47 protein-coding genes, 13 pseudogenes and 1 riboswitch (1 of these 61 running past the window's edge) are annotated in these 57,671 nt (G+C 53.7%); of the genes and pseudogenes, 27 read left to right on the top strand and 33 right to left on the bottom strand.

Features of this window, described 5'->3' with window-relative positions; genetic code table 11:
- Nucleotides 1-295 precede the first annotated feature (295 nt).
- Nucleotides 296-394, top strand: a riboswitch (purine riboswitch).
- A gap of 406 nt (nt 395-800) precedes the next feature.
- The 5 genes from ade to JCM12539_RS06035 all read left to right on the top strand — a co-directional run bounded on the left by ade (nt 801) and on the right by JCM12539_RS06035 (nt 5,943).
- Complete coding sequence (gene ade / locus JCM12539_RS06015; protein ID WP_054650089.1) at nt 801-2,492, top strand: adenine deaminase; 1,692 nt, start codon at nt 801-803, stop codon at nt 2,490-2,492.
- An 86-nt stretch (nt 2,493-2,578) separates the two neighbouring features.
- Nucleotides 2,579-3,349, top strand: coding sequence for a sulfite exporter TauE/SafE family protein (locus JCM12539_RS06020; protein WP_054650013.1), 771 nt, complete (start codon nt 2,579-2,581; stop codon nt 3,347-3,349).
- Between the two features lie 222 nt (nt 3,350-3,571).
- A complete protein-coding gene (locus JCM12539_RS06025) occupies nt 3,572-4,615 on the top strand; it encodes an LLM class flavin-dependent oxidoreductase (protein WP_054650015.1) in 1,044 nt (347 codons plus the stop codon).
- Nucleotide 4,616: 1 nt separating this feature from the next.
- Nucleotides 4,617-5,303, top strand: coding sequence for an NADPH-dependent F420 reductase (locus tag JCM12539_RS06030; protein ID WP_054650017.1), 687 nt, complete (start codon nt 4,617-4,619; stop codon nt 5,301-5,303).
- 151 nt (nt 5,304-5,454) lie between these two features.
- Nucleotides 5,455-5,943, top strand: a complete 489-nt coding sequence (locus tag JCM12539_RS06035) for a glutathione peroxidase (protein WP_054650019.1) — start codon at nt 5,455-5,457, stop codon at nt 5,941-5,943.
- Between the two features lie 79 nt (nt 5,944-6,022).
- Here the strand turns inward: JCM12539_RS06035 and JCM12539_RS06040 are convergent, their stop codons facing one another.
- Nucleotides 6,023-8,320, bottom strand: coding sequence for an ABC transporter ATP-binding protein/permease (locus tag JCM12539_RS06040; protein ID WP_054650021.1), 2,298 nt, complete (start codon nt 8,318-8,320; stop codon nt 6,023-6,025).
- Nucleotides 8,321-8,487: 167 nt separating this feature from the next.
- Here JCM12539_RS06040 and JCM12539_RS06045 point away from each other — a divergent pair, with 167 nt between their 5' ends.
- Nucleotides 8,488-8,955: a MarR family winged helix-turn-helix transcriptional regulator gene (locus JCM12539_RS06045; RefSeq protein ID WP_054650023.1), complete on the top strand. Its 468-nt coding sequence runs from the start codon at nt 8,488-8,490 to the stop codon at nt 8,953-8,955.
- A gap of 79 nt (nt 8,956-9,034) precedes the next feature.
- On the opposite strand, the pseudogene JCM12539_RS06050 reads toward JCM12539_RS06045, so the two are convergent.
- Nucleotides 9,035-10,211: pseudogene (locus tag JCM12539_RS06050) on the bottom strand (MFS transporter).
- Nucleotides 10,212-10,315: 104 nt separating this feature from the next.
- Between JCM12539_RS06050 and JCM12539_RS06055 the strand changes: the two are divergent.
- Nucleotides 10,316-10,687: pseudogene (locus JCM12539_RS06055) on the top strand (winged helix-turn-helix transcriptional regulator).
- Nucleotides 10,688-10,814: 127 nt separating this feature from the next.
- Here the strand turns inward: JCM12539_RS06055 and JCM12539_RS06060 are convergent.
- Together JCM12539_RS06060 and JCM12539_RS06065 are read right to left on the bottom strand one after the other, a co-directional pair.
- Nucleotides 10,815-11,258, bottom strand: coding sequence for a GNAT family N-acetyltransferase (locus tag JCM12539_RS06060; RefSeq protein ID WP_054650025.1), 444 nt, complete (start codon nt 11,256-11,258; stop codon nt 10,815-10,817).
- A 100-nt stretch (nt 11,259-11,358) separates the two neighbouring features.
- A complete protein-coding gene (locus JCM12539_RS06065; RefSeq protein WP_225350263.1) occupies nt 11,359-11,733 on the bottom strand; it encodes a hypothetical protein in 375 nt (124 codons plus the stop codon).
- Nucleotides 11,734-11,997: 264 nt separating this feature from the next.
- Here JCM12539_RS06065 and JCM12539_RS06070 point away from each other — a divergent pair, with 264 nt between their 5' ends.
- Nucleotides 11,998-13,044, top strand: coding sequence for an SDR family oxidoreductase (locus JCM12539_RS06070; RefSeq protein ID WP_054650027.1), 1,047 nt, complete (start codon nt 11,998-12,000; stop codon nt 13,042-13,044).
- A 147-nt stretch (nt 13,045-13,191) separates the two neighbouring features.
- A pseudogene (locus JCM12539_RS14640) lies at nt 13,192-13,350 on the top strand (winged helix-turn-helix transcriptional regulator); the annotation flags it as partial.
- A gap of 49 nt (nt 13,351-13,399) precedes the next feature.
- Here JCM12539_RS14640 and JCM12539_RS06075 read toward each other — a convergent pair.
- The 6 genes from JCM12539_RS06075 to JCM12539_RS06100 all read right to left on the bottom strand — a co-directional run bounded on the left by JCM12539_RS06075 (nt 13,400) and on the right by JCM12539_RS06100 (nt 18,080).
- Complete coding sequence (locus tag JCM12539_RS06075) at nt 13,400-13,729, bottom strand: glycerol-3-phosphate dehydrogenase/oxidase (RefSeq protein WP_054650029.1); 330 nt, start codon at nt 13,727-13,729, stop codon at nt 13,400-13,402.
- A 285-nt stretch (nt 13,730-14,014) separates the two neighbouring features.
- Entirely contained in the window at nt 14,015-14,410 is a 396-nt protein-coding gene (locus tag JCM12539_RS06080) for an RNA polymerase sigma factor (RefSeq protein ID WP_054650031.1), read from the bottom strand.
- Between the two features lie 238 nt (nt 14,411-14,648).
- Nucleotides 14,649-15,605: an ABC transporter permease gene (locus JCM12539_RS06085; RefSeq protein ID WP_054650033.1), complete on the bottom strand. Its 957-nt coding sequence runs from the start codon at nt 15,603-15,605 to the stop codon at nt 14,649-14,651.
- Nucleotides 15,589-15,741: a hypothetical protein gene (locus JCM12539_RS06090; RefSeq protein ID WP_156302087.1), complete on the bottom strand. Its 153-nt coding sequence runs from the start codon at nt 15,739-15,741 to the stop codon at nt 15,589-15,591. The genes JCM12539_RS06085 and JCM12539_RS06090 overlap by 17 nt, the downstream gene beginning before the upstream one ends.
- A gap of 238 nt (nt 15,742-15,979) precedes the next feature.
- On the bottom strand, nt 15,980-17,365 hold the full coding sequence (locus JCM12539_RS06095) for an FtsX-like permease family protein (RefSeq protein WP_054650039.1): 1,386 nt from the start codon (nt 17,363-17,365) through the stop codon (nt 15,980-15,982).
- Between the two features lie 10 nt (nt 17,366-17,375).
- Nucleotides 17,376-18,080, bottom strand: a complete 705-nt coding sequence (locus JCM12539_RS06100) for an ABC transporter ATP-binding protein (RefSeq protein ID WP_054650041.1) — start codon at nt 18,078-18,080, stop codon at nt 17,376-17,378.
- A 129-nt stretch (nt 18,081-18,209) separates the two neighbouring features.
- Between JCM12539_RS06100 and JCM12539_RS06105 the strand changes: the two genes are divergently transcribed.
- The 5 genes and pseudogenes from JCM12539_RS06105 (at nt 18,210) to JCM12539_RS06125 (ending at nt 22,190) form a co-directional block, all read left to right on the top strand.
- A complete protein-coding gene (locus JCM12539_RS06105; RefSeq protein ID WP_054650043.1) occupies nt 18,210-18,821 on the top strand; it encodes a TetR/AcrR family transcriptional regulator in 612 nt (203 codons plus the stop codon).
- Nucleotides 18,822-18,897: 76 nt separating this feature from the next.
- The gene (locus JCM12539_RS06110; RefSeq protein WP_054650045.1) at nt 18,898-19,473 is read left to right on the top strand and encodes a site-specific integrase; all 576 of its coding nucleotides are present in this window, start codon (nt 18,898-18,900) and stop codon (nt 19,471-19,473) included.
- Between the two features lie 168 nt (nt 19,474-19,641).
- Nucleotides 19,642-19,995, top strand: a complete 354-nt coding sequence (locus tag JCM12539_RS12665) for a helix-turn-helix domain-containing protein (protein ID WP_156302088.1) — start codon at nt 19,642-19,644, stop codon at nt 19,993-19,995.
- Nucleotides 19,992-20,273: a hypothetical protein gene (locus tag JCM12539_RS06120; RefSeq protein ID WP_054650047.1), complete on the top strand. Its 282-nt coding sequence runs from the start codon at nt 19,992-19,994 to the stop codon at nt 20,271-20,273. Before JCM12539_RS12665 ends, JCM12539_RS06120 begins: the two co-directional genes overlap by 4 nt.
- A gap of 689 nt (nt 20,274-20,962) precedes the next feature.
- A pseudogene (locus JCM12539_RS06125) lies at nt 20,963-22,190 on the top strand (MFS transporter).
- Nucleotides 22,191-22,274: 84 nt separating this feature from the next.
- Here JCM12539_RS06125 and JCM12539_RS06130 read toward each other — a convergent pair.
- Both JCM12539_RS06130 and JCM12539_RS06135 read right to left on the bottom strand, forming a co-directional pair.
- Nucleotides 22,275-22,682 (bottom strand): type II toxin-antitoxin system CcdA family antitoxin, encoded by a 408-nt coding sequence (locus JCM12539_RS06130; protein WP_054650049.1) that lies wholly within the window; start codon nt 22,680-22,682, stop codon nt 22,275-22,277.
- A gap of 141 nt (nt 22,683-22,823) precedes the next feature.
- A complete protein-coding gene (locus JCM12539_RS06135) occupies nt 22,824-23,984 on the bottom strand; it encodes a cobalamin-independent methionine synthase II family protein (RefSeq protein ID WP_054650051.1) in 1,161 nt (386 codons plus the stop codon).
- Nucleotides 23,985-24,103: 119 nt separating this feature from the next.
- Between JCM12539_RS06135 and JCM12539_RS06140 the strand changes: the two are divergent.
- The 3 genes and pseudogenes from JCM12539_RS06140 to JCM12539_RS06145 all read left to right on the top strand — a co-directional run bounded on the left by JCM12539_RS06140 (nt 24,104) and on the right by JCM12539_RS06145 (nt 26,028).
- A pseudogene (locus JCM12539_RS06140) lies at nt 24,104-25,031 on the top strand (LysR family transcriptional regulator).
- A gap of 89 nt (nt 25,032-25,120) precedes the next feature.
- Complete coding sequence (locus JCM12539_RS15125) at nt 25,121-25,312, top strand: hypothetical protein (protein WP_369396073.1); 192 nt, start codon at nt 25,121-25,123, stop codon at nt 25,310-25,312.
- Complete coding sequence (locus tag JCM12539_RS06145) at nt 25,297-26,028, top strand: aldo/keto reductase (RefSeq protein WP_369396074.1); 732 nt, start codon at nt 25,297-25,299, stop codon at nt 26,026-26,028. The genes JCM12539_RS15125 and JCM12539_RS06145 overlap by 16 nt, the downstream gene beginning before the upstream one ends.
- Before the next feature lie 434 nt (nt 26,029-26,462).
- Here JCM12539_RS06145 and JCM12539_RS13140 read toward each other — a convergent pair whose 3' ends face one another.
- Nucleotides 26,463-26,630: a hypothetical protein gene (locus JCM12539_RS13140; protein WP_156302089.1), complete on the bottom strand. Its 168-nt coding sequence runs from the start codon at nt 26,628-26,630 to the stop codon at nt 26,463-26,465.
- A gap of 598 nt (nt 26,631-27,228) precedes the next feature.
- On the opposite strand from JCM12539_RS13140, the pseudogene JCM12539_RS06150 reads away from it, so the two are divergent.
- Both JCM12539_RS06150 and JCM12539_RS06155 read left to right on the top strand, forming a co-directional pair.
- A pseudogene (locus JCM12539_RS06150) lies at nt 27,229-28,405 on the top strand (cation:proton antiporter).
- A 256-nt stretch (nt 28,406-28,661) separates the two neighbouring features.
- Nucleotides 28,662-29,644, top strand: a pseudogene (locus tag JCM12539_RS06155) (ketopantoate reductase family protein).
- Nucleotides 29,645-29,854: 210 nt separating this feature from the next.
- Here the strand turns inward: JCM12539_RS06155 and trpA are convergent.
- The 10 genes and pseudogenes from trpA to JCM12539_RS06205 form a co-directional block, all read right to left on the bottom strand.
- A pseudogene (gene trpA / locus JCM12539_RS06160) lies at nt 29,855-30,624 on the bottom strand (tryptophan synthase subunit alpha).
- A 30-nt stretch (nt 30,625-30,654) separates the two neighbouring features.
- Nucleotides 30,655-31,254 (bottom strand): phosphoribosylanthranilate isomerase, encoded by a 600-nt coding sequence (locus JCM12539_RS06165; RefSeq protein WP_054650053.1) that lies wholly within the window; start codon nt 31,252-31,254, stop codon nt 30,655-30,657.
- A pseudogene (gene trpC / locus JCM12539_RS06170) lies at nt 31,244-32,036 on the bottom strand (indole-3-glycerol phosphate synthase TrpC). Before trpC ends, JCM12539_RS06165 begins: the two are co-directional and overlap by 11 nt.
- A pseudogene (gene trpD / locus JCM12539_RS06175) lies at nt 32,033-33,051 on the bottom strand (anthranilate phosphoribosyltransferase). The pseudogenes trpC and trpD overlap by 4 nt, the downstream one beginning before the upstream one ends.
- Nucleotides 33,052-33,067: 16 nt before the next feature.
- The gene (gene trpB / locus JCM12539_RS06180) at nt 33,068-34,285 is read right to left on the bottom strand and encodes a tryptophan synthase subunit beta (protein ID WP_054650056.1); all 1,218 of its coding nucleotides are present in this window, start codon (nt 34,283-34,285) and stop codon (nt 33,068-33,070) included.
- Between the two features lie 46 nt (nt 34,286-34,331).
- A pseudogene (gene ulaA / locus JCM12539_RS06185) lies at nt 34,332-35,613 on the bottom strand (PTS ascorbate transporter subunit IIC).
- Between the two features lie 3 nt (nt 35,614-35,616).
- A complete protein-coding gene (locus JCM12539_RS06190; RefSeq protein WP_054650058.1) occupies nt 35,617-35,895 on the bottom strand; it encodes a PTS sugar transporter subunit IIB in 279 nt (92 codons plus the stop codon).
- Nucleotides 35,896-35,937: 42 nt separating this feature from the next.
- On the bottom strand, nt 35,938-36,375 hold the full coding sequence (locus tag JCM12539_RS06195) for a PTS sugar transporter subunit IIA (RefSeq protein ID WP_054650060.1): 438 nt from the start codon (nt 36,373-36,375) through the stop codon (nt 35,938-35,940).
- A gap of 1,811 nt (nt 36,376-38,186) precedes the next feature.
- On the bottom strand, nt 38,187-38,771 hold the full coding sequence (locus JCM12539_RS06200; protein ID WP_054650062.1) for a TetR/AcrR family transcriptional regulator: 585 nt from the start codon (nt 38,769-38,771) through the stop codon (nt 38,187-38,189).
- Between the two features lie 163 nt (nt 38,772-38,934).
- Complete coding sequence (locus JCM12539_RS06205) at nt 38,935-39,411, bottom strand: hypothetical protein (RefSeq protein WP_061777618.1); 477 nt, start codon at nt 39,409-39,411, stop codon at nt 38,935-38,937.
- A 505-nt stretch (nt 39,412-39,916) separates the two neighbouring features.
- On the opposite strand from JCM12539_RS06205, the pseudogene JCM12539_RS06210 reads away from it, so the two are divergent.
- From JCM12539_RS06210 to JCM12539_RS06245, 7 genes and pseudogenes are all read left to right on the top strand, one after another.
- A pseudogene (locus tag JCM12539_RS06210) lies at nt 39,917-41,516 on the top strand (glycosyltransferase family 4 protein).
- The gene (locus JCM12539_RS06215) at nt 41,517-43,013 is read left to right on the top strand and encodes a glycosyltransferase (RefSeq protein WP_054650066.1); all 1,497 of its coding nucleotides are present in this window, start codon (nt 41,517-41,519) and stop codon (nt 43,011-43,013) included.
- A gap of 522 nt (nt 43,014-43,535) precedes the next feature.
- Nucleotides 43,536-44,009, top strand: coding sequence for a PH domain-containing protein (locus JCM12539_RS06220; RefSeq protein WP_054650068.1), 474 nt, complete (start codon nt 43,536-43,538; stop codon nt 44,007-44,009).
- Between the two features lie 66 nt (nt 44,010-44,075).
- The gene (locus JCM12539_RS06225) at nt 44,076-45,515 is read left to right on the top strand and encodes a PH domain-containing protein (RefSeq protein WP_162204054.1); all 1,440 of its coding nucleotides are present in this window, start codon (nt 44,076-44,078) and stop codon (nt 45,513-45,515) included.
- A gap of 105 nt (nt 45,516-45,620) precedes the next feature.
- Complete coding sequence (locus JCM12539_RS06230) at nt 45,621-46,106, top strand: S-ribosylhomocysteine lyase (protein WP_054650072.1); 486 nt, start codon at nt 45,621-45,623, stop codon at nt 46,104-46,106.
- Between the two features lie 445 nt (nt 46,107-46,551).
- Complete coding sequence (locus JCM12539_RS06235) at nt 46,552-47,040, top strand: AP2 domain-containing protein (RefSeq protein WP_054650074.1); 489 nt, start codon at nt 46,552-46,554, stop codon at nt 47,038-47,040.
- 396 nt (nt 47,041-47,436) lie between these two features.
- The gene (locus tag JCM12539_RS06245) at nt 47,437-47,988 is read left to right on the top strand and encodes an alcohol dehydrogenase (protein ID WP_225350264.1); all 552 of its coding nucleotides are present in this window, start codon (nt 47,437-47,439) and stop codon (nt 47,986-47,988) included.
- Nucleotides 47,989-48,045: 57 nt separating this feature from the next.
- On the opposite strand, the gene JCM12539_RS06250 is transcribed toward JCM12539_RS06245, so the two are convergent.
- Together JCM12539_RS06250 and JCM12539_RS06255 are read right to left on the bottom strand one after the other, a co-directional pair.
- The gene (locus JCM12539_RS06250; RefSeq protein WP_054650078.1) at nt 48,046-48,249 is read right to left on the bottom strand and encodes a hypothetical protein; all 204 of its coding nucleotides are present in this window, start codon (nt 48,247-48,249) and stop codon (nt 48,046-48,048) included.
- 161 nt (nt 48,250-48,410) lie between these two features.
- The gene (locus JCM12539_RS06255) at nt 48,411-49,100 is read right to left on the bottom strand and encodes an N-acetylmannosamine-6-phosphate 2-epimerase (RefSeq protein ID WP_054650080.1); all 690 of its coding nucleotides are present in this window, start codon (nt 49,098-49,100) and stop codon (nt 48,411-48,413) included.
- A 968-nt stretch (nt 49,101-50,068) separates the two neighbouring features.
- Here JCM12539_RS06255 and JCM12539_RS06260 point away from each other — a divergent pair.
- Nucleotides 50,069-50,734, top strand: a complete 666-nt coding sequence (locus tag JCM12539_RS06260) for an EAL domain-containing protein (RefSeq protein ID WP_054650082.1) — start codon at nt 50,069-50,071, stop codon at nt 50,732-50,734.
- A gap of 60 nt (nt 50,735-50,794) precedes the next feature.
- Here the strand turns inward: JCM12539_RS06260 and JCM12539_RS15130 are convergent.
- The 8 genes and pseudogenes from JCM12539_RS15130 to JCM12539_RS06290 form a co-directional block, all read right to left on the bottom strand.
- Nucleotides 50,795-51,736, bottom strand: a pseudogene (locus JCM12539_RS15130) (aliphatic sulfonate ABC transporter substrate-binding protein).
- A 106-nt stretch (nt 51,737-51,842) separates the two neighbouring features.
- Nucleotides 51,843-52,052: a hypothetical protein gene (locus tag JCM12539_RS15135; protein WP_369396075.1), complete on the bottom strand. Its 210-nt coding sequence runs from the start codon at nt 52,050-52,052 to the stop codon at nt 51,843-51,845.
- Nucleotides 51,956-53,014 (bottom strand): GGDEF domain-containing protein, encoded by a 1,059-nt coding sequence (locus JCM12539_RS14645; RefSeq protein WP_054650084.1) that lies wholly within the window; start codon nt 53,012-53,014, stop codon nt 51,956-51,958. Before JCM12539_RS14645 ends, JCM12539_RS15135 begins: the two co-directional genes overlap by 97 nt.
- Before the next feature lie 1,292 nt (nt 53,015-54,306).
- Nucleotides 54,307-55,284 (bottom strand): aliphatic sulfonate ABC transporter substrate-binding protein, encoded by a 978-nt coding sequence (locus JCM12539_RS06280; RefSeq protein ID WP_054650087.1) that lies wholly within the window; start codon nt 55,282-55,284, stop codon nt 54,307-54,309.
- A gap of 145 nt (nt 55,285-55,429) precedes the next feature.
- Nucleotides 55,430-56,563, bottom strand: coding sequence for an AMP-binding protein (locus tag JCM12539_RS06285; protein WP_225350267.1), 1,134 nt, complete (start codon nt 56,561-56,563; stop codon nt 55,430-55,432).
- A complete protein-coding gene (locus JCM12539_RS13985) occupies nt 56,550-56,966 on the bottom strand; it encodes an AMP-binding protein (RefSeq protein ID WP_225350268.1) in 417 nt (138 codons plus the stop codon). Before JCM12539_RS13985 ends, JCM12539_RS06285 begins: the two co-directional genes overlap by 14 nt.
- On the bottom strand, nt 56,959-57,153 hold the full coding sequence (locus JCM12539_RS13990) for a hypothetical protein (RefSeq protein WP_225350269.1): 195 nt from the start codon (nt 57,151-57,153) through the stop codon (nt 56,959-56,961). The genes JCM12539_RS13985 and JCM12539_RS13990 overlap by 8 nt, the downstream gene beginning before the upstream one ends.
- 14 nt (nt 57,154-57,167) lie before the next feature.
- Nucleotides 57,168-57,671 carry the final stretch of an acyltransferase family protein gene (locus tag JCM12539_RS06290; RefSeq protein WP_225350270.1) on the bottom strand. 519 nt of this gene lie beyond the right edge of the window, so 504 of the gene's 1,023 nt are visible here — the last part of the coding sequence; the start codon falls outside the window, past its right edge — the gene reads right to left on this strand; it ends in the stop codon at nt 57,168-57,170.

Genomic DNA, 57,671 nt, shown 5'->3' on the forward strand with positions numbered 1-57,671 from the left:
CCTCACGCTCACGCCCGTGCCGGGCTACCGCGAATTGCCGTAGCCCGAGCAAAACCCGCTCGGTCTAGCCAATTTGATTCTGTAAGTCATAACTGCCAGTAAGTGCTAACGCACTAACTGGCAGTAATTTCTAACAGAACTACGGGCATGCAGCCGTCGCGGGGACCAGCCGCTCAACCTCCTCCACCACGCCAGTACGACCAACGGTAGATGTTCGCCGTTGCGGATTCGAGGGGCGCCGCAGCCCCTTGCAAGTCGCCGGGGCCGGTGGTAGAGTTGACAACAACTAAATATGTTTCTGCAAACTAATATTGCCTATATAATGCCATGATGTGGATGGTCAGTTTCTACCCGGAGCCGTAAATTCTGGACTATAGGAGAGAGAGCGGAGCAGGCCGTTTAGAAGACAGAGCATAAGTAACTCTAACCGAAAGGCCCGGTTTTGGCCTTTTGGTTAGAGTTGCTTATGCGGCGCCTTCTGGCCTGCGCAGCTCGTTTAAAGGTAGAGAGCGTAGCCTCGCGTTTAGAAACTGGAGCGTAACTTGCTGCGGCGGTGAAGCCCGGGTTTGGCTTCATTGCCGTAGCGGGTTACGCGCAAGTTTCTGCGGGGCGCAGCTTGTTTTAATACCGGAAAGAAACGCGCGGACCTAGCAGCGTCCAAGCTAATCGAGGTGGTAAGGCGCACTTGGCCTTTTGGTTAGAGCTACTTATACGCCGCTTCCCGCCCGCCACCGCGCACCGCACCATCCACATCAGGTCTTCTATAGGTACGAGGAGGACCCGCTTTGAAAACTGTCGCAATGGTGCTAACTGGCGCGCGTGTGTTGAATGTATATACTGGTGAATTTGAACAAACTAATTTATGGCTGGATCAGGGCAAAGTGGTTTCCCGCTTGCCCCACCCGGATCTGACAGCTCGCGAAACGGTTGACCTCACGGGACAATACGTCGTTCCGGGATTCATTGATGCACACGTGCACGTGGAAAGTGCGCTGGTGGCCCCTAGTGAAATCGGTCATATCCTCCTACAACATGGGGTCACGACCATCGTGGCGGACCCGCATGAGCTTGCCAACGTAGCCGGCGTGGCGGGCATTGAGTACATGATTAAAGACGCACGACAAACGCCGTTAGACATTCGGTACATGCTACCCTCATCGGTACCATGCGTCCCGTTTGATAATAACGGCGCTGCTTTGCATGCCGCCGATTTGGCACCACTCTACCAGTACCCAGAGGTCAACGGTCTGGCCGAGGTGATGGATTACGGTGCGGTGGCCCGCGACGATGCGGACACGATGGGCAAAGTTCGGGATGCCTACGCGCACGGACACCATGCCGATGGTCATGCTGCCGGACTGACGGCGGAACAAATTGAAATCATGCGGGCCCACGGCATGGATACTGACCACGAAAGTGCCACCGTGGCCGACGCCTTGGCCCGTGTGGACGCTGGCATGTACGTTTTCCTGCGCGAAGGTACGGTGGAACGGGACATAGCGAATACGATTGGTGCCGTCACGCCGCGCAACGCTGACCGGTTCGCCTTCTGCACGGACGACAAGACCATCGGCGACCTGATGGGTGAGGGCTCAATTGATCACAATATTCGTTTGGCGATTAAGTATGGACTCCCGGCCGAGTTGGCGTACACGATGGCGGCTAATAACGCCGCGCGGGCGCACCGACTGACCGACCGCGGCGCCCTAATTCCAGGCCAATTGGCGGACCTCGTGGTGGTAAGTGACCTTGACCAGGTCGATATTTCCCGGGTAATGAAGTCGGGTGAGTGGGTGGCCGGTGCGGACAAAGTGGCGACGGAATCCACAACACCTTTGCCATTTACCGCCACGCAGCTGCACCACCACGTACAGAGCAGTGATTTACGCCTGCCGCTGGTTAGCGGGGCAGATGTGCACGTCATCGGGGTGCAGCCCAACCACATCACCACGGACCACTTACACGCACACGTGACGCCCCAAAACGGCGAGTTTGTGCCTGACGTGGCGCATGACCTCCTCAAGATGGTGGTAGTGGAACGCCACCACGATACTGGTAACGTGGGTGTCGGCATTGTGCACGGCTTTGGTATTCGCAGTGGTGCAATTGCGAGTTCGGTTGCCCATGACGCCCACAACATTGTGGCGGTGGGGACCGACGACCAGGCAATCATGAACGCCATTGCGGCAATTACGGAGACGGACGGCGGCCAAAGCGTGGCGACCGCCGACGGGGTGGTGGCCAACCTACCGCTACCGATTGGTGGCATCCTGTCCGACCAGCCGTTCGCGGTTGTGGCGCGACAAATGCGGGCGTTACGCGCTGCCTATGATCAGGTGAGTGGCGGCGTTGACTTTGACCCGTTCATTACGCTATCGTTCCTCACCCTGCCGGTTATTCCGACGCTGAAGCTGACGGACCAAGGGCTGTTCGACTTTGACCAATTTGGGTTCATTCCGGTTGAACAACTACCGGTGGGGGCTCGCGACTAGGCCACCGGTACGGGCGGCAGCTTGAGTGGTCTGGTACCCGGTGTATACTAATCCTACTGGGAATATTTTTAGAAAGTAGGCGCGTTATGGCCTGGTATTGGATCGCATGTATCTTGTTGGTTGCTGGCGTTGCGGGTGGATTACTGAGCACCATGGCGGGGATGGCGTCACTGGTGACGTATCCAGTGCTACTGGCGTTAGGGTTACCACCCGTGAGCGCGAACGTCACCAACACGGCGGGGCTGGTATTTACTGGCATTGGGTCGGCCATTTCGTCGCGCAAAGAATTACGCAGTCACCAACGGCTAACCATGAGCGTGACCGTATGGGCATTGCTGGGAGCAATTATTGGTAGCCTGTTACTGACGGTGGCCCCGGCCAGCACGTTTGAACACATTGTGCCGTTCCTAATTGCGCTAGCGGGCGTGTTGATGTTACTGGCGGGGCGCTCTAAGCCCGAGACACGGGCAAAGCCGCGTCCGCAGAGTCCTCGGGTGACGGTGGCCAAGAACGTGGCTATTGGCCTGGTGGGCCTGTACATTGGTTACTTTGGGGCGTCGGCCGGTGTCATACTACTTGCTATTTTGGCAATCTCGCTGGACCAGCCGTTTGCGGTTAGTAACGCCATTAAGAACTTCACGGCCTTCGTTGCGAACGTATTCTCACTGGTTATTTACGCCGTGACCACCAAGGTATACTGGCTAATGGTCATCCCCCTGGGCGCAGGACTCTTTATTGGCGGCTACGCGGGCCCCATCGTGGTGCGGCACGTGCCGGTGAAGTTGTTACAACGGGTGATTGCCTTTGGGGCGTTCGGTTTGGCGGCGTACTTCTTCTATGACGCGTACATCAAGTAATTACAAATAGACCCGTTAGTTGAACGGTGGTGCAAGCCGCTCAACTAACGGGTCTATTTTGATATGCGGCTCGTAGGGTCCTAGTCGAACGGTACCTCCATCAGCCAGTCGCACTGCTCAATAAAAAAATAACATTTATCCGTGCTTAGTACTTGCTTTTTCGGGTTGTTCCGGTTACTATACCATTATACTTACAAAAAGTAAGCGAGCGGAGGGACAATTATGGCTGATCAAAAATATGAGTTTGGCTTAAACACGTTTGGCGACCTGGCTTTCCACGACGATGGGACGCCGTTGGATGGTGACGAGACGTTACGGCAGGTAGTCAAAGAAGCACAGTTGGCGGACGAGCTGGGTATTGACCGTATTGCGCTCGGGGAACACCACCGTCCGGAGTTTGCTATTTCCAGCCCCGAGGTGGTGCTGGGCGCCATGGCGATGGTCACCAAAAATATTAAGCTGGGGACGGCGGTCACCGTGCTGTCATCTGATGACCCGGTGCGCGTTTTTGAACGGTTTTCAACTTTGCACGGTCTGTCCCACGGCCGTGAGGAGATTATGCTGGGCCGGGGCTCGTTTACGGAGTCATTCCCACTGTTCGGCTTTGATCTCGAAAACTATAACGAGTTATTTGAAGAAAAGATTGCCATGTGGCAAAAGCTGCTGGAGGGCGACCCCATGAACTGGAAGGGCCAGTTCACGCAAACGCTGACCGACACGGCGGTGTACCCGCAGTTACCCAAAGGTGAGACAGTGTCCACCTCACTAGCGGTGGGCGGCTCACCGGAGTCCATTATCCGCGCCGTGGCCTACGATATCCCCGTAGTCATCGCGATTATTGGTGGCGAACCCGTGCGCTTCCGTCCGTACGTTGACCTATACAAGAAGGCGGCCAAGCAGTTTAAGAAGCCGGAACGGCCGCTGGGGATGCACGCGCACGGCATCATCCTGGATGATGAGCAGGAGGCCGTCGAGGTGGGGTTCAAGTACATCAAAGCCGAGATGGACCGTATCGGTATTGACCGTGGCTGGGCACCCATGACGCGCGACCGCTTTGAATTTGAAATTGATAAGGGTGCGTACTATGTGGGTACGCCGGAGCAGGTGGCCCAGAAGATTGCGCACAATATGAAGGCACTCGACATGCAGCGGTTCGACTTGGTTTACGGTACGGGTGGTCAGCTGTTGAACCAACGCGAGGCTACCATCCGCAACTTTGGTGAGCGTGTGGTGCCACGGGTCAAAGAGTTGCTGGGGGGCGAGTAGTATGGCGGAACCAACCATTGGTATTCTGGGCGCGGGCAAGTTAGGCTCCACGCTGGCACGGATTGGGACGAGTCGCAATATCCCGATTATGATTGGTAGTACCCATTCGGTGCAGGACCTCAAGTGGGTGATTGATACGCTGGCGCCGGGGGCAGTGAGTGCCACCGCCGCCGATGTTGTGGCCCAGGCGGACGTGATTGTCTTGGCGATTCCTTTGAGCCACTACCAGGACCTGGTACCTGGTGACTTTGCGGGTAAATTGGTGCTCGACGCCACCAATTACTGGAAGGAAGTTGACGGGACGCACAACGACATTTCCGATTTCAACCATTCCAGCTCCGAGGTGATTCAGGATTGGTTACCGGAAGCCAAAGTGGCTAAGGCGTTCAACCACATGGGATATCACGACTTGGAAATTGAGGTTGACCGGCACCCCGACGTGCCGCGGGCGATGGCCTTTGCCACGGACCACGACGATATTCGTCCCCAGGTCAAACAGATATTGACCGACTTCGGTTTCGATCCGTTCGACCTAGGCCCGTTACGGTTCGGATTGCTGCTGGAGCCGGGGAGCCCGCTCTTTGGTGAGGCGATTCCACGGCCAGAGTTTGCGGCCAAACTAGACCAAATTTACGATAGTCCCTTTGGTCAGCAGGTACTGGCTGCGCGCGGTGGGCGGATTCAGTAGCCATTTGGTGAGTATTTCCCGGGAAATAACGGCCCCGCAACCCAAAAATAATGAGATTTACCATTTCTTAGCATACTACCGGCTATTTTTAAGCGATAATATAATTAATAGATAGCTGGAAAACGTGGGCTAATGGATGGGAGCGATGCGTATGGCAACGAGCGTGTACGACTTTACGGTCAAAGAAATTGGTGGCGGATTAATTCCGCTGCGCCTGTACAAGGGGCAGGTGCTGATTGTTGTGAATACCGCCAGCAAGTGTGGCCTCGCTCCCCAGTTGGAACAGCTCGAACGGTTGTATCAGGATTATCACGACCAGGGTTTGGCGATTGTGGGACTGCCTTCAGACCAATTTCACCAGGAATTGGCCGACGACAGCGCGGCCGCCGAGTACTGCCAGTTACATTACGGTGTGACTTTTCCCATTACCCAGCGGGTGGCGGTTAACGGCAAGCAGGCCGACCCGCTCTTCAAGTACCTCAAGGGCGCTTCCCATGCGGGGATGATTAAGTGGAATTACACCAAGTTTTTGGTGGGTCGTGACGGCCAACTCATCCACCGTTACAGTCCGCTAACGCAGCCTAACGCTATGGAGGCGGCCATCAAGGACGCCCTGGCGGCACCTGCAGTGTGGGCTTAACCGAGACGAATAGTAACGCTATATAAAAACAGCCACCGCATTTTTGCGGTGGCTGTTTACGTTCTGCCTACAATAGTAATTATTCTGCGCGTAACGCGATGGCGGCGTCCTTCTTGGCAGCCATCCGTGCGGGTACGTGACCTCCGAGGATGGTGAGCACCGTACTAATGATGACCAGCACGATGGCGTGCATTGGGTTCAGCATCGCCACGTTGGCCAGGCCCGTGACGCCGTACAGTACGCTGTTGATAGGGAACGTCAATAGCCATGCGACCAGGATACCGAACAGGCCGGCGCCAAAGCCGAGGATGAACGTCTCGGCGTCAAAGACGCGGGTGATGTCCTTTTTCCGGGCACCCAGCGCCTTCAGGACCCCAATTTCCTTGGTCCGTTCCAGCACGCTGGTGTACGTGATGATGGCGATCATGATCATGGACGTTACTAGGGAAATACCGGCAAAGGCGACCAGCACGTACGTGATGGCGTCCATCAAACCGCCCGTCATGTCGGACACGGTGCCGGCCAGGTCGGTGTAGATGACCTTATCTGCTTTGCTCTTGCCCTTGTTGTACTTATCCAGGTAGCTGAGCACCTTGTCCTTGAGTTTGAACGTGGTGGGGTAAATCTGGATACTGCTAGGCGTCTTGGAACCGCCCAGGGTGGCCAAAATCGTCGACCGGGTCGAGGCATCCATGGTTTGGCCCGTAATCACGTTAGTTGCGCTCGACTTCTGCGCCTGAACGATGCTGGAGTTGCTGTTGGCGTCCAGGACTTCTTTGGTCAGCGCCGAACTGTACGCCACACCGCTCGACAGAAGCCCATCCGAGTTCTTGGACTTCACGCGGATAATCCCGGTGACGCGCAACGTCTTGGTGTTTGCGGCGTTCGCCATGGCGGTGTAATCCTTGCCGGGCATGTACGTACCGGTTGGCAGCTGGGAGTAGTAATCGTTGTTGGTGACCAGCTTGACCTGGGTGCCGACCAGTTGGTTAAAGTCGTACTTCTGGCCTTCCTTAACGTTAAAGCCCAGGTTCTTCATGGCGTTAATGTTGAGGGAGTTATCCTTGTTGACCACCAGGACGATGTCCGTGGACTTCGTCGGGTACTTGCCGGCGATGACTTTGTAGTAGGTCTTCAGGAAACTCTGCTTGCCGTTGCGGTCGATGGGGTAAACGGAACCGCCGACACCGGTACTCGACGCCATCAAAGCCGCAGTGTTGACGCTACTGCTGTTGTCAGGGTCGTTAGTGGAGAAGGTCACGGATTTGTACTGTCCGTTAACCTCGCGGAGGAGGTTCATCCCCGTACTGTAAGTCACCGCGATGTTCTTCGCGTCGGCTTTGGGCATCTTTTTGACGTAATTAATGTAGGACTGCGACAGCTTGTTGACGTGCTGCGCCTTATCTGCGTCGCTCTTTTCGGCAGTGACCGTTTTGGTGTGCGCAAACTTGGTCGCTTTTGTCCCGGTCATCATGGAGTTCGTGTCGGTGCCCACCTGCGAGATGGTGACCGGCATGGAAGCCATGGCCTCGCTCTGCGTCTTGTTGATCTGCTTCTGGAAGCCGTTGGAGAGGGCCAGAACAACGGCAATTCCGATAATGCCGATACTGGAAGCGAAGACGGTGAGGAACGTCCGCCCCTTTTTGGTCCGGATGTTGTCAAAGGAGAGTTTGAGGGCGGTCCAGTAACTCATCTTGGTCCGCTTGAGCTGGAACTGGTCCTCTTTGTCCCCCTCAATGTGGGGGTGGGAGTCGTGCTGAATTTGACCGTCCGCAAACTCGATAATCCGGTCGGCGTACTTGTGCGCGAGGTCGGGGTTATGCGTCACCATTATGACCAGGCGTTCCTTGGACAAGTCCTGGATCAACTGCATGATTTCGTCACTCGTCTCGGAGTCGAGGGCGCCGGTTGGTTCGTCGGCCAGCAGAATTTCGGGGTCATTGGCGATGGCACGCGCGATGGCTACCCGCTGCATTTGCCCGCCAGAGAGCTGTGACGGTTGCTTGTGCATGTGGTCTTTGAGCCCCACGCGAATCAACGCGTCGGTGGCCCGCTGTCGCTTATCGGCCGCCGGCACGCCGGAAAGGGTCATCCCCATCTCGACGTTTTCCATGATGCTCAGGTGGCTAATCAGGTTGTAGGATTGGAAGATAAAGCCGACCGAGTTGTTACGGTAAGCATCCCAGTCACTGTCCTTGAAGTCCTTAGTGGACCGCCCCTTAATGAGCAGGTCGCCAGAATCGTAGCGATCCAGCCCCCCGATGATGTTCAACATGGTGGTTTTCCCGGAACCACTCGGACCAAGAATGGCGACAAATTCCTGTTTACGGAAGGCAACGGAAACGTCATCCTGCGCCTTCGTGGTGGTGTCACCCACGTGGTAGTATTTTTTTAATGTGTTTTAGTTCGAGCACGGATTGTGACTCCTTCCCTTGATACGATACTTTGACTGTTGCTGGTGACTAATTATGGACTACATTTTACAAATGTCAACTATTGAGTATAATCAAATATATGACAAACGGAAAATAATTAGGTGAAAACATGGATAATCAGCAGCAACAAGAGAACACGGAGCTGTTTCGCCACCTCTTTGTGGCGGTGGGGCAGACGGTCATGCGCATTCTGGAGCGTACGGACCAGGGGATGACGCCCCTGCAGGCAGTAGCACTGATGACTGTCTACACGCATCCAGGGAAAACCATGACGCAGCTGGCCAGCGAAATGGGTATCGCGAATGCCCAGCTAACCCGGCTGATTGCGGGGATGGAGCGGCTGGATTTAGTTGCTCGGCAACATAATCCGGACAACCGGCGCGAGGTGCAGGTGATGCGGACCGCGCACGGGGATACGGTTGCGGAGCAGAATATGCGGGACGTGGAGCAAGTAATGGACGTCCAGTTAGCGAAGTTAAGCGGGACGGAACGTGATGAATTATCCAAGCACCTGCACGCTATTATTGCAACTTTGGCCAAAGTGGGAATCGTTGAACAGCCCCGCGATGGCCAGTAAAAATACGCCACGGTAACGATACCGGCTGTAGGGCCGGCGACGAACCGTGGCGTATTTTTGGTTACCGTATTATGATGCGTTATTTGTCGGTGCGAATCAGCCACAGTGTCAGTAACAAAGCCGCGGCGTCTAGGATAATCCCGCCAATTGGCGTGCTGAGGAGACCCCAATGGTTGAGTAGTTGCCCACCGCCAAAGCTTCCAGCCATTACGCCAACGTTAAAGGCGGAGATGTTGAGTGCTGAGGCGAGCGGGGCGTCCTCGGGGTACCGTTCTTCCGCGACCTGCATGGTAAAAAGTTGTAGACCGGGAACGTTCATAAAGGCGAGGAGCCCCATGACGAGTAGTAGTGCGAGCCCCAGACCGGTATAACGGAGGCCAAAAAGCATGGCAATCATGACCAGGGTGAGGGCGGCAAACATAATGCTCAGTGCCTGTAGCGGTCGACGGTTAGCGAGTCGTCCACCCAGCGTGTTCCCGATGGCTACGGCAATCCCGTAAATTAGCAGTAGAATGACGCTGATGCCGGCACCAAAGCCCATTCGGCGGAGAATGGCGCTAATGTAGGTGTAGACGGGGAAGCTGGCGCCGTAACCCAATGCAGTAATGATGAGTCCAGCTAGTAGCCGTGGTTCACGAATTAGTCGCAGGACGGCCCCGCGGCGTGGTGCGGCCGGTTGAGTGAGGTCGTTGGGCACGAGCCAGTAGTTGGCGAGCAACGCGACCACGCCCAGCCCGGCGATAAAGACAAAGGCCAACCGCCAGCTCGCATGTTGGGCGATGAACGTTCCCAAAGGCACACCGGTGACAGTGGCAACGGTCAGCCCGGTGAACATGGTAGCAATGGCGCTGGCCCGCTTGTCGGCGCTGACCACGTCAGCGGCAATGACCGTGGCGACGGCCATAAACAGCCCGTGGGCCAGCGCGGCAATCACCCGCCCGACCAGTAACAGGGCAAAGTTGGGTGCGATGGCCGTCACGAGGTTACCAATGATAAATGTCAGCATGACGGCTAACAGCAACGTTTTCCGTTGGTAGCGGCTGGTGATCGCGGTGAGGACGGGTGCACCCACCATGATGCCAGCGGCGTACACGGATACGGTTAGTCCGGCGGTACTGAGGCGAATGCCAAAGTCGCTGACGATGAGGGGCATCACCCCAACGCTAATAAATTCGGTCATGCCGATAGCAAAGGCACTGAGCTAATGCCAGTAGCGTCCAAGTAGCAGTGCGGGTGGTATTAGTAGTGGTTTCCATTCTTTCCTCCAATACGTGTGCTTGTGTTACTTACGAAATACAAGTATATTGGATAGGCACATTAATACAACTACGCACTTTTTGGTGCCTATGGAGGGGAAAGCATGACGACATATAATATTGGGGTTGAAGCCACCATGGATATCATCGGGGGCAAGTGGAAAACCATCATTTTATGCCACCTGCGCCACGGCATGATGCGGACGGGTGAGTTGCGCCGTGCCATTCCCGCAATTACGCAAAAAAATGCTCACGCAACAGTTACGTGAGCTAGAAAATGACGGTATCGTGCATCGCGAGGTGTACGAGCAGGTGCCACCGCGCGTTGAGTATTCGCTGACGGAGCGGGGTGAGAGCCTCAACCAAATTTTGAGTATGTTGTGCACGTGGGTGAAGAGAATATCGATGAGCGGCGGGCGTGTGGCGAAGACATTCAGTTGGTACACCGTGACGACGTGGCGTTAGCGCCCAGATAATAGCGAAAGAGGGTACCCAGCCTATTCAACCGATACGGATTGATTAGACTGGGTACCCTCCTTTGTTTGTCCTTAGGGAGTTTGACTTACTCACTACCGCTAGCGATGGGGTGGGAATCAGAGCCTGCTAAGAACGCCGCATTGTTAGCACTGGGTATGCCCGTCCTTGTTCGTCCAGCGCGTTGCGATTAACCGTGTGAAACCCCATGTGCTCATAAAATCCGCGTGCTTGTGGATTCTGTTCGTTGACAATCACTGTGTGCAGATCAAACCGGTGGATAGCGAACTGCAAAAGTTGGCGGCCGATGCCCTGGCCGCGGTTTTCTGCCGCCACGAATAGCATTTCCAGCTTGTCACCTTTAGTACCTAGGAATCCAATAGGCCGCTTGCTGGAATTGCGGGCAATTACCAGCACCGGGACGCTTTGCAGAGCCTCAGGAACGTACTGCTTGATTTCAAGAATGGTGGCATTATCCAGGAAATGGTGCGTTGCTCGAACTGATCCTTCCCAAAGCTGCACTAATTGGCCAATCAGGCGCGAAGGTCGCTGCGTACAAACAATAATTTCCATGACTATTAATCCTCACGTTCATTGGGGCTAATTGGCATGCGCGCATTATTGTGTAAATCAACACTGCCGAGCGCGGCCGATGTTGCGTCCTGCATCGTCCCTACCAGCAAGTGAATGTCGCTAGGCGCTCTTGTTGCCCATGTAGCAACCACTCGCGCCAAATACCGTATACACCAGCGCTCATAAACTTCGCCCAGTATCTTTTGGCCGTCGGGTCCAGACCGTCCCAGTGCCGGTTGTTGTCATAAAAGCGGCGCATGTTGCCATCGAACAGTCGCTGAATGATGTACTCGTAATTGCGTCGTTCCGCCAGTGATAGTGCCGCGCCCATTTCCTCGAAAAATTGCTGCATATCGGCAATTTTGGCGTCTGTGGGTACACGCTCAATCACGTCGTCGAACAGATGACTGATACGTGGGGCAAAGTATGCCCGCAAGATATCCTCCAAGGTGTCGAAATTACGATAGTAGGCCATCCTGCTGACACCAGCGCGCGCCACCAGTTCGGTCACCTTAATCTCGGCCAGTGGTTTTTTTCTCCAGTAGTTGTAACAGTGCCGTTGTGAGGTAGTTAATGGAGTCCTCACGAATCTGCTGCGCATGTTTGGTCGCTGACATTACAATTTATCACTCCTGTCACAGATGCGTTGATTACGCTTGTTTCACGAATGGCATCAGTGTACATTAACATCACTGCCGTTACAAGTGTATCGCGGCTAAAAAAATAAGGAGGAATCAATATGTCTGAAAAACAACTCGTTGTTGTCACCGGTGGTAGTGGTTTTATTGCCAGCCACATCATTTTACAATTGCTACAGCAAGGATACGCGGTGCGGACCACTGCTAGGTCAATTGCTAAGCGGCCATTGATTGAGCAAATGTTGCGGAAGGGTGGGGTGAGCGACTTGTCCGCACTCGAAGTCGTTGCTGCCGACCTGACGCATGAAGACCCGTGGGATGATGCCATCGCTGGTGCCAGTTACGTCATCCACGTTGCCTCCCCAACTCCGACCCTGAACTTTAAAAACGAGGACGAGATGATTCGGCCCGCCATTAATGGCGTTTTGTACGTGCTACGTGCTGCTAGCCGACACCACGTAAAGCGTGTCGTTCTGACGTCCGCGTACGGCGCCATCTTTGCAGGACACCCCGAGCGCAATACTCCATTTACCGAGGACGTGTGGTCTGACCTCAGTGCCAAGGGGGTTCACCCGTACCAAAAATCTAAAACCATGTCCGAACGTGCGGCGTGGGATTTTATTGCCAAAGATGATAGTGGACTGGAACTAGCTACGGTCAATCCGGTTGCGGTGATGGGCCCCGTGCTCGCCGACGATTATTCCCATTCCAATATCCAAATTCAAGAAATGCTCGCGGGCAAGACGAAGATGGTGCCACGCGTTAATTCAGGCTACGTTGACGTGCGTGATGTTGCCAGTCTGCATATTTTGGCCATGACTCAGCCCGCTGCTGCTGGCCAACGCTTCCTGGCGACTACCGGTGAAATCTACTCAATGCTCGAAGTGGCGAACATTCTGCGTGAGGCGTTTCCGGATTTTGCCGATAGATTGCCGACTAAGACCATCCCCACTGCTGTTCTCAAATTAGCGGCTAAGGCAAATCCGATGCTACGGATGGTTGCTTCGGTTGCGGATAAGTACGCTGAGACTAGTGACGCCAAGGCGGTTAAACTACTGGGGTGGTATCCACGTTCCGCAAAGGAGTCCATTATTGCAACCGCCCAATCCATGATTGATCTGGATGTGGTGTCCGCAGACGCTGACTGATTTTTTTTCGGTGACGGCAACACCAGGGCAAAATTGCGCGGGTTTCGCCGGTCAGCCATTATTTCCCGGGTAATAAGACTCACGCCTAGATTATTGGCGGGATAGATTCGCTTCGATTAGTGCGTGTGTAGTTTCCGTTCTTCTCGCGTATGCCATTTACGCCGCGGTAAGATGCGCCCAGGCGAACCGCTTCGGGCCATTCATACAATCACGCAAAAAATGCTCACGCAACAGTTGCGTGAGCTAGAAAATGAGGGTATCGTGCATCGCGAGGTGTATGGCCAGGGACCACCACGTTTTGTGTATTGGTAGCCATGAGTTCTAGTTAAAGTCGGGTTCACCATGAGCATTGTGATTAGTTGAACCAAATGTGACTCAGCAACGTACTCAGGCCGGCTGCACGGTTGTATTGGTCCTTCACTGAAGGCGTACGGTAGGTGGCTTGGTATAGTGGTAGTAACGCGTCCGGCATAGAGATATCGGCTACGGTGTAGTTGAGAATTAACCGCGCTATGTGGGGCGCAATTTGGTCGACGGCCGTCCGTCTTTGCAGTCGCGCTAGAGCCTCGTTTAACTCGTAGTTTAGTGGTTGTTGGGACCGTACGTAGTCAGTAGCCAGGGCCTTTTTGATTAAGGTAGTCAGCTCCGTGCTCGTTGGGTATGGTTCTGCATCACTGGTTGGCATAACATCAGCTCCATGATTAAAAGTAGTTTGTATTGTCACCAATAGTCTGGCCCTGGGCCGAAAGTAGGTCAATGCCTAATCACGTATTACCCGGGAAATAAACTACTTGTTCGATTAACTCACAGAATTCAGGACAATACGCTTTATGGAATGTATTGCAGTACCAACATCAAATATACTGCTGCTGGAATGTGCCACTGATGTGCCACCTCAACGATTAAGACTGCGGTTACTTTGGCAGTCTTATTTATTTGGAATATGCTTTTACCGAATTTGCTTGGTTCATTAGACCTTTTCGTATGCTTCCTTAATTCGCGCTAGTGCCCGTCGTTGCCTCTTATTCACCCCCTGACTAGTCTTATCGGTGTGGCTACCGATTTCCACGTCGTTCAGTTCAGAATAGTAGTATTGATACAACACCATCTTATCAGCTGTGGAAAGGGTTGCAATGGCCGCGGCAAGACGTTCGTTCTCGAAGAATTCAAGGTGATCAACTCCATCATCGGTCAAAAGAAAGTCTTCAAGATGACCAGGCTCGGCAATTTCTTCCAACAACCATTCTTCGAGTGGGGTTTCCTTGACGGTATTAAGGTATTTTCGATAAATGTTGATTCGCTCGTTTCGGAGAACTTGTTGCATGTATCTGATAAACGTACGAGATACTTTGCGTTCGCTACTCATAATACTGACCTCATGAGCTAAATGATTTGCTTTCGGCACATGCACAAACGGAAATCAAGAGCTGAAATGAAACCGAATTTGATTTTTCCGAAATTTAGCAACCAAAGAGCAAAACAAAACCACCAAGCCGAGATGGCTAGGCGGTTCATTAAAGATGTCCATAATAAGTTTGTGGTGCCCTCGTGGAAGAACATAAGCTGTGCTAATCTGTAGGGCTCACGCAGCGTGAATCAACAAACTAATCAACAGATTTAAGAGCTTCTAGCATGTCTACGCTTTGAATCTTCCGGTTCATCATGAACATCACAATCAGAGAAAATACAATTGTTAAACCGACAGAAATGATAATGTTGATCCAAGTTAGACCAGGCGCTACCATTGCTGTCGCAGGAGGGAGAAGCGCCATAATGTATGCGTGAAAAGCGTATCCCACCCCAATGCCGACTATGATCCCCGCACCGGTTAAGATATTGGTTTCACGATAGATATACATTAGCACCTCCTTAGGATAGAAGCCGAGCACTTTGAGCGTGGATAATTCACGCACCCGCTCTGACACATTGATATTGGTTAGCGTGTATAACACGACCAGCGAGAGCAGTGAAGCACTAAGCACCAAGACAAGGATTAGGTTGTTCAGATTACTTAAGATGTTAGTGATTGTCTTCTTAGTTTCCTTAGACTGGACGGTTTGAACGGCCGCGCTTGTCCGGTTGAATTTGGCAGCAAAAGCATTCACAGATTTGTCCGTGGCATGTTTCAGCGTCACTAGATATGCGTTAGCGGTGACTTTAGTGTCGTAAACCTGATTGTAATATGCTTTGCTCATGTAGATGGAGTGCCCAGCATACATCTTTGTAATACCGGCTACCCTTATTTTGTGACTGGTTCCATCAGCTTCTTTGATTGTGAACGTGTCACCAACATTAACATTTTGAAGCTTGGCGAGTTTTTGCGATACGATTGCGCCATTATTGCTGAGGGTCATCTTTTTATTTGTCTTGTAGTCCCTCAATTTGATATATCGATCAAGTTGAGAGGCCGAACTTGGGACAATTAGAGAGATGTCTTCACGCGAGTTAGAGTCGTTATCTGTTGCGTAAACATTGGCAAAGTGAGCCGAGCTGTAATGCTTGACAGTGTTTGATTTGGTAATAGTCTCTCGAGCAGAGGTGACCTCACTTTTTTTCAGCATTAGGATTGTACACAGTAACAAGATCGTACTGGCTAATTTGGCCGAACTGGCGGTCAATAATCGTGTTTAGCGAATCGCGAATCCCAAAGCCGGTGATCATCAGCGCGGTGGCCCCTGCAACTCCAATGATGGTCATGAGCATGCGTCCCTTATAGCGGAATAAGTTACGCGCGGTGACTTTATGGGAAAAACTCATTCTCATCCAGATTGGCGTGATGCGTTCCAACAAAATTAGTGAGCACTGACGGGGGGCTTTGGCAACATGAGCTCAGCGGTGATCGTCTTTAGGGAAGAATGTGCGGCTAGCCAAGAGGCCAGTACCGTCGAGAATAGAGCGAGGGCGAAGCCTGCAGCAATGAATTCCGGATGCAGTGCTAGTTGGAGATTCGAGAAATTAAAGTTGGCGGTGTACGCGCGGAAGATGATTCTTGCAACACGAGTAAGCCGAGAATACTACCAAGCACCGTACCTGTGACCGCGGTGGTGACGCTGTAGACAAGGAACTCGCGCATGACTTGGCCTTTAGTGTATCCAAGTGCGCGTAAAGTCCCCATCTCAATACGCTTTTCTTCAACCATTCGACGCATTGTAGTGAAGCTGACCAAAATTGCAATCAGGAAGAAAAATGCAGGGAAAGACTTGCCGAGTGCGTCAATGCGCGCGGCATCTTCGCCATAATTGTTGTAACCCTCGTTGAAGTCGTTACGGCTAGCAATCGTTAGCGTTACATCTTTTAACTGGCGCTTTGAGGACTTGGCTTCTGTCAGCTTGCCTCTTGCATCTTTGAGGGCCTGCTTTTGCGTCTTCAATTTCGCCCGCTGCTGATCCAGCGCTTGCTGTTTGATCGTCAGCGTCGCAACGGTACTCGAGGATTGAGCAGCTTTAGCTTGGATCATCTGGGTGTCTAGTTGCGATTGCGCAGCAGAGAGCTCTGTTTCTGCGTTGGTGATGGCCGTTGTGTTTTTGGCAATATTCGTTTCAGCGTCGTTAATTTGTTTTGTTAAATCTTGGCGAAGTTTTGCGACGCGCGCCCGATTGCGTCGGTTAAGTTTCTTTTGCAGTTTATCCACTTGCTTAGTTGCATAGTGTTCATAGGCCGTGGAATAGGCGGCACCTTTGGAATTAGTAAATGCTAAGCGGGCAACGTTCGGTTTGGTGCTAGAAAATGCCCCAGTGGTGGTATAGGCAAAACCGTATAAAGTACCGCTACCAAGGCTTGTCGAACCGAGGCTGTCCTTCTTTAGATACTCTGTTGAGGTGGCAAAGCCAACGATGGTAAATGTTTTGTGTGTCAGCCCAGTGCTGCCATTAGACTTGCCGGCGGCTACGGTAATATGATCACCGAGCTTGTATTGACCACGGAGCTTGTCACTTAACACAATTTGTTTAGCAGTGGTCGCCCTGTGCCCTTTAGTGATGGTCAATTTAGATAATGTTTTAGGATTACTTTGAACACGCAGCGCATGCTTGGTGTTCTTAATTACGGTGTCCGTTGTATAGCCGAATTCGGTCTTTTTGATGCCCGCAAGATTTTTAATCGCCGTTCGATCTTTTGTGCTCAAGCTCACGGTTGATGTGACTTTAGCATCTGCAAGCTGCTCGGTGTTGTATGCGGTTTGAGCGGTTTTGCGCATATTTGGTCCGGTGACGTTCAACCCAATTAAGACGAAGACGCCCAGCATCAAAAGCGCTGATACCGAGATATACCTTGCAAGAGACATTTTGAATTCGCGCGCAATATTTTTGTTCAGCATTTTCATCAATTATCGCCTACCATTCTAATTCGGCAACCGGAGTTGGATTCTCGTTGCGGGTGTCTGCTTTTACTTGACCGTCAGCTATTTCGATGACATGATCAGCCATCGGTCGAATCATTGAATTATGGGTCACAATAATCACGTTTTTACCGGATTTACGCGTGAAATCTTGAAATAATTGTAAAATCTTTTTGCCCGTGTGATAGTCTAGGGCGCCAGTTGGTTCATCAGCCAATAATAGATCAGGATTCTTCGCAATCGCGCGGGCAATCGCGACGCGTTGTTGTTCACCGCCTGAAAGTTGGGCGGGGAAGTTCTGGGTACGCTTCTCTAGGCCGACAGCAGTCAAGGCTTCTTCGGCTGGCATGGCTTGATCTGCAATTTCGGATGCTAATTCAACATTTTCGATAGTCGTCAAGTTTTGCACCAGGTTGTAGAACTGGAAAACAAAGCCGACCTGTTTGCGGCGATAAGTTGTTAATCCACGTGAATCGAGTTCGCCAAGCTCAACCCCATTCACATTTACCGTGCCACTGGTCAGATGATCCATTCCACCAAGCACGTTGAGTAAAGTTGACTTGCCAGCTCCAGACGCGCCGAGAATGATAGTGAGTTCACCGGGAGCAATTTCAAAGCTGATATTCTTGTTTGCGGTAACAGCGTGATCGCCACTACCATAAGTTTTAGTTTCATTTTGTACTGAGATGAAAGATGTCATTGATTTTTCCCTCCAGCCGGATAATAATGGACAACGTGTTAATCAAACTACTCAATTATTAAATCACATGCTGTGCTAAATTCTATGACCATTTATTTGAAAAGTGTCAATTAAACAGAGGAGGTTGACATGCCAACACATCAAGAACAGATTGCGAAGACTAATGCGGCGATCTTAAACGCGCTGGTTACCGTGGGGAAAACTAAATCATTAAACCAAATTACCGTGAGTGATCTAACTCGTCTTAGTGGTATTAGTCGAGGGACATTTTATTTGCACTACCTTGATAAAGATGATTTGGTCACAAAAGTTAAGGATAGTATTTCTTCTAAATTTCAGTTGATGTTAGATACCGGAATTGACGGTACCATGAACTATCAAGACTTAAGTGTCGGTCAACCGTATCCTGTAATAGAAGATATTGTTGCTTTTGCGGCTGAGAACAAAGCAATGCTTAGCTTTCTTTTCGGCCCCAATGGTGATCCGGCTTTTGCGACGTCGATTACAGCGATGCTTCAAAAATCAATTTTAGGCGAACTAAAACGGGTTAAAGGCGAGGCCACGTTTATAAGGGACTTACCCCAAGAATATGCGTTGTGCATAGTTACGAATGCCATCATGTCAGTTCTTCTTACCTGGCTGTCGGGTGATGATTTGTTGTCAGAAAACGAGCTATCAAAAGTGATTATGCGGGCATTGTATTTATCACCGTATGATTTGCTTGGGATTACTGCTCGGTAACTTTTCAATTTAGTACTTCCAGATATATGTTTACAATTTTCTATAAGTATCTGGTATCCTCAAGCTCCAATACGAAATGGAGGAGTCAGTTGTTGATGATTGGGTTATTGATTTCAAGTGGACAGACGTTGACCTCGAAGCTAAGACCGTGAACGTCAATAAGACCATGGACTATCACAACCGCGACTGGTTTGAAACGCCCGCACTAAAGACCGCTGCCAGTCGCCGTACCGTGGCGCTTGATGATGATACCGTGGCGTGCTTAGGCGTGTGGCAGGCCGTACAAGCGGCGATGGTGAATTCCGAGTGGGTATTCTCACGTGATGGGATTCCGTGCTTTGAACAGCAATTCATTGATATTGTGGGCGCGTACAGTACACTCGCCAAAGTTCAGCGAATTACTGTGCATGGCCTCCGTCAATCGCATGTGTCGCTGTTGATTAGCCTCGGTGAAAATCCACTCCAGAGCAAAGAACGTCTGGGGCATGAAGACATCGAAACGACACTCGGCACCTACGGTCATCTCTACCCCAACAGTAACTTTGAAGTCGCAAAAAAAAGCTCAACGGGATATTCTCCAAGGAGGTACCCGATGAGCCAACATAATTTGAAAAAGGTCAAAACTGTGCCACTGTATAATCGGTGGTGCTAGAAACGGTGATACCACGGGACGGGTGCGAAATATGCCATTATTCCCCGGGAAATAATGCAGCGCCAAGATTATTGGCGGGCGATTTGCCCACAAAACGTGATGACAACGCCTCTTTGCTAGTACAATATCGGTAACGGTATTACCTTGAGAATGTGGGAGGGCAGCAGGATGCAAATTGGAATTCGACTCGCAACGGCACGTAAAGAGCACGCGTTGACGCAACAACAAGTCGCGGATCAACTACATTTAACCCGTCAAACGGTATCTAATTGGGAAAATGAACGCAGCTATCCTGACGTTGCGAGTCTGATTGATTTGAGCAACCTGTACGGTCTATCCCTTGATATTTTACTCAAGGAGGATAACATGATGATGGATAAAGTGCGTGCGGACGCCATGGCGTTACGTAAGACAATGGTAACATTTTGGGCTTCGTGGATTATCGATGTGGCGCTGGCGGCGTTGTTGATTTTGTCGCAATTACACGTTGTTGGGTTTGAGCTTGGTGGCATCGCAGCATGATTGTGTGCGTATTGGTGCTGGTAAATATGGTTGTGATGTGGCCGGCACAGAAAGAGATTAACCATCTGGCTGGCAGAGACGTCAAGAATATCCAGCGAAGGCGTTCACGGCGACTAGCAATTGTAATTACAGTTATAGTTCTGTTAGGCGTGGCGCTGATTCTGGTGGGTCACTACTACCTTAGTTGGAGCACCATTGGCGGTTTGTTTGTTGGTGGTATGACTGTGATCGTGGTGCTGATGGTGATTGCTCGCCTGCATAGACGGTATGAAGGGTGAGGGTTCAGCGGTGACCGTGGTAACCAACACATCAATGGTTAACTTAAAAATGCCATGACAATTATGCGTAAACGCCGCAATGTGCCTTGGTACTCGTGAGTTTTGAAAACGAGCTCCGCCCCGTAGAAAGCGACATATAAGGTACTGTCACCAAAATGCCAAGTGCGGGCCTCGCTAAATTTCTGGTACCGGTGCACCGCGCCCTCGTTAGTTGTGCGTGTTAAAACGAGCTGCACCCCGCAGAAACCGACGTATAAGTAGCTCCGAACAAGAATCCAAGTGCGGGATTCTCGTCCAGAGCTACTTATACTCTGGTTTCTACCCGCGGGGCTCCGCTCTCTAAACGAGCTGCGCCCCGCAGAAACTTGCGCGTAACCCGCTACGGCAATGAAACCAGGTTCGGGTTTCGCTATATTTCTTGGGAACACTACTCCGCGCCCTCGCTATGCGTGCGTGTTAAAACGAGCTGCACAGGCCAGAAGACGCCGCATAAGCAACTCTAACCAAAAGGCCAAGTGCGGGCCTTTCGGTTAGAGTTGCTTATGCTCTGCCTTCTAAACGGCCTGCTCCGCTCTCTCTTTACATCTCCTTACCAAAAGTTCATACTAACAGTTATCGGTTTATCAAGTAGGGGCTGACACCCATGTGTCGGCCCCTTTAATTAGAAATTTTGTCAGGGGTGAGTCGTAATGGATGACGAAACACGCGCCAAGGGGCCGTGGAAGAAAAATCTTTACATACTGTGGGTGTGCACCTTTGTGGCTGGCCTGGCCTTTAGCGAAATCATGCCCTTCATGTCGCTGTACGTGGCCAGCATGGGTCACTACACCAAGTCGCAAGTGACCTTTTACAGTGGCCTGGTCTACGCCATTACTTTTTTTGATCACCGCCATCGCTTCCCCAATTTGGGGTGCCCTTGCCGACCGTAAGGGACGCAAAGTCATGATTATTCGCGCCGGACTCGGGACTGCCCTCTCCATGCTGCTCATGGGGTTGACCACCTCCGTCTGGCAACTGTTCGCCTGCCGTGCCCTCCAGGGAATCTTTGCCGGCTTCATCTCCAATTCCCAAGCCCTGGTTGCCTCCCAAACGCCGCGTAACCAAAGTGGCCGCGCCCTGGGCACCCTGGTGACCGGATCGACCAGCGGGATGCTGCTAGGACCAATCGTCGGCGGAATTTTGGCCGATGTCTTCTCCATCCGGAGTACGTTCTTCATCACGGCGGCCCTGCTGTTGGTAACCACACTCATCGCTGGCTTCTTTGTGAAGGAGTTCTTCGTGCCGGTAGAGCGCCCCAAGCGTGCAAAGGGGGAGAAGCGTTCCTTTTTGGCCGGGTTCCCGAACCCTAAGCTCACCATTGTGCTGTTGTGCTCAACCATGATTGTGCAACTGGGTAACGCCTCCATTTCGCCCATCCTGAGCCTTTACGTGCGTGAGCTCATGCATTACCGGGGGCCCATCACCATCGTGGCTGGGATTATTGCCGCACTGCCGGGGCTATCGAACATCATTGCCGCTCCACGGTTGGGGCGGTATGGCGACCATCATGGTACCGGGAAGGTGCTGACCGCGGGCTACCTCTTTGCCGTGATTATGTACTTCCCCCAAGGGTTCGTCAGCAGCATCGTCATCCTGGGCGTTTTGCGGCTGATGATTGGGGTGTCGGACGCGGCTTTGTTCCCGTCTATTCAGACCCTGCTGACGAAGAGCTCGCCCATCACGGCGACGTCCGCCATCTTTTCATGGAACCAATCGTTTCAAGCGCTGGGTAACATGTTCGGTGCGTTCTTAGGTGGTGCGTTGGCCGGACTCTTCGACTATAATGCCGTGTTTATTTGCACGGCCTGCATGTTGCTGTTTAATTTTGTGTTATTATGGTTCACCGAGCCGAGCCTGCGCCGCGGCCAGGTCGGCTAAAAATCTAATTAATAAAGTGTCCGCAGATGACACGGCACCCTCTTTGGGTAGTTCCGTTATCTGCGGGCGCTTTGTTTGAATACGTCAGTTTTGGCGGTGCTCTAAGGCCCTTTCCAAAGCTTCCGTGAGCGTGGCGCTGAAGTTAATTCCGGCCCTGCGTGCTGCGTGGTCTAGGGACTGGGGGATGGTCACGCTTTTGCGCACTGTCGAGTCCCTGCGCTTGCGGCGGGCGGCACGCAAGTCTACGCCCACCAAGCTCACAATGTCGCCCGGAAATGCTCGTTGAACGTCGCGTAATGGTGTTGGGGTAGGGTAGCTGCTATAGTCTGGTAATGCCACGCCCAGTGCATCGGGCGCGTTTTTAACCGCGTCGGTCAACGTTTTGCCCTGACTGATTGTGTCGGGAACATCAGGGAACGTCACAACGTAGTAGCCGTCGTCTGCATCCCTTGAAAATACTGCTGGGTAGATTGCGTAATCTGGTTTTGGCATTAACACGCACCTCATCTTGTCCGCAAGTGACTCTCGTATGCTCACAGTATAGTACGCATACACGCATCAATTAAGACAACACCTTTACCAAAACAAAAAAAATGCGTACCTCCGAGGGTACGCATTCATTCCGAAACATAGTTAAACCGTCGCGTGCGCCCAATAATCCGCCGCAATGCGCTGACCCTGATCGATTTTGGCCCACTGCTGTGCTGCCGTCAATTCGTTACCCCCGTCGCAGGAAGCAAAGCCGCATTGGTGGGACAGGTACAAACGGTCCTTCCCGAGAATGGCGCTAGCCTTATCTAGTAACTGACGAACACGGTCCTCGTCGTCCAGAGTGTTGGTCTTGCTGGACAGCGCGCCGAGTACCACCTCCACGTTGGGGCGGTCTTGCAGAGCCTTGAGTGCCTCAATACTACCTGCACGGTCATCGTCCCACTCCAGGAAGAAACGGTCGTAGTGCTGGTCGTGCAGAAACTTTTGCGCAATGGAGGCGTACGAACCGCCAGCAGCGTGCCGGCTGGCGTAGTTTCCACGACAGTTGTGGGTCCACACCTTCAGCCCGAGCTCGTGACCATAGTCGACCACGGCGTTGTTAATGGCGACAAATTCGTCGGCCAGGTCCTCAACACCACCTTTGCCATCCCCGAAAAAGCTCTGCTGGTTATCATCGGCAAATAGTTCCCACAAACAGTCGTCAAACTGGATGATCGTACCGCCGGCAGCCTGATACTCGGTCAGAAATTCCTTGTACGCGTTAATCAGACCGTCACGGAGTGCGTCCGCGGTGGGGTAAACCTGACCTTCACCATACAGGTGGTCAAAGACGGATAGTTCGGTGAACGCGTGGGCGGCGCCCCAAACGGTGGTTTTGACGTCCTGATCTCCCGCCTGCGCCTTGAGTTCCTTAAAGATGTCAATGAAGTGGTGGTTCTTGCCGGACAGCGGGGCGGTGATCCGAATGCCAATATCCTTCCGGGTTTCAAAGTTGCCACCGTCGTGATCTTCAAAGGTGTAACCATGGTCGGTAATGTAGCGCTCGATACCCTGGAATCCCCACAGAAAGTCCAGGTGCCACATGGACTTACTGTACTCACCGTCAGTGAGTACGTCGATGCCGTGAGCCTTTTCCTCCGCAATCACCTGCTTGATGGCGTTGGTTTCAACGTCCTGGTAACCGGGAAAGTCGTTGTAGAACGGGTACTGGATGTCGTCGCGGTGCTCGATTTGGTCCTTGTAAGTTAACAGTTCTGCTGGTCGCAATAGTGAACCGACAATTTGAAAACGTGATTGTGTCATGGTGGTGGCCTCCGTAAATTAAATGGTTGAGATTATTCTAACCGCTATGGCTGCGTCAGGGGTAATTCTTAATTGCTTGGTGGTATAATAGGCGCAATCTATAACACGGAGGTCATGCTATGCGGATTCAACAACTAGAATACCTAGAGAAGATTGCGGCCACGGGCTCCATTAACGAGGCGGCGAAGCAGCTATACATTAGCCAACCATCGTTATCACAGGCGATGAAGGAGTTGGAAAAGGAGTTTAACGTCCAGCTGTTTTATCGTAGTCGTGGCGGCATCACGCTCACTGACGCGGGACGGGAGTTTATTAACTATTCGCGCGGCGTCTTGGACCAGGTCAGCCTGTTGGAGGAACACTTTGGCCAGGGTAATGTCCGTAAGCGGGTGTTCAGCGTCTCGGCCCAACACTACGCCTTTGTGGTCCATGCCTTTGTCGACCTGGTGCGGGAAATCGGTGGGGATGCATACCAGTTTACGTTGCGGGAAACGCAAACCGAAAATGTTCTGGACGACATCGCTAGCCTGAAGAGTGAGCTGGGTGTGATTTACCTGAACGGCTTTAACCAGACGGTCATGCGGCGGCTGATTGCCGAGAAAGATTTGGAGTTCACCCCGTTATTTGAGGCCAAACCACACGTCTTTGTGGGTCGCGATAATCCCTTGACGCGTAAGTAGCGGTTAACACTGGCCGACTTGGCGGACTACCCGTACCTGTCGTACGAACAGGGGGACACGAACTCGTTCTACTTTGCGGAAGAAATTCTCAGCACCTTACCACATAAAAAAACACATTCAAATCAGTGACCGGGCGACGATTTTTAACCTGATGGTCGGGCTGAACGGCTACACCATCAGTTCGGGAATTATTTCGAGCGAGCTGAACGACGAGAAAATTGTGGCGATTCCGCTGGACGTCGACGATTCGATGACGCTGGGGTACCTACAACACCGCAAAATGGAGTTGAGTGACACGGCGCAACGGTACCTCGTCATGCTGAAGGAGCACATTCGGGGTTACGGGTTCACCGTATACGGCGATTAAGCCGCAGTTGGTGCTTAACGCGCGATGTGATTTAGAGTATCGTGATTGTAGATAGGTGGGTGTACCACCACAATGTGGGAGGCAGAATTTTGGCACAATTAGATTTAACGAGTACCATTCAGCTCAACAACGGTGTCGCCATGCCCCGGTTTGGCCTGGGCGTGTGGCAGACGGACAACACGACTGCGGAGGCGTCCGTTCAGGCGGCCATCCGCAACGGGTACCGTATGATTGATACAGCCAAGCAGTACGGCAACGAAGCGGGGTGGGTCGTGGACTAGCAGCGGCGTTCGCGGACGGTGCGGTGCGGCGCCAGGATATCTTTGTGACTTCCAAAGTTGCTAACGGCGACCAGGGGTACCGGCGCACCCTCGATAAGTTCGAGGGCACGCTACGTCGCCTGCAGTTGGACTACCTGGACTTGTATTTGATCCACTGGCCGGTTGACGGTCAATACGTGGAAACCTGGCGTGCGCTGGAAAAGTTGTATCGTGACGGCCGGGTGCGTGCAATCGGCGTATCTAATTTTGATGTGCAGCGCCTGCAGGTCTTATTGCGTGCGGCCGATGTGCAACCCGCGGTCAACCAGATTGAGTTTAACCCGCTCATGCAGGAGCAGGCGATGCGCAAGTTTGCGCCTGCACACAACATTACGGTTGAAGGCTGGTCACCGCTTGGTGGGGGGAAGGCGCTGAACAATCCGGTCATTGCGCTCATTGGGCAAAAACACGGCAAGTCGGTGGCGCAAGTTATTCTCCGCTACGACTTGCAGTGCGGAATTGTGACGATTCCGAAGACGGTGCACGAACAGCGCATGGTGGAGAACGCCCGCATCTTTGACTTCGAGTTGGATGATCAGGACGTCGCCGCGATTGCGGGCTTGGATCAGAACCAGCACGCGCTGTGGTATGACGCCTTTGGTTGGTACGGCAGCGACACCGACTTTGGCATGGCCACGCAAAAATGGCCGGACTCCACGCCGGATTACGATGCCTAGAAACAATCCTTATGTATGTTAACAGCGGGAGCCGCATTGCCATTCGTGGCAACGCGGCTCCCGCTGTTGGGATGTGCTGACAAGGCCACGGTGGGGTTACGGCTTTGTGAGCCGCTCCGTCATGACCGCTTCTGGGGCGAAACCTCCAACTCGCAAAGTGCGCGAGTTTCCGGTGCGACTTGGAGCCTGCCTGCCAAGTGCGGGCAGTCAGTCTCCAAGCTCGTCGCGTTCTAACGGCTAAAGCCGTAAGAACTCTCGGACTGGCTTCGCCATTCCTGCGAGTAGCACGCAGTAAGCGCTAAAGCGCAAACTGCCTGCGTAACCCCGGTAGCGGTCATAACTCCGGGTTCAGTCGCCTCCACCCCACCGCGACCTTGTCAGCACCCGTTACTATGTGATTCCTGAGCCAATTTTTGTGTCAATTAATATATCTGTTAGTGGCGCCGACTCATTAAAAGTTGCTGTCCCCACAAACACAGCGCGAGTCCCACTGCATCAAGTACGAAAAGTGCCAGTTTACCGCTGATGGTATAGGTACTGCCCAAGATAAAACCTAAACCTATCACCATCATCACTGCGCCGATTACGCGTCGTTCGCTCATCCACCATACTCCCTTTCTACTATTATTTTAACATGTCTGGCTGAGCAGACTGGCACTTTACACTGTTGGGTAGAAATGTGAACTAGCGGGTGCCGGCAAAGTGGTGATGGGGTGGTGGGGTCGTGTCCTGGGCTGTGGTTACTACAGTAGTCAGAGGCCGCGTCGGTCGGGTTGGTGAGTGGAGGCGTGTGGGTCGGAGCGGTAACCACTGCCGGGGTGTAACGCCGTAGGAACGTAGTGACGTACGGCGCGACGAATTCTGAGACTGACCGGTGGGCTTCCGGACAGGCTCAGAATCGCACCTCCAACTCGCGTGCACTTGGCGAGTTGGAGGTTTCGCCCTAGCAGTGGATTACCGCGGAGTGCCCACGAAAGCCGGAACTCGCCAACCCGACCAACGCTGCCGGCTACCACTACTGTAGCAATCACGTCGTAGGACACGCAAGCCGCAACCCCACCGCCACTTTGCCAGCACAGGCCAGCCATCTTTGTGCACGAACGCGAGGATATGATAAGCTAGTGGCAATTCAATTAGCGCGGTGCACCAAGTCCGCGAGGTTCCGTACATAATTATGTTTAACGATTGGGGAGGTAAACGATGCATTTTATCGGCACATTGACGTTACTTTTAATCACCACGCTACTCGCCGGCCACCTCGGCCAGCGCGCGGGTCTGCCCGCCGTTGTGCCGCAGATACTGGTAGGTGTGCTGCTCGGCCCCGCAATGCTGGGTTGGGTGCACGCCAGCACCAACCTCACCACCTTTGCGGATATCGGCGTAGTTATCCTGATGTTTCTCGGCGGGATGGAAAGCGATATCGACCTACTCAAGCGGTACCTGCGTCCCGCCCTGATCGTGGCGTGCGCCGGCGTCATCATGCCGGTTGCGCTTATCGGCCTGGCTAGCCGTTTCTTCGGCGTCAGTTGGACCGAAGCCGCATTTATCGGCGTCATCTTTTCCGCGACGTCCGTGTCCATTTCGGTGGCCGTACTCAAGGAATTCCATTACCTGGATACCCGCGAAGGGGCCACAATTCTTGGCGCGGCGGTTGCTGATGACATCATCGGCGTGATCTTGTTGAGCGTCATGATTGCCATTCTCGGCGGCGAGGGCATGAGTACCGGCGGGCACCAAAGTAACCTGGTAATCGTACTGGCAGGTCAAGTGGCCTTCTTTGCCTTTGTGTACGTCCTGATTAGGTGGGTGACGCCGTTCCTGTTGCACTTTAGCGACCGCCTCATGATGACCAGCAGCTCGACCATTATGGCGATGGTTATCTGCTTGGGGACCGCGTGGCTGGCCGAAGAGGTTGGCCTGAGTGGAGCTGTGGGCGCATTTTTTTGCCGGGATTGCCGTTGCGCAGACCGACTACAAAGCTGAAGCCCTATCCGATATTGAACCGCTAGGGTATGCCACCTTCATCCCGCTATTTTTCGTCAGCGTGGGTCTGAACGTGCGGTTTGATGGTATCGGGCGGGATTGGCTGTTCATTCTGGTTTTGAGCGTCCTGGGGGTCCTCACCAAACTGTGGGGTTGCGGCCTGGGTGCGCGCATTAGCGGCTTCCAGTGGTTGAGCGCCAACGTTATTGGTTCGGGGATGATTTCCCGGGGCGAGATGGGGCTAATCACCGCCCAGATTGGCTTTGCGGCCGGTTTGCTCCGCGAGGACTTCTACTCCGCCATTATTTTAGCGATAATCATCGTCACGATGATCGCACCATTCATGCTCAAACGGGACATCGTCAAGCAGCAGGCATATACCGCCAGCGAATGACCGGCCGGTTGTTCACAGCGAACGCCAAAATAATTGATACCTAGACTGAGGCCTGGATGCCACCGCAAGTAGCGTGTGGATCTGGGCTTTTGATTGCCTTTTAATTAAAAAAAATACGTGGCATGACAACTTTACAATGGCAAAAACGCTTGATTTAATTTAATTAAAGTCTCATAATATCCCCAACGGCGTTTTGTTTGTTACATAAAATTATGTCAGTGGACGCTCTTGTGAGAGCGTGTAGGGGGTAAAGGATATGCATTATACAGTTCTTGGTGCGGGTGCAATGGGATTACGTTACGGCGTGTTACTGCAAGAGGTAGCGGGCATGAAGGTCGACTTTGTCGATAACTGGGATCCAGAGGTAGACACCATCCACTCACAGGGTGGCGTCTACGTTTCTCGTGACGGCGAGGAAAAGCACCTGGTGCCTATTAATATTTACCGCCCGGAGGAGTACACCGGCGACCCGGACGCCTACATCATCTTCTGTAAGCAGATGGGGCTCCAAAAGATGCTGGAACAGTGTGCTCACTTCTTTAAGCCGCACCAGTACGCAATTTCCTGTATGAACGGGATGGGCCACATTGAAAAGATTAATCAGTACTTCCCCAAGGAACACGTGTTGGTGGAACCGCGTTGATTGCGACCGTCCTCAATGGTGCGGGCGACGTTGACTTCATTGGTCGGCCGAATACCGGGACCATGAATATTTGTCCCCAGACGGAGGTGGCTGACGACTTTACCCACCAGGTGGTCGCTGATTTTCAGGCGGCACATCTGAATCCAAACCTGACCGACAATTTTGTCGGCACGTTGATGGCCAAAGTCACGTTCAATTCCGTGGTCAACACCCTTTGCACGATGTTCGAAATTACGATGGGTGAATTTATCGCGTCACCCGTGGCGGAAAAATTGTCCAAGCAACTGATTGACGAAGCGTACACTGCCTGTGAAGCGGCCGGTATCCAGTTGCTCAACACGCGTGAAGAGGAGTGGGAGAGTGTCGTTCACGTTAGTCGGGACGCGAACCCGCTACACTACCCATCCATGTACCAAGACATGTCGAAGAACCGGCCAACCGAGGTTGACTACATCAACGGTTACATTTATGAAGTGGGGCACGCACACGGCTTTGAAGCGTCCACCCATAACTTCCTCCGCAACTTGGTGCACCTCGCCGAATTCGGCAAGACCTTTGATATGGATGCGTTCCGCGCCGAAGTTTTGGCCCGTTAACGTACTGGCACCACGCAAAGAGGTCCGGTCATAGTTAGCGGCTTCGATAAACCGACGCACATCGACGCCGGCCTACAAACGTGGACCACAATGCAGCTCCCTGTGCTTAACACAATAATGCCGATATTCCTAAGTTCGGGAATATCGGCATTATTACGTTAGTGCTCGGGAGCTGCATTGTGGCCCACTCTCTTTTGCGTGGCCTGATGACTAGGCAATCGCCGCCTTCATGGTCTTGGTGTAGTCACCAATCGCAGTGGCCGCCGCCGTCCCGTGTTGCGCGGCGATGTCAACGATAGCGGAGCCAACAATGATACCGTCAACAAAGCGGGATAGGTCCGCCGCTTGTTCGGGAGTGTGGATACCAAACCCTAACGCGGCCGGCACGTCGGTGTGTTGGCGGATTTCCGCAAAGAGGCTGCTGAGCCGCTGGTCGAATTCGTCGCGCTCGCCGGTAATACCTTCCGAACTGACTACGTAGATGAAGCCGGACGCTGCTTCGGCCAGGCGGGCCACGCGGTCGCCAGAGGTGAGCGTAATCAACATAATGATGTCAATCCCGTACTGCTCCGCGGCGGGCCGAATCTCGCCCTGTTCTTCGTACGGCAGGTCGGGGATGACCAGGCCGCCAACGTTCAGTTCCGCACAGCGGGCGCAGAAACGCTCGTAACCATACTTGAACGGGATATTCGCGTAAGTGAGGAACACAATCGGCGTGTCCGTTTGCTGACGGGCGGCCGCGACAATTGCGAAGACCTCGTCGACGCTAATACCACCCGCAAAAGCGCGGAGGTCACCGGCCTGGATTACGGGACCGTCCGCTACGGGGTCTGAGAAGGGGATACCCAACTCAATGATGTCCGCGCCGGCGTTGGCCATCGCGACGATGTTATTGACGGTGCTGTCGCGTCGGGATCGCCGGCCACGATGAAGGGAATAAACGCCTTGCCGTGGTTAAATGCTGCAGTTAAATGACTCATATTAATCAACCTTTCTGTACGTTATCAATGTTAACTGGCCTGCGTCATTGCGGCGCGGGTATTACGGACAAAGTCGCGCACGAGCGCCGCGTCTTTGTGTCCCCTAACCTCGACGCCGCTGGATACGTCCACCGCGAACGGGGCGACGGCCTTAATCGCCGTTGCCACGTTGGTGGGCGTCAACCCGCCGGCTAAAAAGAGCGGGTCCGGCGCGGTGGTTAACCGCCGCCAGTCGAGGGTGCGGCCGCTACCAGCACCTGCGTCGAGCATGACGTAGTCCGCCGCGGTGGGTGGGAGCGCGGCTTGCTGCCCCTGAAATACGCGGATGACCGGGATACCACGACTTTGCAATAACTCCACCACGGCCTCGGGTTCGTGACCGTGCAGCTGGACGATGCTAATCGCACCGGCATCAACAGCGCTGAGCATGGTGTCGAGCGGTGCGTCCACAAAGACGCCCACGCTCACGATGCTAGGATCTAACAGTGCGCGAAGCTTGCTGGCCTGGCCGATGTTGACGTGGTGCCGGCCGGGCGCAAAGACGAAGCCGGCGTAATCGGGGTGCTCGTCGTTCACAATTTGGACGTCTGCGGGGATGGTGAGCCCGCAAATCTTGACCTTAGTTGTCATCGTGCTCACCTCCACGCAGTGCGTTAATAGTGGCGGCCTTGTTGGGCGACCGCATGAGGGTTTCACCCACCAGGATGGCGTCAACGCCGGCAGTCCGTAGCTGGTCCACATCCTGCGGACCACGAATGCCGCTTTCGGATACAAAGATGATGTTACGGGGTACTAACGGGCGCAACGCCACACTACGGTGTAGGTCCACGGTAAAGTCGCGTAGGTCACGGTTGTTGACGCCGATGATGTCCGCCCCGGCTTGAAGAGCCCGTTGGATTTCGTGCGGATCATGCGCTTCGACCAGCACGGCCAGCCCCAACGCCGCGGCTTTGTGAATGTAGTCGCGCAGCTGGTGGTCGTCGAGAATGGCGACAATCAGCAGAATCAGGTTGGCCCCAGCGACTTTGGCCTCATCAATCATGTAATCGTCAATGATGAAATCCTTCCGCAGTAGCGGTACCGTCACTGCCTGGCGGATAGTACGGAGGTAGTTGATGTCGCCGTGAAAGTAGGTGGGCTCAGTCAGCACCGATATGGCGTTCACGCCACCAGCTGCGTATTCCTGGGCCGTGGCGACGGGGTCAAAGTCTGCGGCGATGGTGCTTTGACGGGGATGCCGCCTTCACCTCAGCAATGATTGACAACGGTGGTTGCCGTAACGCCTGGTAGACGTCAGCGGGATCCGTTGTGGGTGCGGCCAGGGCCTGCGCGTGCATCGTTGCGGCCGGTACGCGGGCCTGGTTATGAGCTAGACGTTGCTGGGTGGCCGCCACCAGCTCATCCAGAATCATGCGCTCACCGCCCGCTGGGTGTGGTCAATAAGTTCGTCGAGTTTGGCGGCTGCCGCACCACTATTAATGGTGGTATGCGCCAACGCTAAACCATCGGCGATGCTGAGGTCGGCGTGGGCCGCATGGAGGGCACACGCCGCGTTGAGCAGCACCGTGTCCAACTTTGCCCCCGGCGTCCCCCGCAGGATTGCGCGGGTGATGGCGGCGTTCTCGGCCGGGGTGCCGCCAACGAGGTCATCGCGGTGCGCCCGCGGCAAGCCAAACTGCTCAGGGGTGATGGTGCTGCGTTCAAACTGGCCGTGGCGCACCGTCACGATGTCCGTTGCGGCGGTCGTAGTCACCTCGTCCAGGCCGTCCGCGCCGTGCACTACCAGCGCGTTCTCAACGCCGAGTTCGGCCAACACGTGCGCGAGGGGTTCCAGTAGTTGCTCATCGTAGACGCCTAGCAGTTGCGACGTTGCGTGTGCGGGGTTGGCCAGGGGCCGAGGACGTTAAAAATCGTCCGGATACCGAGCTCCTTGCGCACGGGACCAACAAAGCGCATGGCCTGGTGGTACTCCTGGGCAAAGAGGAAGCAGATGCCGATGCTGCGCAGGGTCTCCGCGCTGACGGTGGGGTCAGCGTTAATGTTGACTCCGAGTGCTTCCAAAACGTCCGCTGCCCCGCTGCGGGAAGACGCGGCGCGGTTGCCGTGCTTGGCGACTGGCGTACCGGCGGCGGCCACCACGATGCTGGTGGTGGTAGAAATATTGAAGGTGTTGGCGTGGTCGCCACCGGTGCCGACAATTTCAAGGACGTTACTGCCCGCGTCGAACGGCAGGGCGTGGGCCCGCATTGCGTTTGCGGCCCCCGCGATTTCGGACACGGTCTCACCTTTCATGGCCAAGCCGGTCAGGAGTGCGGCAATTTGCACGTTGCTGGTTTGGCCGTCCATAATTTCGTTAATGACGGTTTCGGCTTGGTCAAAGTCGAGGTTCTGGTGGTTTGCGACCCGTTGAATGGCTTCTGTAATCATAGTGTTACCTCCCGTGCTAATCTTCGTTGAGCTCAATGCCACGGTACTTGGCAATTGAGGCCACGTCCTTGTCCCCGCGGCCTGAAACCGTGCAGATGATGATTTGGTCTTTACTTAAAGTGGGGGCGAGCTTCTGCACCTCAGCGATGGCGTGGCAACTCTCGATGGCGGCCACGATGCCCTCCTGCTTGGCAATGTACTCAAAGGCGTTCACGGCCTCATCGTCGGTGATGGCGACGTATTCCGCGCGTCCGGAGTCCATGAGCGCCACGTGTTCCGGTCCAATGCCGGGGTAGTCCAGTCCCGCCGAAATGGAGTAGACAGCGTCAATCTGGCCGTCTTGGTTCTGCAGGAAGCGGGACTTCATTCCGTGGAAGATCCCGGTCGAGCCCAGCTTCATCGTCGCGGCGGTTTGCGGTGTGTCCACGCCTTTGCCGGCCGCCTCACAACCGATCAGGTGGACGCTAGGATCCTGAATGTAGTCGGCAAAGCTGCCGATGGCGTTGCTGCCGCCGCCGAGGCACGCCACCACGTAGTCGGGGAGGCGCCCCTCAACGGTCTGCAACTGTTCTTTGGACTCCTTACTGATGACGCTTTGGAAATCGTGCACCATCGCGGGGAACGGGTGCGGGCCGACCGCGGAGCCGATGACGTAGAACGTGTCCTCGCTCCGGGCGGCGTAGTTTTGCAAAGCCGCGTTGACGGCGTCCTTGAGGACCATTGACCCGCTGGTGACGGCGTTAACCTTGGCACCCAGCAGCTCCATCCGGTAGACGTTCAGCCGCTGACGGTCGGTGTCGACTTTGCCCATGAAGATCTCGCATTCCATACCGAACAGGGCCGCGATGGTGGCGGTGGCGACACCGTGCTGGCCGGCGCCGGTTTCTGCAATCAGCCGGGTTTTGCCCATACGCTTGGCAATCAGCGCTTGACCGATGACGTTGTTAATTTTGTGTGCCCCGGTGTGGTTGAGGTCCTCGCGCTTGAGGTAGATTTTGGCACCGCCGAGGTCCTCCGTCATGTTCTTAGCGTAATAGAGTAGCGAAGGCCGACTAGCGTATTCACGTAGTAGGGTGTGGAATTCGTTCAGGAAGTCGGGGTCGTCCTTGTAGCGGTTGTATGCCGCCTCGACGCGCTTGATTTCGGGCAACAAGATTTCTGGTAGGTACTGGCCGCCGTATTCCAGGTAGCGACCGGAAGCCATTGAGTCTGTGGGTGTGTATGATGTAGTCATATTATTTCTCCTTTGTTATGCGCCGGTTACGTTGTGCGTACCGGTATTAGTTGAGGTGCATGATTTTGAGTAGGCCTCCGAGTAGCGGCCCGTAAACACAGTAGTCGGTTTCTGAAAGAATCCGCATGATGGGCGCATAGGTACCAACCATGGGCAGTAGCAACGCCTGACCGAAAATTAGGATGAAGCCATTCGCGCCCGAACCGAGAATTGCGCCGCGGCGGCCACCGTGGGCGTCGCCAAAGATGGCGGTGGCGGCCCCGGTGAAGAAGGTGGGAATCAATGCGGGAAAGACGATGATCGGGTAATGCGCTGCGGCAAGGATTAGCATCCCGATGATGCCGGTCGTCAGGCTCATGAGGAACCCGACGATGACGCTGGTCGGGTATTGCGGAAAGAGTAGTGGGATGTCGAGCCCGGGTTTAGCGTTAGGGATAAGTCGCTGGGCGATGCCGTGAAAGGCGGGGATGATTTCCGCTAGCATCATCCGGACACCGGCAAGAATAACGGTGATCCACATGCCGAACTCGATACCCTTGGTGATAGCGAAGACCACGACGTCTTTACCCGCCGCGACTTTGCTCATGGTGAAACCGGGGCCCGCAATCAGTCCGAGAATGAGGAACAGCAGCATCATAACCAGCGTTAACGCCACGGTCATGTCCCGGAGAAAGTTGAGCTTACCGGGCAACTTGAGGTCCTCCAGGTCATGCTCCTTATTGCCAAAGAACTTACCCAGCAGCGAGGCTACTAGCAGTCCGGATGAGCTTGAATGGGCGAGTGTGAACCCGTCAGCGCCACGGACGGGCTTGATGAGCAGGTTCACGTACGCACATGAGAGGGTCATGTACAGTCCCAGCAGCACGGAACCAACAACGACGCGGACCGGGAAGTTGAGGTCGGTACCAAACTTCAGGAGTGCGGCGATGAGGCCGGCAAAGAAGAACGATACGTGCGGGGAGAGGTGGACGAACTTGAGCGGGGTGAACCGCGAGAGCAACAGGTTGATGATGAACCCGCAGGCGAAGATTAGCCATGTCGGTACCGATATCAGTCAGGCTGGCCACCTGCGTTGCGCCGATGTTGCTGCTGGCGGGGGTGTGCATGTGAAAGATATGGGCGATTAGTTGTTGGAGCGGCAGGAGGGCCGTCCCCAGCGTCTGGCCGCCGACGTTGATCATCGTGAAACCAATGACTGCTTTGAGGGTGCTGGGCAGGATTTTGCTGCCGGGTTGGTGTTGGGCCAACATGCCGATGACGACAACTAGTCCGAGAATGAAGATTGGCTGGCTGAGCACGTTATTGATGAAGTACAGTAAGACACCCATGGGCTAGTCCTCGACGGTGGCCACGGCGGCCAACAGTTTAGTTTGCAAAGCGTTTCGGTCCATGATGTTGTCCTGGACAATGATGGTCGCGCTGGATGCGGGCAACATGTCGGCAAAAGTCGAGGTGGTCAGGACGATATCGTAATCGTCCGGGGTGGCGGAGGTGATATCGGCGTTATCAACCGTGGCGTTGATGCCGGCGGCGGATAGGATTTGTTCTGCGAACATTTTTTCCATGAGGCTGGTGCCGACACCGGCACCACAAACGGTCAGAATTTGCATAAGTAAGGTCCTTTCGGCGTCAATCCCTTGTTTAGGGATACGCTATTCTAATAGGTGTAAAACGGCGGCTTTGGTAGTAGCTTCAACAATGGCGGTGTACCGCCATCGCTCACTCAACTTGACCACTAGTTCTTGGAGCAGTTCGATGTGGTCGTCGCTACTGGTGGCGGCCAGGCCAATCAATAGATTAGCGGGACCGTTAGCGGCGTTGCCGAAATCAACGGGCCGTGTGAGGGTGAGGATACTGATACCGGTGCGGCGCGCTCCCTGTTCTGGTCGGGCGTGCGGTAAGGCAATGCCGGGAGCAATGACAAAGTAGGCGCCGTGGCTGCGGAAACTATCGAGGATGGCCGTCGTGTAACGGTTATCGGCAAAGCCGCCCGCGGTCAGCAGGTCACCGGTCTGGGTGAGCACGGATGTAGCGTCGATGTCGTTCTGACGTACGGCGATGGCGTTTAAGTTGGTGTAGTTAGTCAACATGATTGATCCTCCTGATGTACAAAAAAAATCCGTCCTTATTCCACGTCAATAACGACGTAGAATAAGGACGGATTTTCCGCGGTGCCACCTTAATTTGACCACGGTACTGGTGGAACATTTGCCGATGACAAACGGCCAACGATAAAGCCCGCAGTGAATAGAATCCACTACGGGCCCAACGCGTCCAGTACCTTACGGTCACTCTTAGCGAAGAGCCAACACTCTCCCGGCAACTGACGTATGCCCACACGTTTCCCGGTACTCGTTGCCGCAGCAACTTTGAGGGAACCCTCGGTGGTCCATTTGCCAGCCTGCGTTCGGTCACATTCTCATCACCGTGACTCTCTGTACGTGCACAACTGGTTTGATCTCCACCTCAACGGTTTTATCGAAACAGAATTATTTAATTGTTACTGAGTCTACCCCCGTCGTCAGTCACTGTCAACAACTTTTTTGCGGGTGTTGGCCGGCGGCAGCGTAGGTCAGGCCGGTGAGCTTCGGCTTTGTGGGGCGCTCCATGGTAATCCACTGCTAGGGCGAAACCTCCAACTCGCAAAGTGCGCGAGTTTCCGGTGCGATTCTGAGCCTGCCCGGAAAAACCACCGGTCGGTCTCAGAATTCGTCGCGTTCTAACGGCTAAAGCCAATGGAGCTCTCGGACTGGCTGCGCCATTCCTGCGAGAAGCAGGCAGTAAGCGCTAAAGCGCAAACTGACTGTGTTCCCCGGCAGTGGTTACCATTCCGACCCCACACGCCTACACTCACCGGCCCGACCGACGCGGCCTCGTGCTACTGTAGCAATCAAACCGGTCGACAAGACGCCTCCCCGTCAACTGTGTCTGTCAACATGCTTTGCGGCACTGACCGGTTTGTGCGGTGGGGATGGCTCCAGTAGGTGGGGCGTGCCCGTGGCTGGCTACGAGCCTCACGCTCCGGCAGTTCCGGCCTCCTGCGAATCTTGGAACTCGAGCAAAACCCGCTCGATTTCCAAGATTTGATTCCGTAATTCGCTACGCTCGAACGGAACTACAGGCCTGCAGGCGCCACGGGCACACCCCACCTACTTCCGCCATCCCCACCGCACAAACCTAGTTAGCATAATTCCCCCATAATTGCATAGTGAACATCCGGTTCGATAGTTGATTGAACCTCAATAATATTTGCTACAGCGGCCATGTTTTGAGACACCAATACGGGTCCACTAGTCCGTATAAAATGGTATCCACACAACTGTAATTCTCCTTGTTAACTTACCTAGACATCAGCTCTCACGTATACGGCGATAGATATGTAAATTTACCGAAAAGCACATATTTTCGGCAGTTGCACGAGGTTTTATATAACGGTTATTGAGTTTTTCCTACAATAGTATTTTCTTCGGCACGTTTGGTGTTTTACTGACCGTTCCGTATGGTTTGCGATTACCAATATATCTGGGGTGGAAATTCAAACTAGGGTTGGGTGTTGGTAATGACGGAGGTAGTTGGGGGTGTGGCCGTGGCGGCTGCAGGCCCGTAGTTCTGTAGGAGCGGAGCCGACGTACAGAATCAAATTGGATAGACTGGGCGGGCTTGGCCCAGGCTATCCAATTCGCGGTAGCACGGAACGTGCGTGAGCGTGAGGCTCGTAGCCGGCCACGGGCACGCCCCCAACTACCGGAGTCATTGCCAACGCCCAACCCGGCCACGGGCACGCCCCACCTACTGGAACCATCCCCAGCGCACAACCCGGTCGCCTGCATCCAAAGCCACCGCAAACACCCTGTGGCCAGGCGGCAACAGGGTGTTTGCGGTAATTGGGTGAATTGGTACGTCAGTCCTGGTCATCCATAAATTGGGCAATCAGCGGTTGCATGGTAATCACGCGTGCCAGGCTGGATTCAGGATCCTTGAAGTCGCTCTGAGTCCACTGCCGCAGAATCATCGCGATGGACGATTCAAACGCGGATAACATGTAGTCTAACTCCAAATTGGTGAGTTCAGGATGACGCTGGTGGTAGGGCTCTACTAGCGCATCGTACAAGCGCTGGTACAGTTCCTCCTCATGCCCAAACGGTAGTACGTTCATCTGTGCAAAGTAGATGCGGTAAAACGATTGGTCCGCCTTAATCATCTTCAGGAAGTGAACGGCGCCGTCTTTGACGTTATTTGATAAGTAGAACTTACCCGTCTCGGGGTAGAAGAATGTCAGCAGAACGTTGTAGACGTCGGCTCCGGTCTCGTCCGACACGGCGTAGATGCTGTCAAAGTGTTCATAAAAAGTGGACCGGTTAATGCCCACAATTTGGCATACCTCGTTCACGGTAATCTTGTTGATCGGTTTCTTGGACCAGAGGGCAAAGACTGCTTGCGCAATGCGCCGGTGAGTCCTCTCCCAGTTGCGATTGTGGTTAGTCAAAACAAATCCCCCCCAGAAATGTTTGCGGCGGCCGGCCTGCAGTACCTTGCCAGCCCGGCTCTATCTCTATTATAAATGGCTCGGAATAACGTTAGGGTAAAAATTGCACATTTATTGCGAAAAAAAATTCGTAAATATAATAAATATTCTTGTGAGCCACAAATTAACCCACCTCTACTTGGCGGGGACGTAGGTATTGCTCCTCTGCCGCCTCACGTGCAGCAACGGCATCTTCGTAGGTTGAAAATGCTTTGAGTAAAACGTAGTGGCCGTTGACCATCAGGCGTGCAAACCACTGGTTACTTTGGCGGTTGAAGTGAACGCCAATGTGCCCGGAAGTGTTTCGTTTGCCCATCTTAATGGAGCATAGCGGGACACCTTCTTCGTTGAAAAGGTACTTGCCGTGGTTGTGTTGTTGTTGCAGAAAGGCGGCGTTATGTTGCGAAGACGTGCGTGATGATTCCTGACGCAAACAGCCACAGCTGCGGGTCATGCCGTGACGCAAACGGTAGCTGTCTGCCACCGTTGAGTTGCCGCAGTCGCACTGACAAAGCCAAAGCGCGTTACCGTTTTTAGCGTGACCTGCGGGCTTTAATACACGTAGACGGCCAAACCGCCGTCCGGTTAAGTCGATTCTCATGGTATCTACACCTCACTTTTTGCTAACGACATACAATTACCCAACCACACCCGCATTATACAAATAGAATAACTTTAGGTCACCAGACAATTCAAATAGAAAAGTCCGGTTTAAGTTGGTTATGGTTCTGATACGTAAAGGATGTAGTTATGAAACCAAAGCTTTTAGAACGGCGCTATGCAAATGTTTTGTGGATACGTAACGGGACAAAACAGGCCTAATTGTACGCAATAAATTCACCGTTTGGCCACTATTTTAGCAATAGTTCTTTACTAAATAATGTTATACTACGTGCAAGTTGGCACACAAAATAACGACACTCAGACCTGTCGGTATATAAAAGGCTGTACGATTAATGGTATAAATGTATACTTTTATACTCACTGGTCGGCCGACGGTTATCTGTAACAGACTTAGGAATGTGTGTATGCGGATGTTGGCGGATGAGCTAGAATAGGTTTAAGACATTAACAACATAAAAAGGCCAAAGTTAGGGGTTGTTGAAGTGATATTTTTCATTAACAGCATTATGCAGGCAAATAAATCTGGGATTGAGTTCGCCCAGTTGAAGCGAATTGAGTTGTTTAATGACCATAATGAGGACTACCGGTTGGTGGTCCGTGATTGGGATCCTAAACTACACCCCGTAACGCGAGCCGCGGGTGTGCCCGACTCCCAGTTAATTAATATGTTCGAGTACTTTCAAAACGCGATGGTGGTTCCGGAGCAGCCGGTGCATTTGGCAGGCTTGGACTTTGGCGTACTCAATACGCACGCTGACCAGGAGGCTAACCGCTTCTTGGTCTATAACGCGAATAATCAGTTGGTGGCCCGCGTTAACTTTACCGGTGACGATCAGGTGGTAACCTCCACCGAACTCTTCGACGGCTTTGGTAACCTTTATCGCGTTGACTATTACGACACGCGTGGTTTTAGAACGTTGGAGCAGTGGTACACGCCGGATAATAAAATTGGTACCGAGGCGTGGCTGGATGTTAACGGCGTACCCGTGGTGGAGAAGTTCTACCGTACGGATAACACCGGTGAACTGGCCCCCACGGTTGGCGGCTCACCGACCGCAATGACGGTAAGGTATACATGTTCGACACGATTGAGGAACTGACTTTGCAGTTTCTTAACGACCTGAATGCGGAGTACTGGTCCCAGGAGCACCCGAACGTGTTCGTGCTCGACCGGGGACACGTCGCCGACTGGGGGCTCTTGCACCTAGACCGACCGGCGTACACCGTGAACCACCTGCACAACGCGCACGCTAGTGGTCAGGACCCCATGGCCCCGATTGTTAACAACAACTACGAGTTTACGCTCAACGCCATCAATGGTTATGACGCGATTGTTTCGTCGACCCACAAGCAAAGCGCCGACGTTGACAAGCGGTACCACCCGACCGCGAAACTGTTTACCATTCCTGTTGGGGTGGTACCGGACCGGCTAATCAACGCCCCGCGGGTACCGGAAACGAAGCGGGCCTTTGGTAAAATGGTCGTCTTTGCCCGGATTGCCCCTGAAAAGCAACTGGATCAATTAACCCAGGCCTTTGCACAAGTGCATGACGCCGTGCCGGAAGCCACGCTGGATCTGTACGGTTATGCCGATAACAGCAACAATTATGCGGCTAAACGCGCCGTGCAAAAGGTGATTGATGAGCACGATTTGGGGGATGCGGTGACGTTCAAGGGTTACACCACGGACGTCGATACGGCTGAAAATGACGGCATGTTGTACGGTCTGACCTCAAACATGGAGGGCTTCAACTTAGCCATCATGGAGGCCATTGCCCACGGCCTGATTCCCGTGACCTACGACGTCAATTATGGCCCTAATGAAATCACGGAGGACCACGTGAACGGACGGGTCGTGCCGTACGGTGACATCGATGCCTTTGCCCAGGCAGTAATCGAGATTCTGCAAAATCCGATTTGGCCCAGCAGTACAGCACGGCCGCATATGATTCGGCGGAACGCTACTCGGAGGCCAACGTGTGGCAGGCCTGGCGTGCGCTCATTGATGACGCGGACGCGATTTGGCCCGCAAAGTTGGCCGCGGCACGTATGACCACCGTACCGGCAAAGGGGGATAACTAGATGTATTACTTCATTACCGAAAATGTCTTTGGCCTCAATTCTGGCACCGAACACGCTGCGGCTCGGCGTACCAACATGTTTAACGCCGAGGGGGAGCGGGCTTACTACGTTTCCCGCAACTACAACCGGTTCCTGAACCGCGATTTGGCTAATATTGGTTTGACGCCAGCAGAGTCCATTAATATGTACGATTTTTTTCAGGGAACCCTCGACGTCGAGCGTCGCGAACAAAATTTACGGCTACTGCCGGAAGTACCGCTCGATAAGTATCACGTTGATGGCGTGAGTGCGAACTATTCCGTCATTAAGCACGCGGGGCGTGAGGTCGGCCGCATCAATGTTTTGCCCGCAACGGTGGGGCTAACCATGGACGTGGAAAGTCGCGATATCCGTGGTAACATTGTCGCCCGTGAAAATTGGGATTGGCGGGGCTTCAAATCATCGCGTGATTACTTCCACCCCGATGGTAGCGTCGCGTCCCGGACCTACTTTGACCTGCAGGGCCACCCGGTACTGGAAGAATTGTGGATGAATGTGAACGGCCAACTGGCCCCGTCCATGTGGCAGCTGCTCAACTACAAGGGCCGCAAGTACCAGTTTAACACGGAGGACCAGTTATTCCTGTTCTTCCTGAACGAGCTGATTAGTACGGATGGGGATGCGACCATTATCAGCGACCGCCACACGCTGGACTACGTGGTGGCTGACGTCCAGGGAGCCAAAGCAAAGTGGGGGTACTTACACGGTGTGCACACCGACAAGCCCGCTGCCCCGGGTCGGGGTCACGTACTGAACGTGTACCGGACGTTACTGCAGGACCGTGCTGACGACTTTGATGGCGTCTTTGTCGCGACTCCAGAGCAGCAGCAGGAGTTGCAGCAGCGCTATCCGCACATGACGGTGCGGGTAGCTCCTGACACCGCGGTTGCGGCCACGCATGACCACCAAAAGGCGGCCAAGCCGACCGTTGTCTTCGTAGGGCGGTTTGGTCCCGACAAGCGGCCCGAGCAGGCGTTGCAAATGATGGCCCAAGTGGTGCAAAAGGTACCCGCGGCGCAGCTGAATTTTTACGGGTACGCCCCGGATAACGAGACGTTGACCAACCTGAATAACCAAATAACCAAGCTGGGACTAAAGGACAACGTGACTCTGGGCGCTTACCTGAGTCGTCAGGATCTCGACGCAGTTTACGCCGCAGCCGATGTCATCGTGCAGACATCCAGTGCGGAGAGCTTTGGTATGAACCTGGTCGAGGCGATGGCCTACGGGGTGCCGGTGGTCACGTATAACGTACCGTATGGTGCCGCTAACCTAGTGCGCAGCGGCGACAATGGCTACGTGGTTCCGGATAATGCGACTAAGCAGATGGCGGCCAAGGTCGTCAAACTACTGACGGACCAACAGGACTGGCAGGCCAAGAGTACCGCTGCGACCGCTTGGGCTACGGAAATGACGTACAGCCGGGCCATGGGCAAGTGGCGGGAAGCGCTGAAATAGCTCATTGGGCTTTGATTTAACCGGTCCACAAGCAGAAAGCTTATTTGTGGGTGTGAGCATCTATTTAGCGTGGTGGTGTGACCCGATAAACCGGGTACGATTAACGTCCCCTAGACTGAAGTAAAAGTCTGGGAAAGGAACAGCTTAACTGTATTAAAAGCACGGTCACCGTTCAATTTTGGATGGTGACCATGCTTTTTTTGTCTCAACCGAGGTGTACGGAACCATGTTGAGGTTAATTGCCATTTAGGCAGCAATAGTTGGTGGCCAAGCAAACCTAGCTGGCACCAGTTTGGATTGGGTACCGATTCCGCCAAATACATTTCTTTGTATTTAATTACTTAAATCGATTACAGACGTAGATATAAAACGTTTCGTTATTTATAGTCGGCGAAATTACTGGTCTTATCTTCTTTGTGAACGGTACCATCCGTGATATACTTTGGACAAAATCGTTAACTATTAAATGCAGAAACTATGGGGTCAAGCAGCGGCGAGAACCGCGACGGTGGGGGAAGAGCAATGCAAACAACGCAACAATTGCCGGTACAAATCAAGCGTATCTGGGCGCTGAGTGCCGTAGGGTCACTTTGTATGGGTGTGCTCATTACCGTGGGTTTGGGGGTGGCCAATTGGTTATGGAACTGGCCGTTTTGGTTAGTCTGGGTGGCATTGGGGCTCACCATCGTTGAGTTCATTGTGGAATTGGCGCTGGTCCCCTACCGCTATCGATTCTCAGAGTACGTGATTACGGATAACGCAGTGGAAATTCAATCCGGCTTTATCTTTCGTAACCGGATTGCGATTCCCATCGCCCGCATTCAGAACGTGACGCTCAAGGCCGGTCCGCTCATGCAGTGGCAACACCTTGAACAGGTGGTCATTGCCACGGCGGCAACCACGCATGATATTGAGGGCGTCCAAACGGCTGTGGCCACGCGCCTGCGGGAGTTAATCATGGCCCGCGCGATGGAGGTGCAGGATAATGACCTCTAAACCACGACATTTACACCCACTGTCAATGTTGGTGAATGCCATCCAAATTTTTTTTGGATGCTGGCTGTGATTATTTTTGTGGATATTGCGACCGATAACGGCGGACGTAATGCGATTTTACAAGACATGGCGCACTGGCTAGTACTAATCATATTGGGTGTGATTGGCATCACGCTGTTGCTGGTGGTGCTCCCGTACGTAATGACTACATACGAACTAACGGATAAGGGTGTGACGCTTAATCGTGGTGTATTGCGGCGCCAACACCTGCACGTGACATACGCGCGTATTCAGACGGTGCAACATTTACAGTGGTTTTTCCTGAAGCCACTGGGATTGGAAAAGGTGCAGATCGAGACTGCTGCCCGTGGCAGTGGTCATGGCGAGGTGGTTCTGACCCTGGTTCACGCATCGGTGGGCACCGAAATTGAACGGCGACAGCAGGCCGCCCGTGCCGCCGCTCCTGGTGCGCAAACTACGCCGGTGGCAGGTATGGACAGCGATACGGATATAGCGACGGACAACGCTACCGTAGCATCGACAACCTACCGCCTACCCAACGAAGACCTGCTGATTTTCGGTATTACGTCACTGGGCTTTATCCCGCTAATCTTCTTGCTACTGGCCGTTTGGTCACGTGTGAGCGAGTGGATTCCCGGTGTGGAGGATTGGTTGGCGAATCTCTTGATGCACTTGCCCGCGATTAGTATTGTTGTTCTGCTGGTGGTTATAATTGGGCTGGGCGTCATGACCGAGTTTGTCCGTATTCTCATTCGCTATTGGGGTTTCACGCTCGACTTTGACGGTCGCCGACTCCAGTCACGCAAAGGCTTGCTGCAAACGAACACGGTTACGGCCACCGCCAAGCGGATTCAGGCGGTGCGGTATAAACAGAACATTATTCGCCAATGGTTGAGTGTTGGGACGGCGCAGGTGATTTTGGCGTCGAACGTGGCGAGCAAAGAGGACGATAAGGATATGGTCATCTACCCGCTGGTGCACCAGGACCATGTTTGGGAACAGCTGACGCGGTACGTGAGCTGGTTACCGGACCGCATACCCGCAGTTACCCCGGTGATGACGGGCTACTGGGCATTAATTCGGAATGCGCTGATTTTACCAGTAATCGCCGTGATCCCATGTATAATCTGGCTACGTCCGTGGGGGTGGCTGTCCTTATTGTTGCTTGTTTGGGGCGGACTACAGGGACGATATGCGGCCACGCGGCGGGGTTACGTCACTGCGGGGCGTTTCATCTACCTACAGACGGGACGCTGGTTTGAGCGTGAATTATTGGTGTCCCCGCGCGACCGGGTACAATCTTTGACGGTGCGCCAGTCGTGGTGGATGGTCCGTACCGGTTTGGCGCACGTCCAGGTAAGTCTGCGCCGCGGCGATGGCGAGTACGAAGTCGACTTACGCTACGTACCCTTGGCAGTTGGGGAGGCCATTTACCAGTGGTATTTGGGCGACAACGTTGTGGATGTCGCTACGACTGCACCATGACATTGCCAGCCATTGGCGGTAGAATGGTGTCAGTGATTCGCCGTACCAAGAGACGGTCAACGAAATCCCGGAGCTATTCGGGGCAGGAAAGGAAGCTTTTGATTTATGACAAAGCCACAGACTAAAGTAGAGAGTTTTGAGTTGGACCATACGGCCGTAAAGGCACCATACGTGCGCCTGATTACGGTGGAAACGGGGAGCAAAGGCGACCAGATCAGTAACTTTGACCTGCGTCTAGTTCAGCCAAACGCGAACGCCATTCCGACGGCCGGCCTGCACACCATCGAGCACCTCCTGGCTGGCTTGCTGCGGGACCGCATGGACGGTGTGATTGACTGCTCGCCGTTCGGCTGCCGCACCGGCTTCCACCTGATTACCTGGGGCCAGCACACAACCACTGAGGTGGTACAGGCGCTGAAGGGTTCCCTGGAACAAATTGCAAACGACATCAAGTGGGAAGATGTACCCGGTACGGATATTAAGAGCTGTGGTAACTATCGCGATCACAGTCTGTTCTCCGCAAAGGAATGGTCCAAGAAGATTTTGGCCGAAGGTATCTCTGACGACCCGTTTGAACGGAACGTCATTTAATGTCTACATTTTGAGGGCAAAGCCGGTGCGTAAATATGACGGACCGGCTTTTTCTTTGCGCTTAATTAGTCTGGTGCAGGCCCGTCAAAATAGGGCTACTGGAAACTAATGGTCAGCCCACAAGATAAATGACGATTTTGTGCAAAAATTACACCAATTATGGGCAACAAGTGTTATCATTAGAGTTAACAAAGGCAACAGTCGTCCATTAAATGGTGGATGGCGTGGCGTACCACCCCCGCTCAATGGGATGATGCCCGGTGGATCAGGCACGTTGTGTTTTTCGCGTACCGCATTCACTATATAACACAGGCGAACGTTGGTTATCGCCGGATAAATTCGAGCCAGCACGGTGGGGGCCGTGAGTATACCAACGTCTGACTGCACGTCTTTGGGGAGTAGGTCACGGTAGAGATAGCTTGCTGTGATTGAAAGGATGACCAATATGAAGCGAGTAGACATGACTGGACGCACCTTTACGCGGCTGACGGTCCTAAGCTATGCCGGCAATGATTCCCACACGGGCAACGCACAGTGGCTTTGCCAATGTACGTGCGGCCGGCAAGTAGTGGTTGATGGTTACCGGTTACGCAAAGGCATGACCCGTAGCTGCGGCTGCTTGCGGTCCGAGACTGCGCGCGAAAGCATCATGCACAATGAAGCTACGCGGGCCCAAATGCAGACCAAAAACTGCACTGAGGATATCCGTCTCGGGATTATGATGACGCGCCGCCGTAGTAATCGTAGTGGGGTAGTCGGGGTTTGTTACGACAAGAAAACTGACATGTGGGTTGCGCGCATGATGTACAAAGGCCGGTTGGTGCTGAACCAGCGGTCTAAAGATTTTAACGTAGCACGCCGGGCACGCTTGGCGGCGGAGACAGAATACCTTGGACGCACACAGGGTGAAAGCCTAGAGCAGGCTATTGGTTAACTGCGGTGGGTACAGATGGTTCTATCAGTAAAGCACATAAAAGACCGGTTGTGACACTACCGTTGGTGGTGTGATGACTGGTTTTTACTTTGACCAACAGTGTGTGATCAAGGATAGTGACGGATGCGCAATTGCGGATGTTTTTTTTAGCGATTTTTGTATAGGGCGGGCAAATGCGTGGTTATGGGCTTCTTTGGCCGCGTTAATGTTATTTGGTCGTAACATAGGCCGGGAAGTGGTGGAAAACACGGGCTGACCGTGGCATAATTAGTTCAAGGTAGTGAACCAGTCTGGGGGGATTGGGCATTGCTGGTTGTTAGTCGGTTGTTTTGGCGGAGCTTGGGGGCTGCGTCGGCCGCAAGGTAATGATAGTAATAACAAACGGGAGTGAGTTTATTGACAAGGATTGATTTAACTGGGCAGCAGTTTGGGCGTTTAACCGTGCTCGAATATGCTAGCCGTAACCCATTGAATGGTAACGCAAACTGGCTGTGCCGCTGCGAATGCGGTAACGAGGTGGTGGTCGATGGCTACCGCCTACGTAAAGGCCAGACGCAAAGTTGTGGTTGCTACCGCGCGGAAGTATCGCGCAAAAACATCATGACGCAGGAAAAGACCCGCGCACAGATGGTTAAGCACCACATCAGTGAGAAGGCGCACGTGGATGGCATGACCGTTTTGCGTAGCACTAATAGCAGTGGCGTGGTCGGCGTCAGCTTTGATAAGCAGTCGTCCAAGTGGGTTGCCCGGATGATGTATGAAGGGCACCTCGTGTTGAACCATCAGTTCCATAGCTTTGAGGCTGCTTGTGGTGCCCGATTCGCGGCGGAAGAGCGGTACATTGGCTCCGAAAAGCTGAACAAGGCACGCCAGGCACAAATGGTGAAGATGGCACGGCGGCAAACCCGCTCGTTGCGGACTAACCAAGCAGTCGCTGTGGGTAAGTAATTTAACAATAAAACGCAAAAGGTGTGGCGAAATTTTCGCCACACCTTTTTACATTCACTACCGACGCCCGGCGGCACCACCGTTGACTGCCACCATGAGGAAGGCAATGCCAACGGCCACCGCGATGAGCCCAAAGCCCGCGTTGAGAAACCCCAGCGCAATGAAGTTGGTGAGTCCCGCCACGATTTGGTAGATGCCTACCACCATCAGGCACAGTCCTAGCAGTCCGAGCGTGATGAAAGCCCACGCGTGCATGTTCATTTTTAGTCACCCCACATGAAGACCCGCGTTGCGCAACTAGATAGGCGTATATCTTTGCTTGACTGCAAAGAATGCGCTTTCAACCATCCGTTTTTCATTCTAACGCAATCAGTTAGGGGAGTGCAACTAATTAAGGCCACGTGTGGCATTAGTCACGCGTACTATTGCATGCCAGCAACGAAGCGTGCCGTAATTTCCTTAGGGCGAGTGATGGCACCGCCAACGACTACGGTTAGGGCCCCGGCTGCCAGCATTTGCTTGGCCTGTTCGGGTTGCTGGACGTGACCTTCAGCAATTGTGGGGATGCCCGCATTCGCTAGCCGCCGAACGAGGTCGAACGGTGGAACCGGGGTGCCTTTGCTGGCAGCCGTGTAGCCGCACAGCGTGGTACCAACGTAATCAACACCCGCATCGTGAGCGGCCACGCCTTCCGCGTAGGTGGCGATGTCGGCCATCAGGAGTTGATCCGGATACTTTGCCTTGATAGCGTGCACAAAGTCGATGACGGACTGGCCGTCGTGCCGGGGGCGGTCCGTACAGTCGAGTGCAATCACTGCGACGTTGGTTGCCATTAACTCGTCAACTTCGCGCATGGTGGCGGTGATGTACGGTTCTTCCGGCGGGTAATCGCGTTTAATGATGCCGATAATGGGCAAGTCTACTTCGGCCTGAATCTCCCGAATGTCCCGCACCGTGTTGGCCCGGATACCTGCGGCGCCACCCTGTTGCGCTGCCCGGGCGAGTAACGGCATGACGCCACCCGCTGGCGTGTATAACGGCTCGTCCGGCAGTGCCTGACACGAAACGATGAGGCGGCCACCAACAGCCGCGTTAAAATCTGCAAATTTCACGTTTGAATACCTCCGTCTGCTGGTCTGGGTGACCGCTGCTAACGGTCCAGACCAATTATGATACCTCCAGCATACCTAATATAGCGGTTACAGTAAACCCTTACAGAGCGAAATGTGTGGGGGCCGGCAGCGTTGGTTGGGCCGGGGAGCTACGGCTTACGTGGGGCGCTCCATGGTTACCACTACTAGCTGAAAGTGTGGGAGGTGTAAGCCCACCCGCGGGTTCCCGATAGTTCGTCGGCTAAGACCTCAAACTTCCTGATACGATGATTGTGTTTTTTTTCCAGTTGAACTAGTGACCGGTATAGTTCTCACTATTCTCGTCAGTACGGTTACAGTGCTGTCATTGGTGCTCTGCCATCCGAAATTTGGCTGTGATAGGGCTATGTAAACATAACTGGGAGTAACTTCTGTAGGATGACGGTGATGGGTGTAGGTCAACCCATTCCTAAATTTGTTTGCAAGTATGGTTATGACCGGTCAAGGTGCTACGTGGTGCGGAGACACTCGAACCGGAGTGGCGACCACTGTTTGAGGATTCGCCGTTAGTAGCGGTCCATAAGTTCGCAGCACTCCACGGCACCATAGCCACCCATAGCCGCCACCTAGGCCAATGTCGAATTTTGCGTAAATTGCAACATAGATTCCCGGTTTTTGCCAGCGAGCCAAAATAATTGTGGAACTAAAGCGCGTAGTGTCGGGCTGCACTGGTTAGTGGCACTAGCTTAATTGATGGCGGGCAGTTACGCTATATTTGTACCTGCTTTCCCCCAATAAGGCAGGTGACCCCTAATCCCCAATAGCGTCGTGTGCTGCCGCGGTACACGACGTTTTGTTTGGGGTGAGGGTTAGCCAGTTGCGTGAGAAAACGAAGTTCGCTGAATAACGGGGTGTAATAGGTGCAAGTCTGGAAAGTTAGTGTCATAATGAAACCATTAGAAAATGTATGAGGACCGGTACAACCGCCAATGACGCGCTATACATACTTTGCTCAACCCATCGAGAATATCGCCACGAAGCGCGTAATATTGTACGAATTGCTGTTACGCGAGTGGGACGAGGAACGTTCCGCGTGGCGTATTCCGTCCAACTTTGAGCTTGCGCCGAGCGTTGTGGTGCAATTACTTGATGAGGCGGTGAGCCAGCTGGATAATCATCACGTGTCGGTGAACCTAACGCGGGCCCAGTTTAACGACGTTCACATGATGGAGCAACTCAGCGAATTCGTCAGGACAAAGTTGGCCCCGCGACAGTTAACCGTGGAGTTGGTCGATAGCCCGGACCTAGAGGTGCTCCAAACCATGAGCGCTGGTTACCGTAGTGCGGGTATTCTCCTCGCAATTGACGATGTGGGTTCTGACAACCAATTTCAGGAAATTGAGGACCTGCTACCCTACGTCAATACCATTAAGTTTGCGCTACAGAATATGCGCAAATACGGCGAACGGCCATCGGAAGAGAGTATCGCCGCACTGAAATTTTGGTTCGATCAAGCGGAGAAGCAACAGATGCTGTTCACCTTTGAGGGTATCGAGAACTCCGAGGACGTGGAGTTAGCCCACCGCTTCCACATTACGCGAGGGCAGGGGTATTACTTTTCCCGCCCGCACGAGCCGCGTGATTTTCACGAATAATTAACGGCCGTGGTTATCCCTGTTAGCAGGATGACCACGGCCGTTTTTCTACGTATACGGTTACTTACTGTTATTAACCTTCTTGATGGTAATTTGCTTCTTCGTGACGCCCTGCTCGTAGAAGAGGTTAGCGATGGCCTGCTCTTCCTTGATTTCGGCCGTGGTGACGGCTCCATGGCGTAACTACGGCGATTGACCATCTTGGCAACGATGGTTCGTTTCAGCTTGAGGGCCTTTACCATGAGCGTAATGAGTTTGGATTTGTGACCGTTGGCCCAATCCATCTCCTCGCCCAGGTACTTCACGACCAGCTTATTCACGTCGGTATGCTCCTGCGCGTAGGAGCTGGAAATGAGGTAGTCACGGTTGTTCACGTCCAGCTTGGCGCCGTTCACAATCATGTTTGCGCCGTAATTAACTTCGGCCTGCGCGGTGTAAGGATCCCAGTTGGCCCACGCAGCAATTTTTCCTTTGGCAAAGGCGACGGAGGCCGCAGACTGGGCCATGTCCTTCAGCTTAACGTCGTTCGTGGAGAGACCGGCCTGCTTGATGGCTTTGAGCACCATGTATTGTGAGCTAGTGTTAGACGTGTACGCAATGGTTTTGCCCTTGAGTTGCTTAATGTTCGTAATGCCCGATTTTTTTGCCGACCACAATTCCGCTACCGTTGGCCTTAGAGGAACCCGCTGCAACCAAGGTGATGGTATGACCTTGAGCGATGGCGGAAACAGGTGGCGTGTCACCAACGCGGGCGTAATCGATGGTGCCCGAACTCATGGCCTCCATTTCGGCGGCACCGTTCTGGAATTCTTTAAAGACGACCTTATACCCGGCGGCCTTCATGTTCTTCTTGAATTTGCCGTGAATCCGCGCGACGTCAACGGGGTCTCCAGCCTGGTACCCGATGGTGATGGTTTCCAGCGTGCCGCTTTTACCATCGCTCCTGGTGAGTGTCCAGCCCCAAAAGGCAAAGCCGATGACGAACAGTAAGAACGCCGTCATGAACGTGCGGTGCCAAATTTTTTTGCATAAATTATACCCTCATTTATAACTACTGGAGTTGCTGTTATTAATTGATTATATCAATACCGCGCATAACCGCATAGCATCACGCTCCAGCGAGTGGTTGGCCGTCGCTGATGAGCACTCCCGCCACCGTGATGGAATTGCGGCCGTTACGCTTGGAGTTGTACAGGTACTGGTCCGCGCGCCTGTATGCCTCTAGGTAGTTGCGGTCGGTGGTATCGGACCGGTCCTGGCCGAGCGAGACGGTGATGCTGAACGGTCCCTGGTCGCTGTCAAAGGTGAGGGCGCACAGATGGTCGTGAATGGACTGGCATATGGCGCAAGCTTCTTGAAGTCTGGATGGGGGCCCGTGATAAGGAAGCTAAACTCCTCGCCGCCGGTGCGATACACTTGCGCCGGAAATTCGATGGTTTTGGTCAGGCGTTGTAGTTCTGCCGCGACGGTTTGGAGGACCCGGTTGCCCACCAAGTGACCATAGCGATCGTTCACCTCTTTGAAGTGGTCCACATCGAGCGCGTAGACCGCGTAGTATGTGCCACTTTGCTGACACTCATCGTAGGCGGCCAGCAGGTCCTCGTTGAAGACACGGAAGTTGTGCACTTTGGTCAACTCGTCGATCCGCGCGTCATGCAGGAGGCGTTGTTGACGGCGGCGGGAAGCATCCATGCGGGTTTGCAGCAGCCAAATGACGATGAACAGGACAATGCTGGTTGCCCATTGCCACAGCCAACCGACGTTAATGCCGCCAAGGGACATGTAGTTGGTGGCAAAGAACGGTAGGTCAAAGGCGATGGCAAAGGGAAAGTAGTACCACGCGCGGCGGTTGATAGTGGGGCTATACCATTGGGCGGCGGCGACGAGCACCATGCTGGCGGCATAGTAAACCAGCCAATTGGATGTGTGCGGAATCCACCAGAACCAGATTAGTAGGAGGACCACAATACTGGTGAAGATGGCGGGACGGCGAGAACGTAGTAGCGCGTACAGGACGGTCGCAATTTGGAAGTTGATGTACGTCCAGCCAAAGCCGACGCCGTTATGGGACTGGATGATGGAAATGACGGAGGCGGTGTGGAAGAGTACCAAAAAGGCGGTGGTCAGGCCGACCATGTAGAGGTCTAGTATGTACCTTTGCCGTTCCGATTGGTTGGGCCGGTATTGGCGATTCGTCAGCCAGTTATAGACGAACACGTAGCCGACGAGTACCAAACTGTTGGTAATAAAGGTCACAAAGCGACCAGCTAGTTCCACCATGGATGATTCCCCCAAAAATCTTTAATGCCGTGGTTACTTCTAATAGGAATTGTATCATCTTTCCGACATCCATAACTATTTTGTTTGACGGTGGTGGTCTGCTGTCCGGCCTCGGAGTGTGGGGTTACTCCACCAAGTGGGCGGGGCATCGGCGACCGCTACTAGGGCGAAACCTCCAACCCGCCAAATGCGGGCGGGTTTCCGGTGCGATTCAGAGCTACCCGGAAGCCCACCGGCCAGTCTCTGAATTCGTCGCGCAGTACGCCGACTCCGTCGACTACTGCGGCAAGCCCCCGGTAGCGGTCGCCGATGCCCCACCCACTTGGCTACATAACCCCGCACCCCGGGGCCGGGCAGCAGACCGGCAATAACCGTCAACAAGATAGTTGTCCTGCATAATTTGTACTTCTATATTCAGACAAAACCTAAGCCAACTATCGGTAATCATCACTGATGTAATGATTACTAATGGTCAAGCCCTACTGTATGCTTCTGGTAATTGCTAGTCGTGCTGAGATGTTTTGGGGGATGGGTTATGCGATACAAACGGATGGCATTATACTTTTTAGGCTACTTACCTCTATATTTCGCTGTGCGTTACGGACCCATTCCGCCCAACGAGCCTAGCTTTGAGGCCCTAGCGTTTATTGGCGTGCAGGGGCATATGCATTCTACATGCTGTTTGATCAAGCGTGGCGTGGGCGTTGGGTCAGGATGTGTTTCCTTTCACTGTGCGCCTGGGTGTTCGGCCTAAATTTCGTGACGGCGTATTGGCGTAGTTACGAAGCTACTAAAATAGCAACAGTGGTGGCATTCGTCATGCTGGTCATATTGACTGCACGAGCTTACTGGTTGGTTGTCAGCCGGGAAAGAGCCGAAGTGGCGGGGAAACACTAATCCGGGCTCGAGCTGTGTTAAATGTGTGTACTCTGTTGGTATGTATTGAGTTGATTAGCAGGGACCGTAACGGTGGTTGTCTGGAACCGGGGGTGTGGGGTTGTGTAGTCAGGTGGGTGGGGAGTAGTGACCGCTACCGAGGGCTTGCCGCAGTACGAACCGCAGGTGACGTACTGCGCGACGAGTTCGGAAACTGACCGGCGGGTTTTCGGGCAGGTTCCGAATCGCGGCGGAAACACGCCCGTACTTGGCGGGTTGGAGCCTTCGCCCCAGAAGCGGTCACTACTCCCCGCCAGCCTGACGGAGCAACCCCACACCCCCGGTCCCAGTCAACCAAAACCAAACCACAATGGCCGCGCCTCCCAACAAGCGGGAAGCGCGGCCATCTTTGCGTGCTAGTTGTTATTCACTTTGATGGTCACCTGCTTCTTGGTGATGCCTTCATCATAGAACAGGTCTGCGATACTTTGTTCTTCCTTGAGTTCCGTGGTGGTAACAGACCCCAGACTGTAGCTACGGCGATCAACCATCTTTTTCACGATGGTTTTGCTCAGGCTGAGTTCCTTGGCCATCATCGTCACCAGCTGTGATTTGTGGTTGTTAGCCCAAGCCATATCCTGGCCAAGGTACTTGACCAGTAGCTTGGAAACCGTCTTGTGCTGGTTAGCGTACGAACCGGAAATCAGGAAGTCACGGTTGTTGACGTCAAGGGTGGCTCCGTTAATCAACATTTTGGCGTCATACTTCACCTGGGCTTGTGCGGTGTACGGGTCCCAGTTGGCCCACGCGTCAATCTTGCCCTTAGCAAAGGCGACCCCGGCGTCGGCCTGGCTCATGTCCTTCAGCGTTACGTCGCTAGTGGACAAGCCGGCCTTTTGTAGCACCTTCAGAATCATGTATTGCGAACTGGTGTTGCTCGTGTAGGCGATGGTTTTACCCTTCAGGTCGGACAGACTGTTAATACCCGAGTTTTTGCCCACCAGTAAGCCGCTACCGTTGGCTTTGGACGAACCGGCGGCCACCAGGGTAATCTTTGTGCCCTGGGCGATGGACGTAATCGGTGGCGTATCACCCACACGTGCATAATCAATGGAGCCAGACTTCATGGCCTGCATTTCTGCAGCCCCGTTCTGGAACTCCTTGAAGACCACTTTGTAACCCTTGGCCTTCATCTTCTTCTTCAACTCCCCACGCGCCTTGGCTATGGAGATAGGGTCACCTGCTTGGTAACCAATGGTGACGGTTTGTAGCGAGTCACTGCTACTGCTGTTGTCGCTCGTTGAAGTCTTGTACCCCCAGATGGCAAATACTACAACCACGACCAGAAAGACGCCCCACAGGACGCGCTTCCAGGTATGCTTTTGCATGTTCATTTCCTCCAATTACGATGAATAATAACAACGTGGTGCGGAACGAATCGTGGATAACGTTAATTCTGTTGGTGCGGGCACCACCTCCCCAAGTGGTTTGCAATTAATATGTACAGTCACGCGTAACCGGTACGCGTGCTGAAGCGTGCTACTGAACGCCGGGGTGGCTTGGTGTCGCCAGTGCTTCCAGTTGGGCCGCCAATTTGGGCCGCATAATCTTGCCGGTCGGGTTCTTTGGAAAGCTATCCACAAAGTAGATTTGGGTGGGCCGCTCGAACTTAGCTAGGTGCGCCGCCGTGTAGTTGAGAATGGCCTGGCGGTGTTGCTCGTGCACCGCGGGGTCGTCGCTGCCGTCGTTAATGGCAGCCGCTACGGCCTGACCGTACACCGCGTCTTTGACTCCGACTACCGCACAGGCGCGGACAAAGTCGAGGTCGTACAGCGTGTTCTCGACTTTGGTCGGGCTGACCTTCTCGCCGCCCCGGTTGATGACGTACTTGGCGCGGCCCTCGAGCCACAGGTAGCCATCGGTATCAAAGTAGCCGAGGTCGCCGGTGAGCAGCCAGCCGTCCATGAATTCGTCAGGTTTGCGGTCCAGGTAATCCGTAATGACGTGGTCGCCGTGAATAACAATCTGACCGTGAACGCCGGCTGCGGTTGTGAAGTGGTCACCCTCCACGATGGCCACGTCGGTTTTGTATGGCTTGCCAGCGGAGCCCATCTTAACGGCACCGATGGGGTTAAGCGTGCACTGGCTCGTGGCCTCGGTCATCCCGTAACCTTCCAGGATGGGCACGTTAAACTTGTCGACAAAGGCCTGGTGGCGGTTCACCGTCAGCATGGCGGACGCACAGCGCACAAACCGGAGCTTGTGTTCCGGACGGTAAGCACGGAGCGCGTTCTCATTTTGCAAGAGAATGGTGACGATAGTTGGCACGACGGACGTCCAGGTCACGTCGTTATTCAAGACTTCCGGCCAAAAGCTGCGGGCGGAAAACTTGGGCGCGACGACAATCCGCCCATCAGACAGGAACGTCGACAGCATGATGACTTCCTGTGCGTTAATGTGGAACATCGGCATCACGATCAACACGGTGTCAGCCCGTGTCATCTGGTGACTTTCCAGGTCGTTGTGCGCGGCTTTCCACATCATGTAGTGGTTCAGCCCCACCCGCTTAGGCTTGCCGGTTGTGCCGGAGGTGTTGAGAATCATACCCAAAGTCGTGTCGGTGGGTGCCTCCTGGCTGGCCGGCACGGTGTGGTGGACGTTACGAATCAGCACGAGGTCGGGGAACATCCGCAGATCGGTAATGTGCGTCGCGGCGGCACCAGGCGCACCTTTGAATGCCCCAGCGGTCCGGGTCGAGAAGCACGGCAGCGTATTGGGCCTCCTCAAAGTCGTTGACCAACTCCGCGTGGCCCGTAGTCGGCGCGACGGGGTGGGCGGTGGCGCCCATCTGCCAGAGCGCGTGGTTAATGGGCACGTAGACGGGCGAGTTGTCGAGGCTCATGAACACCACGTCGTCACGACCGACGTTGGCGGCGCGCAGGGCGGTGGTCAGGATGGCGATGTCGTGCTGCAGGTCTTGCCCGGTGAACCAGGTGTCGGTGACCTCATCCTTGACGATGGCGCGGTCCAGGTTGGCCTGGAGGTGACTGGCAAGTTCGTTGGTTAAATTAGTCATTGGCGGTAGCCTCTTTTCCAAAAAGCTTACGGTAGGTTTGTTTAAACGAGAAGTTTGGGCGCCCAATCAGGATGCCAAACGGTGGTACTTTGTAGCAGAAGTACGACAGCAGCCAGGTGCTCCCGAGGGCAAAGATGTATGCGAACGGAATGGCGGCGATGAGTTCCCAATCCGACAGTTTCAGCACGTCGAGGATTCCCGCTAGGCGGTCAGGGCGACCGTTTGCAGGAGGTAGACGCCGAAGCTGATCTTGGAGGAGAGACCGACAAAGTTGCTAAACCACTGCCAGCTTGGCCGTATACGTCGTTTTGCGTACTCCAGCGACAGCATGAACGTTGTCACCACCATGAAACTGGAGTAAACGCCCAGGTACGGCTGGTGAATCAGTTCGACGTAGTGGCGGCTGAGTTTCAGGATGAACATGTTGAAGTAGAAGAGCCCAAAGGTGCCCACGGCCAGAACGGCGGTGATGCTGTAGATCCACTTTGCGTGACTTTGTAGGAAGGCGACCACCGTCTTGTAGTGGATGGCCGTGAACGCGCCGGCGATGAAGTAAAACTGGTAGGAACCGATGAAGTTACCGTAGTTGGCGAACATGTACGGCCAACCGGCGTGGCTCACGTTGGGGAAGACGTACTTGGTCCAAAACAGGAAGGCGAGTTGCACCGTCCCGGATAGGATTAGCAGAATCATGTGGTTGCGGAG

The sequence above is a fragment of the Lacticaseibacillus pantheris DSM 15945 = JCM 12539 = NBRC 106106 genome (assembly GCF_001311175.1).
GTDB lineage: Bacteria > Bacillota > Bacilli > Lactobacillales > Lactobacillaceae > Lacticaseibacillus > Lacticaseibacillus pantheris.

Excerpts from the sequence above, each read along its gene's own strand:
- ade (WP_054650089.1), top strand. The coding sequence starts at position 801 with ATGGTGCTAACTGGCGCGCGTGTGTTGAATGTATATACTGGTGAATTT.
- JCM12539_RS06020 (WP_054650013.1), top strand. The coding sequence starts at position 2,579 with ATGGCCTGGTATTGGATCGCATGTATCTTGTTGGTTGCTGGCGTTGCG.
- JCM12539_RS06025 (WP_054650015.1), top strand. The coding sequence starts at position 3,572 with ATGGCTGATCAAAAATATGAGTTTGGCTTAAACACGTTTGGCGACCTG.
- JCM12539_RS06030 (WP_054650017.1), top strand. The coding sequence starts at position 4,617 with ATGGCGGAACCAACCATTGGTATTCTGGGCGCGGGCAAGTTAGGCTCC.
- JCM12539_RS06035 (WP_054650019.1), top strand. The coding sequence starts at position 5,455 with ATGGCAACGAGCGTGTACGACTTTACGGTCAAAGAAATTGGTGGCGGA.
- JCM12539_RS06045 (WP_054650023.1), top strand. The coding sequence starts at position 8,488 with ATGGATAATCAGCAGCAACAAGAGAACACGGAGCTGTTTCGCCACCTC.
- JCM12539_RS06060 (WP_054650025.1), bottom strand. The coding sequence starts at position 11,258 with ATGGAAATTATTGTTTGTACGCAGCGACCTTCGCGCCTGATTGGCCAA.
- JCM12539_RS06065 (WP_225350263.1), bottom strand. The coding sequence starts at position 11,733 with ATGGCCTACTATCGTAATTTCGACACCTTGGAGGATATCTTGCGGGCA.
- JCM12539_RS06070 (WP_054650027.1), top strand. The coding sequence starts at position 11,998 with ATGTCTGAAAAACAACTCGTTGTTGTCACCGGTGGTAGTGGTTTTATT.
- JCM12539_RS06075 (WP_054650029.1), bottom strand. The coding sequence starts at position 13,729 with ATGCCAACCAGTGATGCAGAACCATACCCAACGAGCACGGAGCTGACT.
- JCM12539_RS06080 (WP_054650031.1), bottom strand. The coding sequence starts at position 14,410 with ATGAGTAGCGAACGCAAAGTATCTCGTACGTTTATCAGATACATGCAA.
- JCM12539_RS06085 (WP_054650033.1), bottom strand. The coding sequence starts at position 15,605 with ATGCTGAAAAAAAGTGAGGTCACCTCTGCTCGAGAGACTATTACCAAA.
- JCM12539_RS06090 (WP_156302087.1), bottom strand. The coding sequence starts at position 15,741 with ATGACCATCATTGGAGTTGCAGGGGCCACCGCGCTGATGATCACCGGC.
- JCM12539_RS06095 (WP_054650039.1), bottom strand. The coding sequence starts at position 17,365 with ATGAAAATGCTGAACAAAAATATTGCGCGCGAATTCAAAATGTCTCTT.
- JCM12539_RS06100 (WP_054650041.1), bottom strand. The coding sequence starts at position 18,080 with ATGACATCTTTCATCTCAGTACAAAATGAAACTAAAACTTATGGTAGT.
- JCM12539_RS06105 (WP_054650043.1), top strand. The coding sequence starts at position 18,210 with ATGCCAACACATCAAGAACAGATTGCGAAGACTAATGCGGCGATCTTA.
- JCM12539_RS06110 (WP_054650045.1), top strand. The coding sequence starts at position 18,898 with ATGGAGGAGTCAGTTGTTGATGATTGGGTTATTGATTTCAAGTGGACA.
- JCM12539_RS12665 (WP_156302088.1), top strand. The coding sequence starts at position 19,642 with ATGCAAATTGGAATTCGACTCGCAACGGCACGTAAAGAGCACGCGTTG.
- JCM12539_RS06120 (WP_054650047.1), top strand. The coding sequence starts at position 19,992 with ATGATTGTGTGCGTATTGGTGCTGGTAAATATGGTTGTGATGTGGCCG.
- JCM12539_RS06130 (WP_054650049.1), bottom strand. The coding sequence starts at position 22,682 with ATGCCAAAACCAGATTACGCAATCTACCCAGCAGTATTTTCAAGGGAT.
- JCM12539_RS06135 (WP_054650051.1), bottom strand. The coding sequence starts at position 23,984 with ATGACACAATCACGTTTTCAAATTGTCGGTTCACTATTGCGACCAGCA.
- JCM12539_RS13140 (WP_156302089.1), bottom strand. The coding sequence starts at position 26,630 with ATGAGCGAACGACGCGTAATCGGCGCAGTGATGATGGTGATAGGTTTA.
- JCM12539_RS06165 (WP_054650053.1), bottom strand. The coding sequence starts at position 31,254 with ATGACAACTAAGGTCAAGATTTGCGGGCTCACCATCCCCGCAGACGTC.
- trpB (WP_054650056.1), bottom strand. The coding sequence starts at position 34,285 with ATGACTACATCATACACACCCACAGACTCAATGGCTTCCGGTCGCTAC.
- JCM12539_RS06190 (WP_054650058.1), bottom strand. The coding sequence starts at position 35,895 with ATGCAAATTCTGACCGTTTGTGGTGCCGGTGTCGGCACCAGCCTCATG.
- JCM12539_RS06195 (WP_054650060.1), bottom strand. The coding sequence starts at position 36,375 with ATGTTGACTAACTACACCAACTTAAACGCCATCGCCGTACGTCAGAAC.
- JCM12539_RS06205 (WP_061777618.1), bottom strand. The coding sequence starts at position 39,411 with ATGAGAATCGACTTAACCGGACGGCGGTTTGGCCGTCTACGTGTATTA.
- JCM12539_RS06215 (WP_054650066.1), top strand. The coding sequence starts at position 41,517 with ATGTATTACTTCATTACCGAAAATGTCTTTGGCCTCAATTCTGGCACC.
- JCM12539_RS06220 (WP_054650068.1), top strand. The coding sequence starts at position 43,536 with ATGCAAACAACGCAACAATTGCCGGTACAAATCAAGCGTATCTGGGCG.
- JCM12539_RS06230 (WP_054650072.1), top strand. The coding sequence starts at position 45,621 with ATGACAAAGCCACAGACTAAAGTAGAGAGTTTTGAGTTGGACCATACG.
- JCM12539_RS06235 (WP_054650074.1), top strand. The coding sequence starts at position 46,552 with ATGAAGCGAGTAGACATGACTGGACGCACCTTTACGCGGCTGACGGTC.
- JCM12539_RS06250 (WP_054650078.1), bottom strand. The coding sequence starts at position 48,249 with ATGAACATGCACGCGTGGGCTTTCATCACGCTCGGACTGCTAGGACTG.
- JCM12539_RS06260 (WP_054650082.1), top strand. The coding sequence starts at position 50,069 with ATGACGCGCTATACATACTTTGCTCAACCCATCGAGAATATCGCCACG.
- JCM12539_RS14645 (WP_054650084.1), bottom strand. The coding sequence starts at position 53,014 with ATGGTGGAACTAGCTGGTCGCTTTGTGACCTTTATTACCAACAGTTTG.
- JCM12539_RS06280 (WP_054650087.1), bottom strand. The coding sequence starts at position 55,284 with ATGAACATGCAAAAGCATACCTGGAAGCGCGTCCTGTGGGGCGTCTTT.
- JCM12539_RS13985 (WP_225350268.1), bottom strand. The coding sequence starts at position 56,966 with ATGACTAATTTAACCAACGAACTTGCCAGTCACCTCCAGGCCAACCTG.